53 protein-coding genes, 2 tRNA genes and 1 pseudogene (2 of these 56 cut by a window edge) are annotated in these 54,873 nt (G+C 63.0%); 34 read left to right on the plus strand and 22 right to left on the minus strand.

The features are described from left to right. The 3 genes in view from NKH89_RS00785 to NKH89_RS00795 are tightly spaced (at most 36 nt apart) and all read right to left on the minus strand, a layout consistent with a single transcriptional unit that may run on beyond the window. Nucleotides 1-392: the 5' portion of an energy transducer TonB family protein gene (locus tag NKH89_RS00785; protein ID WP_352908314.1), read on the minus strand. Its footprint begins 898 nt before the window's first position; only the first 392 of its 1,290 coding nucleotides appear in the window; the start codon lies at nucleotides 390-392; its stop codon lies off the left edge, out of view. Nucleotides 393-428: 36 nt separating this feature from the next. Continuing rightward, the gene (locus tag NKH89_RS00790) at nucleotides 429-842 is read right to left on the minus strand and encodes a hypothetical protein (RefSeq protein WP_352495977.1); all 414 of its coding nucleotides are present in this window, start codon (nucleotides 840-842) and stop codon (nucleotides 429-431) included. A gap of 2 nt (nucleotides 843-844) precedes the next feature. After that, a complete protein-coding gene (locus tag NKH89_RS00795) occupies nucleotides 845-3,058 on the minus strand; it encodes a TonB-dependent hemoglobin/transferrin/lactoferrin family receptor (RefSeq protein ID WP_502896859.1) in 2,214 nt (737 codons plus the stop codon). Nucleotides 3,059-3,259: 201 nt separating this feature from the next. Here NKH89_RS00795 and hemP point away from each other — a divergent pair, with 201 nt between their 5' ends. The 5 genes from hemP to NKH89_RS00820 are packed head-to-tail and all read left to right on the plus strand — an operon-like array spanning nucleotide 3,260 to nucleotide 7,358. Further along, nucleotides 3,260-3,466, plus strand: coding sequence for a hemin uptake protein HemP (gene hemP, locus NKH89_RS00800; protein WP_023720005.1), 207 nt, complete (start codon nucleotides 3,260-3,262; stop codon nucleotides 3,464-3,466). Between the two features lie 9 nt (nucleotides 3,467-3,475). Next, entirely contained in the window at nucleotides 3,476-4,537 is a 1,062-nt protein-coding gene (locus NKH89_RS00805) for a hemin-degrading factor (protein ID WP_352844303.1), read from the plus strand. A 10-nt stretch (nucleotides 4,538-4,547) separates the two neighbouring features. After that, nucleotides 4,548-5,450, plus strand: a complete 903-nt coding sequence (locus NKH89_RS00810; RefSeq protein ID WP_352590216.1) for a heme/hemin ABC transporter substrate-binding protein — start codon at nucleotides 4,548-4,550, stop codon at nucleotides 5,448-5,450. Nucleotides 5,451-5,455: 5 nt separating this feature from the next. Beyond that, entirely contained in the window at nucleotides 5,456-6,559 is a 1,104-nt protein-coding gene (locus tag NKH89_RS00815) for a FecCD family ABC transporter permease (protein WP_352484214.1), read from the plus strand. 10 nt (nucleotides 6,560-6,569) lie between these two features. Continuing rightward, on the plus strand, nucleotides 6,570-7,358 hold the full coding sequence (locus NKH89_RS00820) for a heme ABC transporter ATP-binding protein (protein WP_023720009.1): 789 nt from the start codon (nucleotides 6,570-6,572) through the stop codon (nucleotides 7,356-7,358). Nucleotides 7,359-7,371: 13 nt separating this feature from the next. Here NKH89_RS00820 and rirA read toward each other — a convergent pair whose 3' ends face one another. Next, complete coding sequence (gene rirA / locus NKH89_RS00825) at nucleotides 7,372-7,833, minus strand: iron-responsive transcriptional regulator RirA (protein WP_023720010.1); 462 nt, start codon at nucleotides 7,831-7,833, stop codon at nucleotides 7,372-7,374. A 191-nt stretch (nucleotides 7,834-8,024) separates the two neighbouring features. On the opposite strand from rirA, the gene NKH89_RS00830 reads away from it, so the two are divergent. The 3 genes from NKH89_RS00830 to NKH89_RS00840 all read left to right on the plus strand — a co-directional run bounded on the left by NKH89_RS00830 (nucleotide 8,025) and on the right by NKH89_RS00840 (nucleotide 10,478). Then, entirely contained in the window at nucleotides 8,025-9,329 is a 1,305-nt protein-coding gene (locus tag NKH89_RS00830; protein ID WP_023720011.1) for a DUF445 domain-containing protein, read from the plus strand. Nucleotides 9,330-9,413: 84 nt separating this feature from the next. Further along, the gene (locus NKH89_RS00835; protein ID WP_023720012.1) at nucleotides 9,414-9,842 is read left to right on the plus strand and encodes a phasin family protein; all 429 of its coding nucleotides are present in this window, start codon (nucleotides 9,414-9,416) and stop codon (nucleotides 9,840-9,842) included. A gap of 138 nt (nucleotides 9,843-9,980) precedes the next feature. After that, complete coding sequence (locus tag NKH89_RS00840; protein ID WP_023720013.1) at nucleotides 9,981-10,478, plus strand: MaoC family dehydratase; 498 nt, start codon at nucleotides 9,981-9,983, stop codon at nucleotides 10,476-10,478. A 245-nt stretch (nucleotides 10,479-10,723) separates the two neighbouring features. On the opposite strand, the gene NKH89_RS00845 is transcribed toward NKH89_RS00840, so the two are convergent. After that, entirely contained in the window at nucleotides 10,724-12,127 is a 1,404-nt protein-coding gene (locus tag NKH89_RS00845; protein ID WP_352908316.1) for an aminotransferase-like domain-containing protein, read from the minus strand. Nucleotides 12,128-12,231: 104 nt separating this feature from the next. Between NKH89_RS00845 and NKH89_RS00850 the strand changes: the two genes are divergently transcribed. Together NKH89_RS00850 and NKH89_RS00855 are read left to right on the plus strand one after the other, a co-directional pair. Beyond that, a complete protein-coding gene (locus NKH89_RS00850; RefSeq protein ID WP_352484217.1) occupies nucleotides 12,232-13,140 on the plus strand; it encodes a DMT family transporter in 909 nt (302 codons plus the stop codon). 181 nt (nucleotides 13,141-13,321) lie between these two features. Continuing rightward, complete coding sequence (locus NKH89_RS00855; RefSeq protein ID WP_023720016.1) at nucleotides 13,322-14,179, plus strand: alpha/beta fold hydrolase; 858 nt, start codon at nucleotides 13,322-13,324, stop codon at nucleotides 14,177-14,179. Here the strand turns inward: NKH89_RS00855 and NKH89_RS00860 are convergent. Further along, the gene (locus tag NKH89_RS00860; RefSeq protein WP_352908411.1) at nucleotides 14,148-15,563 is read right to left on the minus strand and encodes an MFS transporter; all 1,416 of its coding nucleotides are present in this window, start codon (nucleotides 15,561-15,563) and stop codon (nucleotides 14,148-14,150) included. The two genes, NKH89_RS00855 and NKH89_RS00860, sit on opposite strands and share 32 nt — an antisense overlap. 193 nt (nucleotides 15,564-15,756) lie before the next feature. Here NKH89_RS00860 and NKH89_RS00865 point away from each other — a divergent pair, with 193 nt between their 5' ends. Further along, a complete protein-coding gene (locus NKH89_RS00865) occupies nucleotides 15,757-16,650 on the plus strand; it encodes a LysR family transcriptional regulator (RefSeq protein WP_352495984.1) in 894 nt (297 codons plus the stop codon). A 20-nt stretch (nucleotides 16,651-16,670) separates the two neighbouring features. On the opposite strand, the gene NKH89_RS00870 is transcribed toward NKH89_RS00865, so the two are convergent. The 4 genes from NKH89_RS00870 to NKH89_RS00885 form a co-directional block, all read right to left on the minus strand. Beyond that, complete coding sequence (locus NKH89_RS00870; RefSeq protein WP_023720018.1) at nucleotides 16,671-17,711, minus strand: zinc-dependent alcohol dehydrogenase family protein; 1,041 nt, start codon at nucleotides 17,709-17,711, stop codon at nucleotides 16,671-16,673. A 34-nt stretch (nucleotides 17,712-17,745) separates the two neighbouring features. Next, entirely contained in the window at nucleotides 17,746-18,396 is a 651-nt protein-coding gene (gene maiA / locus NKH89_RS00875; protein ID WP_352908317.1) for a maleylacetoacetate isomerase, read from the minus strand. A gap of 4 nt (nucleotides 18,397-18,400) precedes the next feature. Further along, a complete protein-coding gene (locus NKH89_RS00880; protein ID WP_352495986.1) occupies nucleotides 18,401-19,111 on the minus strand; it encodes a fumarylacetoacetate hydrolase family protein in 711 nt (236 codons plus the stop codon). A 193-nt stretch (nucleotides 19,112-19,304) separates the two neighbouring features. Further along, complete coding sequence (locus tag NKH89_RS00885) at nucleotides 19,305-20,291, minus strand: methyltransferase (RefSeq protein WP_352484221.1); 987 nt, start codon at nucleotides 20,289-20,291, stop codon at nucleotides 19,305-19,307. A gap of 479 nt (nucleotides 20,292-20,770) precedes the next feature. Between NKH89_RS00885 and NKH89_RS00895 the strand changes: the two genes are divergently transcribed. Further along, entirely contained in the window at nucleotides 20,771-21,793 is a 1,023-nt protein-coding gene (locus tag NKH89_RS00895) for an acyltransferase family protein (protein WP_023720021.1), read from the plus strand. Nucleotides 21,794-21,810: 17 nt separating this feature from the next. On the opposite strand, the gene NKH89_RS00900 is transcribed toward NKH89_RS00895, so the two are convergent. Next, a complete protein-coding gene (locus tag NKH89_RS00900) occupies nucleotides 21,811-22,308 on the minus strand; it encodes a GNAT family N-acetyltransferase (RefSeq protein ID WP_023720022.1) in 498 nt (165 codons plus the stop codon). A 23-nt stretch (nucleotides 22,309-22,331) separates the two neighbouring features. Further along, a complete protein-coding gene (locus NKH89_RS00905; protein WP_352908318.1) occupies nucleotides 22,332-23,096 on the minus strand; it encodes a copper homeostasis protein CutC in 765 nt (254 codons plus the stop codon). A gap of 226 nt (nucleotides 23,097-23,322) precedes the next feature. On the opposite strand from NKH89_RS00905, the gene NKH89_RS00910 reads away from it, so the two are divergent. Next, complete coding sequence (locus NKH89_RS00910) at nucleotides 23,323-23,766, plus strand: SRPBCC family protein (RefSeq protein ID WP_023720024.1); 444 nt, start codon at nucleotides 23,323-23,325, stop codon at nucleotides 23,764-23,766. A 119-nt stretch (nucleotides 23,767-23,885) separates the two neighbouring features. Next, nucleotides 23,886-24,335 (plus strand): carboxymuconolactone decarboxylase family protein, encoded by a 450-nt coding sequence (locus NKH89_RS00915; protein ID WP_352908319.1) that lies wholly within the window; start codon nucleotides 23,886-23,888, stop codon nucleotides 24,333-24,335. 33 nt (nucleotides 24,336-24,368) lie between these two features. Here NKH89_RS00915 and NKH89_RS00920 read toward each other — a convergent pair whose 3' ends face one another. Beyond that, the gene (locus NKH89_RS00920) at nucleotides 24,369-25,277 is read right to left on the minus strand and encodes a LysR family transcriptional regulator (RefSeq protein ID WP_352908320.1); all 909 of its coding nucleotides are present in this window, start codon (nucleotides 25,275-25,277) and stop codon (nucleotides 24,369-24,371) included. Nucleotides 25,278-25,404: 127 nt separating this feature from the next. Here NKH89_RS00920 and NKH89_RS00925 point away from each other — a divergent pair, with 127 nt between their 5' ends. The 4 genes from NKH89_RS00925 to NKH89_RS00940 all read left to right on the plus strand — a co-directional run bounded on the left by NKH89_RS00925 (nucleotide 25,405) and on the right by NKH89_RS00940 (nucleotide 28,078). Then, nucleotides 25,405-25,908: a nuclear transport factor 2 family protein gene (locus NKH89_RS00925; RefSeq protein WP_352908321.1), complete on the plus strand. Its 504-nt coding sequence runs from the start codon at nucleotides 25,405-25,407 to the stop codon at nucleotides 25,906-25,908. A 59-nt stretch (nucleotides 25,909-25,967) separates the two neighbouring features. Next, nucleotides 25,968-26,951 (plus strand): alpha/beta hydrolase, encoded by a 984-nt coding sequence (locus tag NKH89_RS00930; protein ID WP_352908322.1) that lies wholly within the window; start codon nucleotides 25,968-25,970, stop codon nucleotides 26,949-26,951. Continuing rightward, entirely contained in the window at nucleotides 26,948-27,502 is a 555-nt protein-coding gene (locus NKH89_RS00935; protein ID WP_352857574.1) for a nuclear transport factor 2 family protein, read from the plus strand. Before NKH89_RS00930 ends, NKH89_RS00935 begins: the two co-directional genes overlap by 4 nt. 129 nt (nucleotides 27,503-27,631) lie before the next feature. Continuing rightward, on the plus strand, nucleotides 27,632-28,078 hold the full coding sequence (locus NKH89_RS00940; RefSeq protein ID WP_352857572.1) for a nuclear transport factor 2 family protein: 447 nt from the start codon (nucleotides 27,632-27,634) through the stop codon (nucleotides 28,076-28,078). 55 nt (nucleotides 28,079-28,133) lie between these two features. Here NKH89_RS00940 and NKH89_RS00945 read toward each other — a convergent pair whose 3' ends face one another. Both NKH89_RS00945 and NKH89_RS00950 read right to left on the minus strand, forming a co-directional pair. Further along, a complete protein-coding gene (locus NKH89_RS00945; RefSeq protein WP_352844268.1) occupies nucleotides 28,134-28,565 on the minus strand; it encodes a cupin domain-containing protein in 432 nt (143 codons plus the stop codon). A 70-nt stretch (nucleotides 28,566-28,635) separates the two neighbouring features. Further along, complete coding sequence (locus NKH89_RS00950; protein ID WP_352857570.1) at nucleotides 28,636-29,466, minus strand: AraC family transcriptional regulator; 831 nt, start codon at nucleotides 29,464-29,466, stop codon at nucleotides 28,636-28,638. Between the two features lie 90 nt (nucleotides 29,467-29,556). Between NKH89_RS00950 and NKH89_RS00955 the strand changes: the two genes are divergently transcribed. Beyond that, the gene (locus NKH89_RS00955) at nucleotides 29,557-30,744 is read left to right on the plus strand and encodes an amidohydrolase (protein WP_352495402.1); all 1,188 of its coding nucleotides are present in this window, start codon (nucleotides 29,557-29,559) and stop codon (nucleotides 30,742-30,744) included. Nucleotides 30,745-30,857: 113 nt separating this feature from the next. On the opposite strand, the gene NKH89_RS00960 is transcribed toward NKH89_RS00955, so the two are convergent. The 4 genes from NKH89_RS00960 to NKH89_RS00975 form a co-directional block, all read right to left on the minus strand. Further along, entirely contained in the window at nucleotides 30,858-33,080 is a 2,223-nt protein-coding gene (locus NKH89_RS00960; protein WP_352495401.1) for a xanthine dehydrogenase family protein molybdopterin-binding subunit, read from the minus strand. Next, nucleotides 33,077-34,066 (minus strand): FAD binding domain-containing protein, encoded by a 990-nt coding sequence (locus NKH89_RS00965; RefSeq protein WP_352908323.1) that lies wholly within the window; start codon nucleotides 34,064-34,066, stop codon nucleotides 33,077-33,079. The genes NKH89_RS00960 and NKH89_RS00965 overlap by 4 nt, the downstream gene beginning before the upstream one ends. Continuing rightward, nucleotides 34,063-34,548: a (2Fe-2S)-binding protein gene (locus NKH89_RS00970; protein WP_031194306.1), complete on the minus strand. Its 486-nt coding sequence runs from the start codon at nucleotides 34,546-34,548 to the stop codon at nucleotides 34,063-34,065. The genes NKH89_RS00965 and NKH89_RS00970 overlap by 4 nt, the downstream gene beginning before the upstream one ends. A 266-nt stretch (nucleotides 34,549-34,814) precedes the next feature. After that, the gene (locus NKH89_RS00975) at nucleotides 34,815-35,069 is read right to left on the minus strand and encodes a hypothetical protein (protein ID WP_352791768.1); all 255 of its coding nucleotides are present in this window, start codon (nucleotides 35,067-35,069) and stop codon (nucleotides 34,815-34,817) included. A gap of 360 nt (nucleotides 35,070-35,429) precedes the next feature. On the opposite strand from NKH89_RS00975, the gene NKH89_RS00980 reads away from it, so the two are divergent. After that, a complete protein-coding gene (locus NKH89_RS00980) occupies nucleotides 35,430-35,855 on the plus strand; it encodes a hypothetical protein (protein ID WP_023720037.1) in 426 nt (141 codons plus the stop codon). A gap of 598 nt (nucleotides 35,856-36,453) precedes the next feature. On the opposite strand, the gene NKH89_RS00985 is transcribed toward NKH89_RS00980, so the two are convergent. Then, the gene (locus NKH89_RS00985; protein WP_352643186.1) at nucleotides 36,454-37,344 is read right to left on the minus strand and encodes a LysR family transcriptional regulator; all 891 of its coding nucleotides are present in this window, start codon (nucleotides 37,342-37,344) and stop codon (nucleotides 36,454-36,456) included. Nucleotides 37,345-37,447: 103 nt separating this feature from the next. Between NKH89_RS00985 and NKH89_RS00990 the strand changes: the two genes are divergently transcribed. From NKH89_RS00990 to NKH89_RS01010, 5 genes and pseudogenes are all read left to right on the plus strand, one after another. Next, complete coding sequence (locus NKH89_RS00990) at nucleotides 37,448-38,311, plus strand: SDR family oxidoreductase (RefSeq protein WP_352643184.1); 864 nt, start codon at nucleotides 37,448-37,450, stop codon at nucleotides 38,309-38,311. A 35-nt stretch (nucleotides 38,312-38,346) separates the two neighbouring features. Then, nucleotides 38,347-38,621: pseudogene (locus tag NKH89_RS00995) on the plus strand (AtaL-like protein); the annotation flags it as partial. A gap of 927 nt (nucleotides 38,622-39,548) precedes the next feature. Beyond that, nucleotides 39,549-39,680 (plus strand): hypothetical protein, encoded by a 132-nt coding sequence (locus tag NKH89_RS01000; RefSeq protein WP_280940424.1) that lies wholly within the window; start codon nucleotides 39,549-39,551, stop codon nucleotides 39,678-39,680. Between the two features lie 49 nt (nucleotides 39,681-39,729). After that, complete coding sequence (locus NKH89_RS01005; protein WP_023720040.1) at nucleotides 39,730-39,984, plus strand: DUF982 domain-containing protein; 255 nt, start codon at nucleotides 39,730-39,732, stop codon at nucleotides 39,982-39,984. Between the two features lie 209 nt (nucleotides 39,985-40,193). After that, on the plus strand, nucleotides 40,194-40,484 hold the full coding sequence (locus NKH89_RS01010; protein WP_023720041.1) for a DUF982 domain-containing protein: 291 nt from the start codon (nucleotides 40,194-40,196) through the stop codon (nucleotides 40,482-40,484). A 1,651-nt stretch (nucleotides 40,485-42,135) separates the two neighbouring features. Here the strand turns inward: NKH89_RS01010 and NKH89_RS01015 are convergent. Together NKH89_RS01015 and NKH89_RS01020 are read right to left on the minus strand one after the other, a co-directional pair. Further along, nucleotides 42,136-42,777: a peroxiredoxin-like family protein gene (locus tag NKH89_RS01015; RefSeq protein ID WP_023720043.1), complete on the minus strand. Its 642-nt coding sequence runs from the start codon at nucleotides 42,775-42,777 to the stop codon at nucleotides 42,136-42,138. A gap of 334 nt (nucleotides 42,778-43,111) precedes the next feature. Further along, nucleotides 43,112-43,186, minus strand: a tRNA-Asn gene (locus NKH89_RS01020). A 220-nt stretch (nucleotides 43,187-43,406) separates the two neighbouring features. On the opposite strand from NKH89_RS01020, the gene NKH89_RS01025 reads away from it, so the two are divergent. The 9 genes from NKH89_RS01025 to NKH89_RS01065 form a co-directional block, all read left to right on the plus strand. After that, nucleotides 43,407-43,667 (plus strand): hypothetical protein, encoded by a 261-nt coding sequence (locus NKH89_RS01025; protein WP_023720044.1) that lies wholly within the window; start codon nucleotides 43,407-43,409, stop codon nucleotides 43,665-43,667. A gap of 491 nt (nucleotides 43,668-44,158) precedes the next feature. Beyond that, a tRNA-Cys gene (locus NKH89_RS01030) sits at nucleotides 44,159-44,232 on the plus strand. An 89-nt stretch (nucleotides 44,233-44,321) separates the two neighbouring features. Further along, nucleotides 44,322-44,990 carry a protein-L-isoaspartate O-methyltransferase family protein gene (locus tag NKH89_RS01035; RefSeq protein ID WP_352908324.1) on the plus strand — a complete coding sequence of 223 codons (669 nt, stop codon included), beginning with the start codon at nucleotides 44,322-44,324 and terminating at the stop codon, nucleotides 44,988-44,990. A gap of 186 nt (nucleotides 44,991-45,176) precedes the next feature. Continuing rightward, complete coding sequence (locus NKH89_RS01040) at nucleotides 45,177-46,568, plus strand: TolC family outer membrane protein (protein WP_352814594.1); 1,392 nt, start codon at nucleotides 45,177-45,179, stop codon at nucleotides 46,566-46,568. A gap of 198 nt (nucleotides 46,569-46,766) precedes the next feature. Further along, a complete protein-coding gene (locus tag NKH89_RS01045; protein WP_352908325.1) occupies nucleotides 46,767-47,630 on the plus strand; it encodes a DUF2497 domain-containing protein in 864 nt (287 codons plus the stop codon). 536 nt (nucleotides 47,631-48,166) lie between these two features. Continuing rightward, the gene (locus NKH89_RS01050; protein WP_352857558.1) at nucleotides 48,167-50,950 is read left to right on the plus strand and encodes a valine--tRNA ligase; all 2,784 of its coding nucleotides are present in this window, start codon (nucleotides 48,167-48,169) and stop codon (nucleotides 50,948-50,950) included. 402 nt (nucleotides 50,951-51,352) lie between these two features. Further along, nucleotides 51,353-52,573 (plus strand): OmpP1/FadL family transporter, encoded by a 1,221-nt coding sequence (locus NKH89_RS01055; RefSeq protein WP_352482115.1) that lies wholly within the window; start codon nucleotides 51,353-51,355, stop codon nucleotides 52,571-52,573. 278 nt (nucleotides 52,574-52,851) lie between these two features. Next, nucleotides 52,852-54,576, plus strand: a complete 1,725-nt coding sequence (gene ilvD, locus NKH89_RS01060; protein ID WP_352495392.1) for a dihydroxy-acid dehydratase — start codon at nucleotides 52,852-52,854, stop codon at nucleotides 54,574-54,576. Further along, nucleotides 54,563-54,873, plus strand: the beginning of a protein-coding gene (locus NKH89_RS01065) for a tetratricopeptide repeat protein (protein ID WP_023678939.1). The gene runs 526 nt beyond the window's last position; the window shows 311 of its 837 coding nt (coding positions 1-311); it begins with the start codon at nucleotides 54,563-54,565; its stop codon lies beyond the right edge, outside the window. Before ilvD ends, NKH89_RS01065 begins: the two co-directional genes overlap by 14 nt.

Genomic DNA, 54,873 nt, shown 5'->3' on the forward strand with positions numbered 1-54,873 from the left:
TCCAGCATGGTCACCATCGTCACGTTGGCCACTTCCGGATCGTCTCCGACATCGCCGGCCGCCTGCTGCGGGTCGGCGCCGAGCAGCATTTCGCCTTGCTGGTCGGCACCTTCGATGCTTGGCCGATCGTCCGGCAGCGTGAGAAAGGCCAGCGCCACGGCTACGTGGAATGCGCAAGAGCAGGCGATCGCCACCGTCCAGTTGCGGCGCCGCCGCGTCTGTCGTGCCTGCCGCAATGGCTCCGCAGGCACCGTCGGCAAGTCGCCGTCGGCATCGGCGATGTAACTGTCTTCCGGCCTGTCGCGCAGCGAAACACGCAGCGCCTCGCGCGGGATGGCGAAGTCCGGATCGTCCGGCTCCGGCGGCAGGAAACCGGCTAGTGGCCACGCCACGGCGTTTCGCGCGAATGCGGGTTCCGGTCCCAAAATTCAGACCCCGAAGGCGATGCCGGTCCTGGTCTGCGTCTTCAGCCCGCGCATGCAGGCATTCGGCTCGGCGCCGGCGCATTCCGTGGCGCTGTTGATCAACACGCGGCTGACCTTGCCGCAATCGGTGCCGGCAAGGTCGAAACGCGTCACCTTGGTCTTGCCTGCAGGCAGCAGCCGGTCGACGACGCCGGCCTCGTTGAACAACGCGATCTCGAACGCCGCCTTGGAAAGACCGGCGCCGAGATTGTTGGTGACCACGAAGGTTAGGCGGCAGCCCTTGTCGGATGGCTGCGCGCCGTTCAGCTCGAGGATCAGCGCCGGCGCTTGCTGCTGTGTCCATGCCGGAGCCGCCGCAAGCGACATAGCCACCGCCGCGGCCAACAGACGAAGGGATGCTGTCACGCCTTGCCTCATCGTCAGCCTCCAAACCGCATGGTCGCCGCCAGCTTCAGGGTGACGCCGGGCTCGTAGACGATACTCGTGGTCGACGCGTTCAGTGGGTTGGCGTATTTGACGTCGAACAGATTGTCGGCGCGGAAATCGACCTTGAAATTGTCGGTCGCCTGGTAGCTGGCGAAGGCATTGACCAGCGTATAGTCCTTGGCCACCGCGTTGCCCTGCGGCTTGCCGTTGTATTGCACCTCGCCGCCGACAGTCAGCCTGTCCTCGAGGAAGCGAAAGCCGAGTTGCCCGGTGACCTGGGAGGAGGGGACGGTGACAAGGTCCGCCCGCTCGCCTTCATAGGAAATCGTGTGGCCATCGGTGAACGACGCCGAAAGCCCGGCAAAGCCCCAGGCTGCGTCATAGACGCCCTCCATCTCGAAGCCGTGGATCTTGGCCTTGGCGAAATTCTGATACTGGAAGCAGATCGGGATGCCCGGACCGAACTGGCAGCCGCTGGTCGGGTCGAACGCCGATAGCGTCACGCCGTCGATGTAATCGTCGACATTGTTGTTGAAATAGGCCGCCTTCAGCCGCAGCGCGTCGTCGGCCTCGATGACGCCGTTGGTGCTGTAGTTGACGCCAAACTCCACGGTCTTGCCGGTTTCGGGCTTGAGATTGGGATTGGGGAGGAACGGGAAGCTGACGCCTGCCGGATGATTGCCGCTGATCAGGGTCTCCGATAGCGAAGGGGAACGGTAGCCTTCTGCGTAAGTGCCGTAGAATTGCAGGCCGGAAAGGCTGGCGCTTGCGAAGGGCGAAATGCCCACTGTGATGCGTGGCGACAGCCGGTCGCCAGAGGTTTCGCCGACATCGCTGTCTAGCTTGTAGCTGTCGTAACGCAGCCCGGCGATGACCTCGAGCCAGTCCCAGGTGAGCTTGTCCTGGACGTATGCGCCGGAGACGTTTCTATCGCCCGAGGGCGTGTAGAAACTGTCGCCGCCCGCCGTGCCGCCTGTCTCGACATCGTCGCCAACCCAGTCGCCGCCATAGGTCAGCTCATGCGCGATCCCAACGGTCTCGAATCTCGACGTGTTCCAGATGTCGATGCCGGAGGTGCCGATGTCGAACATCGATTTCGAACCCGCCGGCAAAACCACGGGCAGACCGGTGACCGGATCAAACCGGTTTTGCGCCACAAGGGTCGTCAGATCGAGCTTGGTCTTGTTGTAAGAGGCGTTGATGTGGAGATCGAGCCAGCTCTTGTCTTCGTCGGTGATGTTGTAGCGGGCCGTGAAGGTATTCGCCTTCAGGTCGGCGTCGTTCACCGGCGCGCTGCCGCTGGTCTCGGTCCATCCGTCGTTCGAGCCGATCCAACCGAGCTTCAGCTCGCTGTTTTCGCTGGGGCGGATGGTCGTCTTGAGGAGGCCGCTCAAGACGTCGAAGCCAGTGCCCGCTACAGTGTCGCCGCCGCCATGCTTGTAGTCGTCATAGTCGCGGTAGACGATGTTGCCGAGCACGTCCCAGTTCTCGTTTATCCGGTAGGCGCCGGTGGCGCTGGTGGTCCAGCCTTCACCGTTGGTTTCGTAACGCCCGGTCGCGGATGCCGCCCAGGTCTCGTCGGGCTTGAGGAAATCCTGAGCATCCTTGGTATCGAAAAAGACGACGCCGCCGATCGCCCCGGAGCCGTAGGTATTGGCGACCGGACCGCGGATCACGTCGACGGATTTGATCAATTCGGGATCGATGTAGAAGGTCGATTGCGTGCCGTGATCCGAGCGCTGGAAATTCTGGCGGGCACCGTCGACGATGACGGAGACGCGGCCGAAGTCCTGCAGGCCGCGGATGTTGATGCTGGAGCTGACACGCCTTGCGTCGGCCTGGACGGCGACACCCGGCACACCGAACAGCATGTCGTTGGGCGTCGTCGCCATGCGGCGCTCTAGCTGCTCCTCGTCGACATGGCTGGCTGAAGCAAGCGACTCGATCGCCGTCTCGCCGGTGCGGCTGAGGATCAGGATCTTGTCGAGCAGCGTGGCACCCGCCGGGGCGGGCTTTGCCTGTTCTGGCGGTTGAGACGGGTCAGTCTGCTGCTGGTCGGCTGCCGGTTGGGCAGCCGGCTGGGCGCCGGCCGGTGCGGCGAGCAGCGGGATCGCCGCCGCGCCGGCCAGCAACGCGGCCATTTTGCTTGTCATAGAACAGTGTGCCAGGCCGCTGCCCACCGGCCGTCCCCAATTCGCCAACCCCATGCTGCAACTCCAAGAATCCATGTTCGATGCTGGCTGGCTTGGGGCTCGCTGGCATTTTTCATCGCGTCCGGCGTCTTAAATGTTGACTCATTTACTCCGGTATTGCACTGCTAGATAACATGACGATTCGAGTCAAGAATTGAATCGGCATTTCACGCCGGCGCCGAGCCAGATGCCCGGCACAGAACAGGGAGCGAACCCATGAACACGCACAATCCCAGCGACTTTCGCTATCGCGTCCGCCGTTCCGACGAAAATTCCGTCCGTTTCGAACGGGTCCAATCGGCCGTGAGAACGCTGTCCAGCAACACGCTGTTCCAGGGCGAGCACGAGATCGGCATCGAACATCACGGTGCGCTGTATCGGCTGAAGATCACCCGGCAGGGCAAGCTCATCCTCAACAAGTAGGTGGTGGAAATGGACCAGCGCGTAAAACCCGCCCCGCACGAGATCCGACGGGCACGGGTAGACAATCCGAAGATGCGCGAGCGCGACCTCGCCGCCCAACTCGGTATTTCGGAGGCCGAACTGGTCGCCGCGCATTGCGGCGACGGGGTCGTGCGGGTCGAGCCGCGTGTCAACGACGTTTTGACTGGTCTCGAAGCTGTCGGTGAGGTGATGGCGCTGACCCGCAACGAAAGCGCGGTGCACGAGAAGATCGGCGTCTACGACAAGGTCGTCACCGGCAATCACAATGCCATGGTGCTCGGCGAAGACATCGACCTGCGCATCTTCCCGAAAGTCTGGGCGCACGGCTTTGCGGTGGAAAAGCGCGACGGCGCCGACATCCGACGCAGCCTGCAGTTCTTCGACGCCGCAGGCGAGGCGATGCACAAGGTGCATCTCAGGCCCGCATCCAACCTCTACGCCTATCAGAAGCTGGTGGCCGGGCTGGAATCTCCGAACCAGGAACCGACGGTGGCGATTTCAGCGGGCGCGGCTGACGACGAGATCGAGACTGCGGACAATTCGGCCAGCGTCGAGGATCTGCGCGACCGCTGGAGCCAACTAACCGACGTGCATCAGTTCTTCGGCATGCTGAAGACACTGAAGCTCAGCCGCCGGCAGGCGGTGCGCTTGGTCGGCCAGGATTATGCCTGGCTGGTCGATAACGATGCGGTGAGCGCCATGTTCAACCACGCCGCCGCTGGCGCCATGCCGATCATGTGCTTTGTCGGCAATCGCGGCTGCATCCAGATCCATTCCGGCCCCGTCGCCTCGATCAAGCCGATGGGACCATGGCTCAATGTGCTCGACGAGACCTTCCATCTGCACCTGCGGACCGACCACATCGATGAGGTCTGGGCCGTGCGTAAGCCGACCAAGGACGGCCATGTCACGTCGCTCGAAGTCTATGGCACCGACGGCAAGATGATCATCCAGTTCTTCGGTAAGCGGCATGAGGGCGAAAGCGAGCGCGAAGACTGGCGCTTTCTGGCCGAAAACCTGCCGCGTATCCCAAGCCCGACCGCAGCCTGAGGAAACGATGATGGCTCTTTTCTCCAGGCTGGTCTCCAGGTCGGCGCTTGGTCCTGCGGCCGCTGTTTTCCTGGCGTTCGCCGTGCTGATGCCGGCTCAGGCCGCCGAAGGCATCGCGACTTTTGCCGACCGCTCGAGGATCGTGGCCATCGGCGGCTCGATCACCGAGATCGTCTACGCGCTCGGCGAACAGGATCGCCTTGTCGCGCGCGATTCGACCAGCCGCTATCCGCAAGCGGCGGCGGAACTGCCGGATGTCGGCTACATGCGCCAGCTGTCGCCGGAGGGTGTGCTGTCGGTCAATCCGTCGGGTATATTGGCCCTGCACGGAAGCGGACCGAAGGAAGCCGTCGACGTGCTGAAGAAATCGAGCATCCCGTTCATCGAGGTGCCCGAGCGCTATGATAATCAAGGCATTCTGGAAAAGATCCACATCGTCGGCAAGGCGCTCGGCGTCGAGGCCAAGGCCGATGCCCTGGCAGCCCAGATCGACGCCAAGCTGAAGGCAGCCGAAAAGCAGACCGCCTCGATCAAGGAGCGCAAGCGCATCCTGTTCGTGCTGTCGATGCAGGGCGGCAAGCTGCTTGCCGCCGGCAGCGACACCGCAGCCGACGGCATCATCAAGCTTGCGGGCGGCATCAACGCCATCGACGGCTTTGCCGGCTACAAGCAATTGTCGGACGAGGCAGTCATCACCGCTAGGCCGGACGTGATCCTGATGATGAACAATGCCGGACCGGCCACCGCGGATGACGAATTGTTTTCGAACCCTGTCGTGGCTTCGACGCCGGCGGGTGCCGCCCGCAAGCTGATCCGCATGGACGGCGGCTATCTGCTCGGCTTCGGCCCGCGCACGGCCGACGCTATCCACGATCTCGCCGTCTCGCTCTATGGCGGCCAGGTCACGGATTGAGCGCGATGGCCGATCATTCGATCGCTGATGCGGCGGGCATCATGGCGACGGCAGCCGAGGGTGACCGTTCGCGGCGCGCCCGCCTCGTCATCGTGCTGCTCTGCGTCGGGCTGGCTATCGCCGTGCTGTTGTCACTGACCTCCGGCGCATCCGATGCCTCGGCCATCGGCGTCATGCACGACTGGCTGTTCGGCGCGTTGCCCGGCGACGCGGCATTGAGCGCCCGCGACCATGTGATCATCCATGACATCCGTCTGCCGCGCGTCATTCTGGGCGTACTGGTCGGCGCATCGCTTGCCGTCTCCGGTGCCGTCATGCAGGGTTTGTTCCGCAATCCGCTGGCCGACCCCGGCCTGATCGGCGTTTCGGCCGGATCGAGCCTCGGTGCGGTCGCCGTCATCGTGCTTGGCTCGACCATGCTGGCGCCGCTGACCTCGGCGCTCGGCACGCTGGCTCTGCCGCTGGCTGCGTTCTGCGGCGGGCTGGCGACGACATTGCTGCTCTATCAGGTCGCGACACGGCAAGGCCGGACCTCGGTCGCCACCATGCTGCTCGCCGGCATCGCGCTGGCGGCGCTTGCCATGGCGCTGACCGGCATCCTGATCTTCATGGCCGACGACCGGCAATTGCGCGACCTGACCTTTTGGCAGCTCGGCTCGCTGGGCGGCGCAACCTGGCAAAAAATCGGCTCCGTCGGGCCGATCATCGTGCTGGCGCTGGCGGCAATGCCGTTCCTGGCGCGCGGCCTCAACGCGCTGGCGCTTGGCGAGGCGACGGCCGGCCATCTCGGCATTCCGGTGCAGCGGCTGAAATACACCGCGATCGTCGGCGTCTCGGCAGCGGTCGGCGCGTCGGTCGCCGTCAGCGGCGGCATCGGTTTTGTCGGCATCGTCGTGCCGCATTTGCTGCGCCTGCTGATCGGCCCCGACAACCGTTACCTGCTGCCGGCATCGGCGCTGCTCGGCGCCGCGCTGCTGCTGTTGGCTGACGCCGTTGCCCGCACCATCGTTGCCCCGGCCGAATTGCCGATTGGGATCGTCACCGCGGTCGCCGGTGCCCCGTTCTTCCTGTGGATACTGCTGCGCAAGCGCGGCGTCATCGACCTGTGAAAGTTTGCCTATGATCGAAGCGCGCGATGTCTCGGTGGCGATCGGCGGCAAGCGCATTGTCGCCAATGTCGATTTCGAGGCGCGGCCGGGCGAAATCGCGGCCATTGTCGGCCCCAACGGTTCGGGCAAGACGACCTTCCTCAGAGCACTGTCCGGCGATCTTGGCTATTCGGGAGAGGTCACCATCAACGGCCGCAATCTATCGGCGATGAAGCCGGTCGAGGCGGCGACGGTGCGCGCGGTGCTGCCGCAGGCGACGACGCTGTCCTTCCCGTTCACTGTGCGTGAGATCGTCAGGCTGGGCCTGGTCGGCGGGCGCTCCGGCGCGCTGCCCGGCGAGGACCAGCGCCTGCCCGAACGCGCGCTGGCGCGCGTCGACCTCGACGGTTTTGCCGGCCGCTTCTACCAGGAATTGTCCGGCGGCGAGCAGCAGCGCGTGCAGCTTGCCCGCGTACTCTGCCAGGTCTGGGCGCCGGTGCTCGACGGCAAGCCGCGCTATTTGTTCCTCGATGAGCCGGTGTCCAGCCTCGACATCAAACACCAGCTGATCATCATGGACATCGCGCGTGATTTCGCCAGACGGGGCGGCGGCGTGGTCGCCATCCTGCACGACCTCAATTTGACGGCGATGTATGCCGACCGGATTTTCGTCATGCATCGCGGCAGGCTCGCCGCTACAGGTTCGCCGCAACAGGTACTCAGCGACGAGCTGATCGAAAAGGTCTTCGATTGCCGGCTGAAGGTCGGCGTGTTGCCGGCAGGAAACATGCCGTTCGTTTTGCCGCAATCGGCAGCTTAGGCAATCAGAAAAATCAGGCGGCCGGCGCCCGTTGCACCAGCATGTCGATGCCGAGCAGGTGTCGCACATTCGGGCGCGCCGCCACCAGATCGGCGATCGTGTAGCGCGACAGCACGGCGAAGAAGGCGTTGAGCGCTTCGCGCAATGCCGAATTCAAGGCGCAGCTGTCGACCAGCGGGCATTCGGCGGCGTCGTTCTCGAAGCACTCGGCCATGGCAAAGCTTTCCTCCGTCACCCGCACGACATCGAACAGGCTGATCGTTTCGGCCGCGCGACCGAGCCTGACGCCGCCATTCCTGCCGCGCACCGTTTCGATCAAGCCGTTTTCGACCAGTGGCTGCAGGATCTTGAACAGGAAAAGTTCCGATACCGAATAGGCGGCGGCGATCTCGGGGATGCGGCTCAGCCGTTCGGTATTGGCGGCGCAATACATCAGAATGCGCATGGCGTAGTTGGTCTGACGGGTAAGCCGCATTGTGTCCTCACATAGCAGTGGTTGGGGTCAATATGGCCTATAGTTTGGAACAATTCCAGACTGGCGCTGCATAATAGATGAATTCAGGCGTCAAGTTTGCATGCGCGATTGCGCGCACCGGGATCAGCGGCGCGCTTTCTGTGGGAAGCGACATTAGATAAGTTCGCATGATCGATCAGGAGCGGCCCACCATGTCACGACCAGCCCCGGTTCTTGCATCCGTCGCGTTCGCCCGGTTCGACACCGACGCCGATGCCAAGCTTTCGGCGCTCAGGCGCACCAAGTTCGCTGCCACCGCAGCACTTGCGTTTTGCGTGCTGATCTTTGCGGCGGCGAAATCGTTCGAGAGCCGGCATGCGTGGTTGGGCTTTGTTGCCGCTTTCGCCGAGGCGGCGACGATCGGCGGGCTGGCCGACTGGTATGCGGTGGTAGCGCTGTTTCGGCGGCCACTCGGCCTGCCGATCCCGCATACGGCTATCATCCCGGAGAACCAGAACCGAATCGCCGACAATCTCGGCCGCTTCATCGAGGTCAATTTCCTGGCGCCGGAGCCGGTGCGCGAAAAGCTCGCCGAAGTCGATTTTTCCGCGCTGGTCGCGGACTGGCTGGCCGACCCGAACCGCGCCGCCGACCTGTCGCGTTTTGTCGGCCGGCTGGTGCCGCAGACGCTGGCGGCGGTCGAGCAATCCGGACTGCGCGGCTTCGTCACCAGCCGTATGCTGGAGCAGATCGAAAAGGTGCCGCTGGCGCCGCTCGCCGCCGAGTTGCTGTCGGCGCTGACTGACGATCGCCGCCACCAGAAACTATTCGACGAGTTCACCAAGGTGGTCGGCCGCTTCTTGAGCGACGAGCAGGCGCTGGCGACGATGCGCGAGAAGATCCGCGAGGAACTGCCGTCGCTGTTCAACCTGTTTCGCGCCGACGCCTATCTGTTGAAGAAGATCGTTGCGTCGGCCGGCTCGCTGCTCGATGAAGTGCGCGCCGATCCGCACCATCCAATGCGCGCCGAATTCGACCTTTTCGTCGCGACTTTCGTCGAGCGGCTGAGGACATCCAAACAATATGCCAGGCGCGCCGAAAAGCTGAAGCGAGATTTCCTCGCCCGGCCGGAACTCAGCGCTCTGGCCGGCGACATGTGGGAGAGCCTGCGGCTGTTCATCGAGCAGGACGCCAAGGCGCCGAATTCGATGATCCGCGACCATCTCGCCACCATGTTCGTCGAGGTCGGCCGCCATCTTGCCGACGACGCGCAGATCAGGGCCGACATGAACCAGGGGTTCATCGTGGCGCTGGCATCCTTCGTCGAAAGCCAGAAGAGCGGCGTGTCCAAATTCATCGCCGACCAGGTCAAGCGCTGGGACCTCGCGCAACTGACAAGGCTGATCGAGATGAACATCGGCAAGGACCTGCAATATATCCGCTTCAACGGCATGATCATCGGTGGCCTTGCCGGGCTCGTGCTCTACACCGCCGAACGGCTGTTTCTCGTCGGCTGACCTCGTCCGAATGGACCGCTGAGCTTCGCTGCACTATCTTCCGTGCAGTGGCGGCGTTCACGGCAACAGGGGGAGAGTACCAGCATGGCAAAACGACCGGATTCCGAGTCCTTTATCGACATGTTCGGCAAGTTCGGCCGCGACCTGAAGCTGCCGAATGTCGATGTCGAGGCGATCCTCGCCCACCACGCCAAGAACCTGGAAGCGCTGGAGAAGTCGGCCAGGGCGAGTGCCGCCGGAGCGTCGGCGCTGTTGTCCAGGCAACGCGAGATGCTACAGGACACGCTGCGCGAAATCACCGACATGGCACAAAACTACAGGGCGCCCGGCAATCCCCAGGAAATGATGCAGAAGCAGGCGGCGTTCGCCAGGAGATCCTTCGAGACCGCGCTGAAGAATGCCGGCGAGATGGCCGAACTGGCGAGGGCGTCCGGCACCGAATCCATCGAAATCCTGCGCAGCCGCATCAAGGAGGCGATGGAGGAGATCCGCGCCGGCCACGACAAGAAATAAGCTGTTCCCCAGCAGCACGCTTGCCGGCGGCGAAGACTGGCGGTTCGCGGCCGAAGATTATGGGCTGGAATCGCACTGGCGAATTGACAGGGGCGGCCCGTCGTGGTCCGGAACAGGCAAGCGATCGGGAAAGCAGGAATGACGCAGATACGGCCCACGACGCCGCCGACCTTCGAGCAACTCAGGGCGATGGCCGGGCAGGAATTAGGCGTCTCGGACTGGACGCTGGTCGATCAGCACCGCATCGACCAGTTTGCCGAATGCACGGGCGATCATCAATGGATCCATGTCGATCCCGAGCGGGCGAAGCGGCAAAGCCCGTTTCGCACCACGATCGCGCATGGCTATCTGACCCTGTCGATCATCGGCGCGCTGGCGCTTGAGATGGGCATCGTACCCGAAAACACGCAGGCCGCTTTCAACTACGGTTTCGACAAAGTGCGTTTCGTGGCGCCAGTCAGGGTCGGCTCGCGAATCAGGCTGCGCACCACGCTGTTGTCGATGGAAGACAAAGGCCCGGGGCAATATCTGATGAAGGCTTCCAATACGGTCGAGATCGAAGGCGAGCAGAGGCCGGCGCTGACCGCCGAGACGCTCGTCATGCTTTACGCACGCCGCAAGCGGGCCGGCACCTGAGAGACCGTTTGGAAACTCTACTCTGGCGGCCATCTGATCGCGTTTTCTGCGCTTCCGGCCTTCGCCGGCCGAAGCACCGATCAGCGGTCGTGGCAGTTAAGGCTACGGCCGGCGTAGGCCGGTGCTCACGGACCTAAATGTCCGCTGCGCTCCGGTTCTCGAAACCACCACCATATGACTCGCCAGAGCGAATTTCGAAACAGTCTCCGAGGACACGGGCTCAGACAGGCGTGCGGCGGTGCAAATCAGCGCGACATCGCCTGTTCAAGCGCCCTGAAAATCCGGTCGTCTCCGGACTGGGCGACGTTGAAGCGCATGAAACGGCTGGCCGACCGAGACAGGCTGAACGCATTGCCGGGCGCAAGCACGACGTTGGCCGACAAAGCGTGACGGGCGACATCCGCGGCATCTATCCCCTCCGGCAGCCTGCACCACAAAAACATGCCGGCCGGCTGATCTATCCATGGCACGATGCCGATGGCCTTCAGGCGGGCGCTGGTTTCTTCCACGGCGCGCGAGAGCCGCGCGCGCAGCAGATCGACGTGCTTGCGATAGAGGCCGTCCTTCAGCAGCGTCAGCACCAGTTCGGATGCAAGCCGCCCGCTGCCAAAGGACGTGGCGATCTTGAGATCGGTCAAACCTTCCATCCAGTCGCGAGGAGCGGCGATGAAGCCGCAGCGCACCGATGCCGAAAGCGTCTTGGAGAAGCTTCCGATATGGATGACCCGGCTGAGGCCGTCGAAGGCCGCCAGCCGGGGCGCGGGCGTATGTTCAAAATCGGCGAAGATATCGTCCTCGATGATGGTCAGCCCCGACTGATCGGCGAGCTTCAGCAGCCGATGGGCAACGACGGGCGACAATATCGCGCCGGTCGGATTGTGGAGCGCGGAATTGGTGATGTAGAGGCGCGGCCGGTGCTCGTTCAGCGCTTGCGCGAACAGCTCGATGTCCGGCCCCGAGCGTGTGTAGGGAACGCTGATCACCTTGGCCCGATGGGCGCGCAACAGGGCATGGAAGTTGAAATAGCAGGGATCGTCGACCAACACGGTGTCACCCGGTTCGAGCAGAAACCTACACAGCAGGTCGATCGCCTGGGTGCCCGATTCCGTCAGCATGATCTGGTCCGGGGAGGCTTCGATACCGTGCTCGGCCATGCGCCGCGCCAGCAGATGGCGCAGCGCCGGCAAGCCGAGCGGCGTGCCGTAATCGGTCAGCGCGGCATCGTCGGCGCGGGCCATGGTCCGCAGTGCGCGGCGCAATCCGGCCTCGGGCATCCATGCGGCCGGCAACCAGCCGCAACCGGGTTTGAGCACATTGTCGCCAGCTTCCAGCGATTGGCGCGAGACCCACAGCGGGTCGACAGCACGGTCAAGCCTGGGGCCGATCTCGGCCAGTGACAGCGGAGCCAGCGATCCGGCGGCATAGAAACCCGAGCCCGGCCGCGAGCGGATCATGCCTTCCGCCGCAAGACGCTCATAGGCTTCGACCACGGTGGATTTGGAAACCTGCATGGCCTTGGCGAAAGCCCGGATCGAAGGCAGCCGCATTCCCGGTGTCAGGCTGCGCGCGGCGATCCTGTGCCTGATCGTCGCCATGACGGTTTCGACAAGCGTCCGGCTGCCCTCATCTGTTGTCGTCTGCTCGTCCATCCGTACTGCTCAGCCTACCATGACGGTTTTGTCGAACTGTACCTCATTGTCTCTGGCGGAGCCATACGCCCGGCCCGATAGAGGGCGAAACGAGCGGGGCATCGATGGACAAGGTGGCAAGTGGCTGGGCGGCGAGTGGTTGGGCGGCGAGTAGCTGGGCGGCGAGCGGCTGGGTCAACGGGTTCATAGGCGTGCTGATCTTCAGCGGTTCGCTTCCGGCGACGCGCGTGGCGGTGATGGATTTCGATCCGGTGTTCGTGACGGTCGCCCGTGCGGCTTCGGCGGGCATTCTCGGCCTCGCGCTGCTGCTCGTTTTTCGCCAGAAGCGACCGGAGCGGCAAGATCTGTTCTCGCTGGCGATCGTCGCGCTTGGCGTCGTGGTCGGCTTTCCCCTGCTGACAGCGCTGGCGCTCAAGCACATCAATTCGGCTCACTCGATCATTTTCGTCGGCCTGTTGCCGTTGGCGACCGCGATCTTCGGCGTGGTTCGAGGCGGTGATCGCCCGAAACCGGCGTTCTGGCTGTTCTCGTGTCTCGGCAGCGCCCTTGTTGCCGGTTTTGCAGTGACGCATGGCCTCTCGGTCTCGCCGCTCGGCGACATCTTGATGCTGGCCGCCATCATCGTGTGCGGATTGGGCTATGCCGAAGGAGCGGCGCTGTCGCGCAAGCTCGGCGGCTGGCAGGTGATCTCGTGGGCGCTGGTGCTGTCGCTGCCGGTCATGCTGGCGCTGACGTTCATCACCATGCCGCCGTCGCTCGAAAGTGCCGGCAGGGGCGCGTGGATAGGTTTGGCGTATGTGTCGCTGTTCAGCATGCTGATCGGTTTCGTGTTCTGGTATCGCGGCCTGGCGCAAGGCGGCATCGCCGCGGTCGGGCAGCTGCAACTGCTGCAGCCTTTCTTCGGCCTTGGGCTGGCGGCAGCGCTGCTGCATGAGCAGGTCAGTCCCGCCATGATCGCCGTCACCGCCGCCGTCGTGCTTTGCGTCGTCGGCGCCAAGAGATATGCGAGATAGGTGCGCCGGCGCAGTCTTGAACTCGATACAATCGCGTCCAGTTGATACCAAGAGCTGCCGAACTGGCGGAACGGCGTCTCCGAGGCGCCGAATCGGCCAGCGTGGCGCAAGGCGCGAAGTGGGCCTTGCGCGGCGTGGAGAAAAAGGGGCAATTTTGGTGCCTGGGATCCAGAAGATACGCTTGTCCTCGGGTGGCGAGGTGGCCGTCCGGACGGCTGGTGATGCTTCCGAACCCGCGCTCGTGCTGCTGCACGGCTTTCCTAGCTCGTCGCGGACGTTTCGCGACGTGATCGCGCCGCTCTCCGGCAGCGTCTATGTCGTGGCGCCGGACCTGCCGGGCTTCGGCGCATCCGATCTGCCGCCCGAGCCGTCGTTCGACATGCTGGCCAGCGCGATTGAAGAGCTGCTCTCGCGTCTCAACGTTGGCCGCAGGTTTCTCTATTTGCATGATTTCGGAGCCCCGGTAGCGCTTCATCTCGCCATGCGCGCCCCGGAACTCGTCGAAGGCCTTGTCGTCCAGAATGCCAATGCCCACCGCTCCGGCTTTGGTTCGCAATGGGCAGACACATTGGACTTCTGGGCTGAGCCGAATGCGGCGAATGAGCAGGCCGCCACCGCCCATCTCACCCTCGAGGGAACCCGCGACCAGTACGTCGCCGGCCTGCCAGCCGAGATCGCGGCGCAGATCGATCCAGGTGGTTGGATTGAAGACTGGCGGGTCATGTGCCTGCCGGGACGACTTGATCTGCAGAAGGCGCTCATTGCCGACTACGGCCGATATGTCGACCGGTTCGCGGCGGTGGCTGATTATCTGGCGAAGCGTCAACCCCGAGCGATGCTTCTTTGGGGTCGCCACGATGCCTTCTTCGACATTGCAGAGGTTCAATCGTGGCTTATGGATCTTCCCCGGATGGAGGCCCACGTCTTCGACGCAGGCCATTTCCTTCTGGAGACGCATGCGCTCAGGGCTGCTGAACTGATGCTGGAGTTCGTCGCTGGCGGCTCAGCTAAGCGCGCTGGCCGCGGCGACCAGAAATAATCGCAATGATCAAAGCCGCCACCACCAGGGCCGTCGCGACCTGGAAAGTGACCTGCATGCCGCGTGCGGCTGCCGCAGATGCCAATACCTGCCGACCGGTGCCTTCGCCTCCGCCAGCCGATGCGAAGGCAAACACCGCGCCCATCACCGACGCACCGGTGATCAGGCCGAGATTGCGCGACAGATTGAGCAGGCCGGAGACGACGCCGCGCTGGTCGGACGCGACGCCGGTCATCACGGCTGAATTGTTGGCGGTCTGAAACAGGCTGTAGCCGGTGCAGACGATGATGATTGGCACGACATAGCCGGCAATACCGAATTCCGCCTGCGACAGAATGAAGATACCAATGGCGAGATCGAGCAGGCCGACGATCATCATCCGGTGCGCCCCGAAACGATCGACCAGGCGTCCGGCCGGCAGCGCCGCCAAGGCCGTAACCAGAGGGCCGGCCGACAGAACCAGCCCGACCATGGCTGCGTCCAGCCCAAGCGCGCGCGACAGATAGAATGGCGCGACCACCAGCGTCGCCATCATCACGGTGGCGACGACCAGGCTCATGGCGAGGCTTGCGTTCAACGCCTGGTCGCGGAACCTGGCAGGCTGGATCAAAGGGTTCTCGACCCTTGTCTGCGCAATGACGAACAGCAGGCCACCCACGGCGGCGGCAACCAGCAAGCCGACATTGAGAGAACCAAAACTGCCGCGCCCAAGGGTCATGGCGAGCGCATAGGCGGCTAGCGTCAGCGCGAGCAAGGCCGTGCCGATGCCGTCGAAATCGCGCCGATCTCGTTCCGCTGACTTTTTTCCAGCCGGCAGGACGCGATAGGCGAGCGCGAAGGCCAGCGCCCCCAACGGCAGATTGATGAGGAAGATCGCTCGCCAGCCGAGGCCGGCGATCAGCAGTCCGCCAAGCGAGGGGCCAAGCGTGGTGCCGATCGCGGACATGGCGCCGAGCAGGCCCATGGCGCTGCCGGTTTTTTCCCGGGGGACCGTGTCGGCGATCAAGGCCAGCGTCAGAGCCATCATGACGGCCGCGCCGAGCCCCTGTGCCGCCCTTGCGGCAATCAGCAACCAGAGCGTCGGCGCGAGCCCGCAAAGCACCGATGCGAAGGTGAACAGGCCAATGCCGCCGAGCAATAGCGGGCGGCGGCCGAATATATCGGCGAGTCGCCCGGCGCTGACGATCAAGGTGGTGATGGCGAGCAGATAGGCAAGAACGACCCATTGCACGAGCTGGAACGATGCGCCGAATGCCTGCATCAGCGATGGCAGCCCGACGCTGGCGATGCTGGTGGCGAGCGACGACAGCAGCGTTGAAAGCGACAGGCTGGCCAACGCCCATCGGGCCGAGCGGACGCTCACCGGGGCCGTTTCATTCCCGATCTTTTCAGCCCCGGCCTTTTCAGACCAAGTCTTTTCAGCGGTCGATGCCACGGTGAACTCCTCTGCCGGCAAGCCCCCAAAATCGGAGCTGTCGGAAGCTATTCCTCTGCTTGATGTGGCGGAAGGCGCAGTATTTGCATCTTATTCGTGCATGAAACGCCACGTCACCGCTGAGCTGTGTTATGGTCCTTCCATGTCGTCACCCGATCTCAATCTGCTTGTCGCTCTCGATGTGCTGCTGAGCGAGGGCAGCGTCGCCCGTGCTGCCGCGCGGCTGCACCTCAGTCCGTCGGCGATGAGCCGGACGCTGGCGCGGCTGCGCCAAGCGACAGGCGATCCATTGCTGGTCCGGGCCGGCCGTGGCCTGGTTGCGACACCGCGCGCGCAGGAATTGCAGCAGCAGGCAGGCCGCGTCGTGCAGGAAGCTGAAGCGCTCCTGCGCCCGGCCACCTTGCTCGACCTCTCATGCCTCGACAGCGTTTTTACGCTGCGCGCCAATGAAAGCTTCGTCGAGGAGTTCGCGCCGCGTCTCGTCGCCCGTATCGAAGCGGATGCGTCTGGCGTGCAGCTGCGTTTTGCGCCGAAATCCGACAAGAACGACATGTCGCTGCGCGACGCAGGGATTGATCTCGAAATCGGGGTTGCCGGTGAAACGAGCCCTGAAATGCGTATTCAGGCGCTGTTTCGCGACCGCTTCATCGGTGCGGTGCGAATGGGCCATGAGCTGAGCGAGGGTCCGGTGACGCCGGCCCGCTATGCGGCCGGCCGCCACATCAGCGTTTCGCGGCGTGGTCGCGAAAAAGGCCCGATCGACGAGGCCTTGAAACTGCTGGGTCTCCAGCGGACGATTGTGTGCATGGTTTCCAGCTTCTCGGCCACGCTCGCCATGGCGCGCGCCTCCGATTTGATCGCCAGCGTCCCCGAGCGGCACACGCTAGGCGCGCGCACGGGCATGTTCAGCTTTCCGTTGCCGGTCGACGTTGCCGAGGTCACGATCTCGATGCTCTGGCATCCGCGGCTCGACGCCGATCCGGCGCAACGCTGGTTACGCGCCTGCGTGCGGGAAGTCTGCGCCTTTCTCCGCTAATCCAGAGTCGGGTCGCTGATCTAGAATCGGGTCACCACGCCGATGCCGATGCCTTCGAAGCCGCCCATAGCCATCAATGCGGCCGGCGCTTCCTCGAGGCTGATCTTCTTGCCGACCAGCAGTTCGGGCTTAAGCTTGCCGGTGCGGATCATCTCCATCATCGCCTGATAGCGGAAAGCCTGCATGCCGTGGCTGCCGCGGATCTCGAGCTCGAAGGCGATCACCTTGTCCATCGGTATCTGCGGCCTGGCATGCTCGCCGAGCATCAGGCCGACCTGCACATGGCGGCCGCGCCGGCGCAGGTTCGCGATCGAGTTGAACGACGTCGTCGGATGGCCGAGCGCGTCCATCGACATATGCGCGCCGCCATTGGTGATCTGCTTGACTGCCTTGACCACGTTCGGCGTCTTTGCCGCGTTGATCGTCGCCACCGCGCCGATCGTTTTGGCGAAGTCCAGCTTCTCGTCGGTCAGGTCGATGGCAACGACATTGGCGCCCATGGCGCTGGCGATCATGATCGCCGACAGGCCGACGCCGCCGCAGCCATGCACGGCCACCCATTCGCCGGGCGTCACCCGGCCCTGGTCGACGATGGCGCGGAACGAGGTGACGAAGCGGCAGCCGAGGCTGGCGGCGGTGGCGAATTCCATCTCGTCGGGCAAGCGCACGAGATTGGTGTCGGCGTGGTCGATGGCGACATATTCGGCGAACGAGCCCCAAGCGGTGAAGCCGGGCTGGAACTGGTGCTCGCAGACCTGGTGGTTGCCCGAGGTGCATTCGGAGCAGCGGCCGCAGCCGACGGCGAACGGCACGGTGACGCGCTCGCCGGTCTTCCAGCGGGTCACCTGGCTGCCTGTGGAGACCACGACGCCTGCCAGCTCGTGGCCCGGCACATGCGGCAGGCGGATGCCGTCGTCGTGGCCCATCCAGCCATGCCAATCGCTGCGGCAAAGGCCAGTCGCCTCGACCTTGATGACGACGCCTTCCGGCGAAGGCGTCGGATCCGGCACGGTCTGGATCGTCGGCGCCTCGCCGAATTTTTCGAAGACGACGGCTTTCATCGGCAGTTCCTCATCACTTCATGCAATTTGCGGTCTACTCGGCATCGATCTGGTTCTCCGGCGCCGCCTTCTGGAACGCCGGCAGCGCCATGCAGGCGGCGTTGATGCGCGCGATCGTCGGGTAGGGCGTCATATCGACGCCGAAACGGGCATTGCTGGTGACCTGTGCGACCAGGTAGATATCGGCTAGCCCCGGCGTGTCGCCATGGCAAAAGGTCTTTGTCTCGGGCGAGGAAGCCAGAATCTTTTCAAGCGGCTGGAAACCTTCGTTCACCCAATGCCGGAACCAGTTGGCGACGTCCTGGTCGCCGGCGCCGAACAGCGTGCGCAACGAGGTCAGCACGCGCAGATTGTTCACCGGATGGATGTCGCAGGCGATCATCTGCGCCAGCATCCTGACGCGGGCGCGGCCAGGCGCATCCTTGGGCAGCAATGGCGGCTCGGGCGTGGTCTCGTCGAGATATTCGATGATCGCCAGTGATTGCGTCAGCAGCGTGCCGTCGCCCAGGATCAGAGCCGGCACCAGACCTTGCGGATTGACCGCGAGATAGGCGGGTTCGAGATGCTCGCCGTGGCGCAGATGATGCGGCACGTATTCGTAGGCGAGGCCCTTCATCTCCAGCGCGATCCGCACCCGGTAAGACGTCGAGGAGCGGTAGTAATTGTGAAGGACGATGTCGCTCATCGGATCACGGGCCCGGTTGGCCGATGGTCAGCTCGATTTCGCCGATGCCGTCGACGCCGCCGGTGATCTTTTCGCCCGGCCCGACCGCGCCGACGCCGGCCGGCGTGCCGGTGAAGATCAGGTCGCCGGGCTTAAGTTCTACCGCCTCGCTGCAAATCGAGACGATGTCGGGAACCGGCCAGATCAGTTCGGCGAGGTCGCCGTCCTGCCTGATCTTGCCGTTGACGGCGAGCCAGATACGGCCCTTTTCGGGATGGCCGGATGTTTGTGCCGGAACCAGCGGGCCGCAGGGCGCCGAACGGTCGAAGGCTTTCGACCAGTCCCACGGTCGTGCCGCCTTCTTCGCCTCGTCCTGAAGGTCGCGGCGGGTCAGGTCGACACCGACGCCGTAGCCCCAGACATGGTTCAGCGCCCGCTCGCGCCGGATGCGGAAGCCGGCTCCGCCGATCGCGACGACTAGCTCGATTTCGTGATGCAGGTTTTGGGTCAGCGGCGGGTAGGGGATGATCGTGCCCGAACCGACCGCCGCATCGACCACTGCGTCGCCTGGCTTGGTGAAGAAGAAGGGCGGGTCGCGCTCATCATTGCCGAGCTCGCGGGCATGGGCGGCGTAGTTGCGGCCGACGCAGAAGATGCGACGCACCGCAAAACGCCGCGGCGAGCCGGCGACGGCCACCGACGGGGTTGCGGGCAGGGGGAGGGCGAAGTCTGTCATGCACTGTCTCTGCTTCAGTGAATCTGTCGCCGGCACATTCGGCCGATTTGGATCACCGGGCAAGGCATTGCATTTCAGAAGAGCTACGCCCCGCCGCGCGGCGCGGCCTGAATTTAGTCGCTCGTGTCCTCGTCCGTGCCCTGGCGGGCGGGCTCGGAGAGCCTTGCGTCCGAAACCAACCACTCAGCCACGATCAGCCCGTGAGGCGCGCACGAAACAACGTGGAGCCGTCCGTCAGGCGCGACCTGGAGATATCCCGGAATCCAGCCTCGGTCATCCATGCGCGATACTGACCTTCAGTGTACGATTCGCCGTGGCGATAGAGGTTCAAGAAGGTGAGATTCAGAAAGACACCCTCAGGCGGGCCGAGGCGGTCGTCATCGACGACACCCCACCCCGCAATTGCGATCTCGCCTCCGGGTGTGAGGCAACGCGCCGCGTTCAGGATCGAACTGCGCGCCTGGTCCGGCGGAAGGACCTGGACGACGGCCTTCAGGATCGCCAGGTCGTGCCGACCGATCGATGGTGCGACAGTTATGTCCCCCTCTTCGACAACCACGTCGTCGGCACCGTATTCTGACAGGATATCTGGCGCGACCGCTGCCACCGTTGGGAGTTCCATCAGCGTCGCCGCAATCTGCGGCCGCCGCTCGCGAAGTCCGACGAGAATGGTCCCGGAGCCCCCGCCGATGTCGATCACCGAACCGATCGCAGAGAGGTCCATCTCCCGGGCCAGATGTCGGCCGAAAATCACCCCGCCCGGTGCGAGCAGGCGGCTGAAGGCCGCCGCGGCCTCGGGCCCCGCTTCGGAAAAGTCGTGCAGCGCAGCCGGCCGGTTCTGTCGCAGCGACTCTGCGGTCAGCAGGTCGGCTCCCCAGAGCTCGCGCAGGAGCGCATGATCGCCGCCGCGGTAGGTCGGTTTGGACGCGTCGAGGAAGGCCGACGCTTCGGCTCCATTGCGAAATTGACCATCCTTGACTTCGAGGAGACCGATGCTGGCGAGCGCGTAGAGGAGCCGCGACAGACGATCGGGCTCGACTTTGAGCGCGGCCCCAAGGCTGTCGGCAGTCACCGCGCTGCCGCCGAGCCGGGTGAAGATGCCGAGGTCCAGCCCGGCGCGAAGCGCCAAGGCGGGGGGCACCGCTGCGATCAGGTTGTCGATCCGATCAGAATCCACCATGCCACATTCCCTTCCGCGATCCAGAACCGACTTTGAGCTCAACTTGCTGGTTACACCGCATATGTGACACTTCCGTTCGGCATGTCCGTCCACCAGTTTGGTGACAGACCCTCTCTTTATCGAAGGAGAAACACAAGGCCTTCCACCGGCGCCGGCGACAATGGCCTCTTCCGTTCGAAGGAGATCGAGGCGGCGCTCGCCGGAAGCTTCGTGGCCTCGGCACTGGCCGGCGTTAAAGTCGCGGCGGATAATTTGATGAGCGACATGAATGGTCGGCCGACTACCGCGCCAGTCTCGTGGCTGCCGCCAACGCCTGAGACCACCGACCTTCGGTTTTGGGAACGGGGCCTTAACGGCCCTTTTCTGTCCGTCCCGTACTTCGGGCGTGTCGTTATCTCGCACTTGCACAAAGTTCTGGTGCGCTGCAATATAGCTGGAGGAATGCGGCCTCCAGCCCGCCTTTCGCAGAAGGGACCGGCATGACGGACATCTCCGCGGCGCGTCTTGTCGTGTCCAGGCCTGTCGCCGATAGCTCGGCAAGAACCAGGCTTGCCTATCTCGACGGCTGGCGTGGCCTGTCGATCGCGCTGGTGCTGATCGGCCATTTCTTCCCCGTTCCCGGCATCAATCTCGGCGTCCTGGGCGTCGAATTCTTCTTCGTGCTCAGCGGCCGGCTGATGGCCGAGATCCTGTTCGTCGAACACTATCCGCTGAAGAAATTCTTCAAGCGCCGGTTCTCCCGCATCTACCCGGCACTGATGGTTTTCGTCGTCGCCGCGGTGGTTGCCTTGTCCGGCACATTCATCGCCTTCAAGTGGAAGGCGGCGCTGACGGCGCTGACGTTCACTTACAACTACGCCGGAATTCTCGTCACCCGCGCCGGCGCGCTCGACCATATCTGGTCGCTCTGCGTCGAAGAGCACGCCTATGTCATCCTGGCGCTGATCGGCGTCGTCGTCTCGGGGCAGTCCCGGGTCATCGTGCTGCTCGGCGCATTGTCGGTGCTGGCCATGGCAAACGGCGCCATCTCCTACTGGGTGCTCGGAATAGGCTACGAGTCCACCTATTGGCGCACCGACGTGCACATCGCCTCGATCCTGCTGTCAGCGGTGATATGCCTGCTCAAGGCCGACGACAGGCTGCCGGCGCTGCTCAAGGGCCCACATGTCGCCCTGGCGGCCGCTGTCGTGGCGGTTCTAGTGTTCATGGCTGCCGTGCCAACCCCGATCCACTATCTGGTCGCGGTGCCGCTGTTGGCCCTCGCCGTCAACTCGCTCGACTTCAGCAGTTGGTACCTGACCGGGTTTCTATCCTCCCGGCCGATGACGATGCTGGGGCTGTGGTCGTATTCGCTCTATCTTTGGCAGCAGCCCTTTTATCAATTCGTCGACATACAAGGCAGTTCGCCGTGGCTGATGTTGGCGGCGGCGTTCGCTTGCGCTCTGTGCAGCTACTACATCGTCGAAAAGCCGACCCGCTCCTGGCTGAACCGCAATTGGTAGGGCGAGGCGGCTGCCGTTCAGCCGGCGATCCGTCTTAGATAATACCGCACGGCTTTCTTGCCGCCGTGGATTACCGCGTCGCCCACTTCCATGAAGCCGAGTGCCGCGTGGAAGGCGTCCGAAGCCGGATTGGGTGGCTCGGCATTGACCTCGCAAGTGACGATCGCCTGGCCGGCGCGTGACGCCTGCTCGAACAGATCCTCGTACAGCCGGCGGGCATGACCCCGGCCGCGCGCATTGGCGCCGACCACGACGCGATCGACATAGACGAAGCGCGGATAGCGCTCGCGAAACCACAGGAAATTCGGGCTGTCGTAGCTTGCGTCCTGGTCGAAGGTCATGATGAAGGCTTCGAGTGCACCGATACGGCGCGCGTAAAACGCTTCGCCAAGCAGGAAGGAAAGGCGCTCAGGTTCGAGCCATGATAATTCCGCAGCGTGCTCGTTGTTGAGCGCGAGGATTGCGGGCTCATCCCGCGGCAAAACCAGCTCGATCGGCAATCGCGTTTCAATCATTTTCTTTCTTCTGTCTTCCAGGATCATGCCCGGGCAGCGGCGATGGTCGCCGCCACCAGTACCTCGTCGGTCACGGTGTTGCGGTATTCGCGGTCGAGGTCGGTGCCGCCCATACCGACTTTCGGGTTGCGATAGCGCATGGCGCTCGGCACGTCCCTGAGCGCGGCGAAGTGCATTTCGCTCACCCCGGTTTTCCTCCGCACCTCGGCAATGTTCTGCGGGTCAAGCCCGCCGCAGCCGAGGATGATGATGCGGTCGCCAGCCTGCCTGACCAGATCGGCGAGCAGGTCCGCGCCCTCCAGCGCCGTGTCGCGCTGGCCGCTGGTCAGCACACGGCCGACCTTGCAGCGGATCAGCGATTCCAGTGCCTCGGTCGGGTCGCGGGTCATGTCGAAGGCGCGGTGGCAGGTGACGTTCAAGCTCCCCGCTGCCTGCGCCAGTTCGCTCATGCGCTGCTCATCGATCGTGCCGTCGGCAGCGAGGCAGCCGATAACGACACCGGCGACGCCAAGCTCGGCAAGCGCTCGGACATCGGCGAGCATCGAACGATATTCGGCCTCGCTATAGAGAAAATCGCCGCCACGCGGCCGCACGATGACGTGGAACGGGATCGTCGCTAATTCAAGCGCCGTGCGCACGGTGCCGAAGCTCGGCGTGATGCCGCCCTCGACCAGGCTGGCACAGAGCTCGACACGGTCGGCACCGGCGGCTTGCGCGGCCAGCAGGCCGTCTATGCCTTCGACGCAGATCTCGATCAGCGGCAGGCGAGGGCGTTCGGTCTCGGTCATGGGCGATCCGTTGATGATTTCAGCTGGCCAGCGGTAGCATCGGGCACGGTGCCTTGAAAGCCGGAAGTGTGGGCTCAATGTGCTTGCGGGCGCGCCTGCCATTCCGCCGCTTGACACATTCATAACTTAAGCGTTATACGTAACTCATAGCTGATGGGTTATTGGTTCTCATGGAGAGCGCGTTGTTGAATAGCCCAGCCAAACCGCAAACAACGGGTCCCAAGTCATGACTGAAGCAACCACAATCGAAACCAAATCCATTGTCGTCGAGCGTCTGATCCCGCATGCGGCTGAAAAGATATGGCGCGCACTGACCGTGCCGCATCTGGTTGCCGAATGGCTGATGGAGAACGACTTTGCGCCTGAGCAAGGCCATCGCTTTACCTTTCGCGCGACGCCGGTGCCTGGCTGGTCCGGCGTGACGAACTGCGAGGTGCTGAAGATCGAGCCGCCACGCCTGCTCGCCTACAGCTGGGGCGACGGCACCGAATCCGACAGCGGTCTGAAGACCGTGGTGACATGGTCGTTGACGCCCGAAGGTAAAGCGACGCGGGTGCGCATGGAGCATTCCGGGTTCCGGTCCGAGGACGAGCGCGGCTACATCGGCATGGGAAGCGGTTGGCCGCGCATTCTCGAGCGGCTTGAGCGGGTGACTGCCTGGCAAAGCTGAATATCCCGGCGCTCGCCTTGCCGCAACGCGGCGGCCGGCGAACTGACAGAACCAAGAAATATCGAGACCCCGGATGTTCGTCGTCCGGGCTTGAGAAAACACGCCCGAAGGAGACCACTATGCAAGCACGATTGAAAAACCCGGTGATGCTCATTCCTGGCGCTCTGCAGGCGCTGCTCGCGCTGGACAAGTCGACGGAAACGGCCGATCTGTCCTATGTGACGCGCAAGCTCGTCCATTTGCGCGCCAGCCAGATCAACGGATGCAGTGTCTGTATCGATATGCATGCACGCGAATTGAAGAAGGCCGGTGAAAAGGATGAGCGCGTCTTCACCGTGTCGGCCTGGCGGGAAACACCTTACTTCACCGACGCCGAGCGCGCCGCGCTGGCGCTGACCGAGGCGGCGACCCGGTTAGCCGACCGGCCAGACCCGGTGCCGGATGCGGTCTGGGATGAAGCCGCCCGGCACTATGACGAAAAGGCGCTTGCCGCACTGGTCGTCCAGATTGCCCTGATCAATGCGTTCAACCGTCTCAACGCAACCACCAGACAGATGGTCGGCGCCTAGGGCTGAACGGGGCCGGGTTCTCGCAAAGCCACATCAGATCCGCAGCTTGTGAGAATTCGCGCGCACGAAGTCGATGAAGGCCCGCAGCTTCGGCGGTACCAGGCGGCGGCTGGGATAATAGAGGTGGAGCGGCTCGTAAGCGGGACAGAAAGGCTCCAGCACCTTGACCAGCGCGCCTGAGGCAAGAAGCGGCGCGGCGAGCCCCTCGACCGCGAAGGCGAGGCCAAGCCCTTGCGCGGCAGCAGTAATGCACAGCGGAAGCGTGTTCACGACCAGACATGCGTCCGGTGTGAAAGCGACTTCGCGTTCATCCACGGTGAACTCCCAGGGCGAGATCGCGCGGGTGCGGGTGAGGGCGAATGCGATGCAGCGATGGGCGGCGAGGTCGGCCGGCCGCTTCGGCGTGCCGTTGCGCGCCAGATAGTCCGGGCTGCCCACCACGACCATCTGCAGGGGCCCGCCCAGGCGCGCGCCGATCATATCTTTCTCGAGAAGCTCGCCGATGCGCAGGCCGGCATCGAACCCCTCGGCGGCGATGTCGACGAAGCTGTCGTCGAAGATCAGATTGAGCCGCACTTCTGGATAAGCATCCATGAACGGCCGCATCAATGGTTCGATCAGCAGCGGGGCGGCGATCCAGGGCAGGCTGAGGCGCAGCGTCCCGGCAGGACGATCGCGGGTCTCGCGCAGCGCCGCACCAGCCGCCCAGATGTCTTCGGCTGCCGGGCGCACATGGTCGAGGTACTGGGCGCCTGCCTCGGTCAAGCCGACGCTGCGGGTCGTGCGGTTGAGCAGCCGCACCCCCAGGCGCTCCTCGAGCCCCTTGACGGCCTCGCTCAACGAGGCCGGAGCGACGCCGAGCTCGGCGGCGGCGTGGGTGAAGCTTTTGGCCTCCGCAACTTTTACGAAGGCGACGATGCCGCTGAATTGGTCGAGACGCATTGTAAGGATTTTCCAAATAGCCCTGTCGAACTCTACTGGTTTTTCCGGCGAACAAAAGGCGTCATGTTGGGTCCGAAGAACGGACCTCGCTGTTGCGATGGCCCGAACGGGCAAGGAGACAGGACCGATGACCAGGCTCGCTTTACTCGCCGCCGGCGCTCTGCTGGCGGTGTCTGCCGCCCCGGCGAATGCCGGGCCGCTGGAGGACAGCAACATCCAGCTCATCAAGGACTACTACGCAGCTTACGCGACCGGCAATCCTGAGGCCGTGCGGCCCTTCCTCGCGCCCGACATCGTGTGGCGCATTCCCGGTCATCATCCGCTCGCCGGCGACAAGCGCGGGCCGGACGAGGTGGTCGCCTTTTTCCGCGGCCTGGCCGATGGCAAGTTCAAGGCCGAGCCGATCTTCTTCCAGGCGCAGGGCGACCTCGTCGTCGATGTCCATCGCGGCTGGTCGAATGTCGGCTCAGGTCCCGAGATCGACCAGCTCTATGCGCTGATGTTCCGCATCAAGGGCGGCAAGATCGCCGAGGCACAGAATTTTTTGACCGACATGTATCAGTCGGACGCCTTTTACTGGGCGCATTACCCGCTGAAGCCATTGCCCGGCCGACTGGCTGGCGAGCGCTGAGACGGCGGTCTTTCTTGCAACGCGCCGCGCTTCTCACTCCAAGCCAAAGGAGACTTGCGATGCTTAAAACCCTGACACTTGCTGCAGCAACCGCCGTGGCGCTCGCCGCCTCCAATGCCTTCGCCGCACCGCGCATCGAGCGCGTCGCTTTCGCCTCGAACGGTGAGCAGATCGTCGGCGAGCTCTATCTGCCGGAGGATCTGGACGCGGCGAAACTTCGGCCCGCGCTGGTCGTGACCGGCGCCTGGATGACGGTAAAGGAACAGATGCCGGCCCGCTATGCCCGCGAGATGGCCGACCGCGGTTTCATCGCCTTGACCTTCGATTTTCGCGGCTGGGGCGAAAGCGGCGGCGTGCGCCGCCAGTACGAGGATCCTAACGCCAAGATCGCCGACATCGAAGCGGCGGTCGCCTATCTCGCGACCCGGCCCGAGACCGATCAGGACCGCATCGGCGGGCTCGGCATTTGCGCCAGCTCCGGCTACATGGTCACCGCTGCGGCCGAAAACGCCGCGATCAAGTCGGTCGCCCTCGTTGCGCCCTGGTTGCAGGATGCCGAAGTGGTCGAGCAGACCTATGGCGGCGGGGACGGTGTCGCCAGGCTCGAGGCCGCGAGCGATGCGGCCGAGGCGGAATATCGCCGCACCGGCAAACAGGCATTCCTGCCCGCTGCTAGCTTGACCGACGAGCGCGCGGTCATGTTCAAGGTGCCCTACTACACCGAACCCGATCGCGGCATGCTCCCGGCCTGGCGCAACGAGGCCGATCCCGCCTTCTGGCGCGGCTGGTTGAGGTTCGATGCAATCCAGGCTGCTCCGCGCCTGCACCAGCCTTTTCTGATGGTGCATAGCGAGGCGGCTGCCATTCCGCAGGGCGCGCACAAGTTCTACACGCGGCTGACCAGTTCCAGGCAGGAGCTGTGGCTAGACAATGTCACCCAGTTCGATTTCTACGATCGTGCCGCGCCGGTGAAGGCGGCGAGTGATGCCGTCGCCGCGCACTTCCGCGCGACGCTGGGCGGTGCAGGGGAGGCGGGACAATGAGCCTCGTCACTCGCCGGCATGTCCTGGCCTCGGCGGTTTCCGTTGCGATGATTTCCGCCGTCTCGGCGCCCGCCTCGAGCGCATCGGGAGATACGCTGACGGTCGAAGACAAGATCGCAATCGCCGAGGCAGTTGCCGGGATCGGCCTCTATGCCGATCTGCGTGAGTGGAACCGGGTCAGATCCTATCTCGCGGCCCGTGTCACGACCGACTATACCAGCCTCTTCGGCGGCGAGGTCACGACCAGCGGCCGCGACTCCCTGATCGCCCAATGGCAAGCGCTGCTGCCGGGCTTCGACGCCACCCAGCACCTCATCACCAACGTCATTGTCGAAGGCGCGGATAAGCATGCGGTTGCACGCAGCCATGTCCGCGCGACCCACTGGATCGGTTCCCGGTTCTGGACGGTCGGCGGCAGCTATCTACATCGGCTGGTGCGGACGTCGGAAGGTTGGCGCGTCAAGGCAATCTCCATCCGCCGCTTGTACGAAGAGGGAGATCGCGCCGTGCTGGCCGCCGCTGCCGACCGGGTGAAGGCGGAGGCCAAATGAGTGTTCGGATTTGCGCATGCCCGGTCGCGCGGCGAGGTTGCTCGGAGCAACGGCAACGTGAATATTGATCGAATGTCGGGGCGGGCTTGGCGCATGCGGCATTAGTGCCGCCAACCGCGGAGACAGGACATGACCCTTTCACTGCAGGAGGTTTCGGATCGCCTTGAGATCGAACAGCTGCTTGCCCGCTATTGCTACGCGGTGGACGATCGCGACTGGGAAGCCTATCGGAAAATATTCACGCCCGACGCCGCGCTTGACGACACTGTAACAGGTGGAATCAGGAGCGGTGTGGGTGAGCATGTTGCTTATATGAAAGGCGCCCTATCGAAGATATTGATCTCGCAGCACGCCATTTCGACAATCCTTCTTGATCTCCGAGGGGATGAGGCCAGCGCGCGCGTGCATTGTTCATGCCCGATGGTGGTCGACCTCGGCGAAGGCAAAAGGCAGGTCTTCTTCCAAGGGCTCTGGTATCGCGACCGCGTCGTACGCACGTCCGAGGGCTGGCGCATAAGTGAACTTGTCGAGGAGGGCTATTGGAATCACAATTTGCCGGAGGGGTTCACGTTCTGACGTCTGTTACGCGCTGTGCTGGATTCGCCACGGACGCTGTTTTCAGACGTGGCAGCTACTGGCGCAACACCGTGTTCTTGGTGCCTTCTTCGACCTGGTCGATAACCAGCAGCTTGACCGGTTCGGCGCCGACATTGGTCGCCTGATGCCATTGCCCGATCATCTCGATGATGAAATCACCTGTTTGATAGGTGTTGCTCTTGCCGGTCTCGACATTGGTGACCTGAAGCGTGCCGGCCTCGACATAGGCGTAACGCGGAAATGGATGCTTGTGGACCGGCAAGGTGGCGCCCGGCGCGATCTGATAGGCCGAGACCAGGACCTGCACGTTCTTCTGCGGCAGCGTGATCGGCTGGCCGGACGCAGTCTCGGTGCGAGAGGCAAGCGGGGTCACGACAACCGGCGTCCCGCTGGCGTCCAGCGCCTGGGCGTTGTTTGCAAACAGTGCAGCCGCGAGCAGCAGCGTCGGCGCCAAGATTATTCGCATGATTCCCCCCGAGCTGCGTCAGCATTGCGCAGCACGCATTGGCGCGCAAGCTTGTCTGTTGAGGAGCGCCTTATCCAGCTCTTCTAAACATGCCCGGCGTCATGCCATGCATGGCCCGGAACGTACGGGAGAGATGGCTCTGGTCGGCGAAACCTGCCGCGATAGCGGCGTCGGCGAGGCCAAATCCCTGTTCGATCAGCGCGCTCGCCCGGCGCAATCGCCGGTCGCGGATATAGGCCACCGGCGTCAGGCCGATCGCCTTGTTGAAGTCGCGGATGACCTGGAACCGGGTCACGCCACCCGCACCGGCAAGCCGCTTGAGGTCGAGCTGCGAGCCGAGCTCGCTTTCGACAAGGTCGCGATAGAGCGAAAACCTCCGCTGCGATCCGGAGCTTTCGACCTCCTCGGCCTGTCCGCTCGAGTCGCCATGCCGAACGATCAGCCGTCGCAGCGCCACGAGCAGGGACGTCTCGGCCGTCATTGTGTCTGGGGATGTCGAGCCCTGGTGTGCTGCCGTCAACGCTGCGGCGAGATTGTTGTCTTCGATAGTCGCGCGCGAAAACACCGGAGCGCCGTGCCAGCCGAGTTCGCGGGCAAGTGCGGTCATCAGCGGCACCGAGGGATAAAACGTCCGGTAGGCCCAGCCTTCGTCCGCCCCGCGTTCGCCGTCATGCCACTCCTCTGGATTGACGACGGCAATGGCGCCTGCCGGAGCAAGAACGCTTTGACGGCCGATGCGAATACGCTCGCAGCCGGAGGTAATCAGGGCGATCACATAGGTCGGGTGCGTGTGCAGGTCATAACGGTGCTGGGTGAAGCGCGCCTCGAACAGGCCAAGGTCGGGGAAGCACGGATGGCGCCAGTATTTCCCGGTCTCTGCCGCTTGGTTTGTCTTTGCCATGGTCAATCCGGTTCAAGACGCTTTTCGTCGGGCCTTCTATGGCTGGCAGGACCAAACCGCGCCGCCTTTGCCGGCGTGAAAGGAGGCATCATGTTGCACAATGACCCCATCGCCGCGCTGACACCAGAGGTCATAGGCTGGCGGCACCATATCCATGCCAATCCGGAGCTCGGATTCAATGAATACGAAACGGCGCGTTTCGTTGCAGAGAAACTGCGCTCCTTCGGCCTCGACGAGGTGCATGAAGGGATCGGCGGCACCGGGGTCGTCGGTGTCCTGCGCAGCGGTGGCGGCACACGCGCCATCGGCCTTCGCGCCGAGCTCGACGCGCTTCCGGTGCTGGAGAAAACCGGCTTGCTCTATGCTTCGAGGAGAGAGGGCGTGATGCATGCCTGCGGCCATGACGGCCACACCGCCATGCTGCTCGGCGCTGCCAAATTGCTCAGCGAGTCGCGCACCTTCGACGGCACCGTCACTTTCATCTTCCAGCCGGCCGAGGAAAACGAAGGCGGCAGCATGCGCATGATCGAGGACGGCCTGTTCAGGCGCTTTCCGGTCGAGGCGGTCTATGCGGTCCACAACTGGCCGGGCGTCAGGCTGGGGACGATCGCGGCCCGTGCTGGTGCGCAGATGGCGGCCGTCGACAATTTCGAGCTGACTTTCGAGGGTCTTGGCGCGCATGCCGCGATGCCGCAGCTCGGCGATGACCCGATCCTGGCAGCGGGCGCCTTCGTGCAAGCCGTCCAGCGCATCGTCAGCCGCACGGTCGACCCGCAGAGCGCGCTTGTCGTCAGCATCACGCAGATCCATGGCGGCAATGTCGGCAACATCGTGCCGGGCAAGGTCTGGCTGCAAGGCACCTGCCGCTTCTTCGAGCCCGGCCTTTCCAACCACTGCGAGACGCTGATTGGCGAGATCGCACAAGGCATCGCCGCCGCGCATTCGCTCAAGGCAAGGTTCGACTACCGGAAGGGCTATCCGCCACTGATCAACACCGCGGACGCGACGGCCCGCGCCGTCGAGGCGGCGGCATCCGTCGTCGGCCGGGAGAATGTCATGACCGAGTTCAGTCTCAGTCTCGGCTGCGAGGATTTCGCTTTCATGATCCGTGAGGCGAGCGGCTGCTATGCGTGGATCGGTGCCGGCGAGGTCGGCCCGGGCGAAGGCCTGCACGGCGACCGCTACGTCTTCAACGACGAGATCGTGCCGACGGTGATGCGCTACTACGTCAACCTCGTCGAGCAGACGCTTGCCGGCAAAGTATCTGAGCTGAAATGAAGACGTCGGTCTGGGGGCCGCAGGTATTTCCCAAGTCTCGGCAAGCTTTGCAGAGGAGATAATCGACTACGTCAGAGACCCGCTATCGCAGGGCAATAGCGGGCCTAGTCCTTCTACAGCAGTTTTTCCGGCGTGATCGGCAGCTCCCGGATCCGCTTGCCTGTAGCGTCGAAGACGGCATTGGCAACCGCTGCGGCAACGCCGGTGGCGCCGAGCTCGCCGATGCCCTTGCCGCCAATCGGGCTGGCATGCTCGTCCACCTCGTCGACGAAGTGGATAATGATGTCGCCGGGAATGTCGGCGTTGACCGGAATGGCAACCCCTGAAAGGTTCTTCGACAGGAACCGCCCGAGCACCGGTTCGTGCCTGCTCTGCTCCATCGCCGCCATGCCCCAGCCCCAGATGATGCCGCCCGTCATCTGGCTGCGTGCGGTGCGGGGATTGACGATGCGGCCGGCGCTGTAGCTGCCGACGGCGCGACGAAGCCTGAGCAGGCCGAGCCCCGGATCGACGCCGACCTCCATGAAAATCGCGCCGAAAGTGCGCATGGCGAGGCCTTTGCCATGCTGCGCCGGATCGAACGAGCCGGAGCCGATGATCTCGCCGATGTCGGTATGACTCATCACGTCGGCGATCGTCTGACCGCCGGCAGCGCCTTTGCGGCGAATATGGCCGTCTTGCATCTCGACCTCGTCGGGCGGCAGATTGGCAAGACGGGCAAGCTGCGAACGTGCATCTTCGGCGGCTGCAAGCACCGCCGCGCCCACCCCCATGGTCGACGATGAGCCATAGGTCGGACCCGCCTCCGGCAGCTGTGTATCGCCCATTTCCAACTCGATCCTCTCCATCGGCAGGCCCAGGACATCGGCTGCGATCTGCGGAAAGATGGTGAGTGTTCCGGTCCCTATATCCTGGGTGCCGGTGCGGATGAGCACCGTGCCGTCCCTGTGCAACCTGACCTCGGCTGCAGGCGTCGGGTTGCGGAAACAGCCCATGCTGCAGGTCGCCATGCCGTAGCCGATCAGCCAATCGCCATCGCGTTGCGGCTTGCGCGGGCGCTCGCGCCAGCCGAACAGGCGGGCGCCTTCCTCATAGGCCTCGCGCAGCTTCTTCGACGACCAGGGCTGGCCGGTGGCCGGATCCGTGTCCGCATGGTTGATCAGACGCAGGTCGAGCGGATCGATGCCGAGGCGGTGGGCGAGCTCGTCCATCGCGCTTTCGAGGGCCCAGGTGCCGGGACCCTCGACCGGCGCGCGCAGCGCCGTCGGCATGGCGACGTTCGCGCGCTCGACGCGCTGGCTGAGACGCATGGCCGGCGTGGCGTAGAGACCCTTCGAGGCTTCGGTGGCGAACTCGACGAAATCGTCGGTGACGGTGGTCAGGTTGACCACGTCCTGTTGCACGGCGGTCAGCTTGCCCGACTTGTCCGCCGCCAGCACGATCTTCTGTGCCATGCGCGGCTGATAGCCGAGACAGGAATAGGCATTGGCGCGGCTGAGCGCCAGCCTGACCGGGCGCTGCATGATGCGCGCCGCGGCGGCGGCCAGCACCTGATGCGGCCAGATCCAGCCCTTGCCGCCGAAGCCGCCGCCGGTATGGCGGGAAATCACGCGGACCTTCTCGGCCGGGACATTCATGCGGGCCGCAACCACCTGGCGGACACCGTAGACGTGCTGCGTGGCGTCGTGCAGCGTCAGCTCTCCGTCGTTCCACTCGGCGAGCGTCGCCGAGGGCTCCATGGCGTTGTGATGGCGCGACGGCTGCAGGTAGACGGCTTCGACCATGGCGGCTGCGTTGCTAAGCCCGCGGTCGACCTCGCCCTTCGTAAACGTCGGCTCCAGGAACAGAAAGCCGCTCTCCCTCGGCACGACCGCAGCCTTGTCGATTGCGGTCCATTCGGGTGGTGCCGGCAATTCCGGCTCGGCGAACTCGTAGCGCAACGAGACGCGGCGGGCGCCGGCTTCCGCCGCCTCCAGTGTCTCGCCCAGCACAATTGCAAGCGGCTGGCCCTCGTGACGTATCTCGTCGTTCTGCATGGGCATGAAGCTCTGCGCCGCCGGCGGACCTTCGGCGTGCTGCGTCTGCGTATCCGGCTCGGCCCTTGGCGATGCGAACCGGCCGAATTTGGGCATGTCCTCATGCGTGAGCACGCGCACGACGCCTTCCTCGGCGAGCGCGTCGTCGACCATGATCGACGTCACGCGGCCGGCGGGAACGGGCGCGGTCACCAGCACTGCATAGAGCAGGTCGGGGGCAAAATAGTCGGCCGCATAGCGGGCGCGGCCGGTAACCTTGACGCCGCCGTCAGGGCGGGCAACAGGCTGGCTGATCATCATGACGGCACCCTCGCTGCTCTTTCGATCGCCCGCAAAGCGGCGGTCTTGGCCAGTTCGATCTTGTAGGCGTTCTGCGACAAGGGACGCGCTTCGGCGAAGGATTGCTCGATAGCGGTGCTCAACGCCTCGCGATCGCCGACATCGGCACCGGCGAGCCGCTCCTCGGCGGCGCTCAGCCGCCACGGCCGCAGCGCGACGGACCCCAGCGCCAGGCCAGCCCGACGAATGGTCCGGCCGTCCATCTCCAGCACCGCGGCGGCGGAGACGATGGCATATTCGTAGGATTCGCGCTCGCGCACCTTGAGGTAAGCCGATCGCGGCGCCGGTGCCGGCAGCTCGATTGCCGTGATCAGTTCGCCTTGCTGCAACACATTGTCTGCCTCGGGCCGCGTGTCGGGAAGCAGGTGGAATTCGGCTGCCGGAATGCGCCGGCCGCCGCTGCGGTGCGCGGTGACGATGACTGCATCAAGTGCTGCCAGTGCCACCGCCGGGTCGGATGGCTGGGTGGCGATGCAATCCTCGGTCCAGCCGAATATCGCGTGATTGTCGTTGATGCCATGCAATGCCGAGCAACCGGAGCCGAGCCGACGTTTGTTGCACGGCAACTGCTCTTCGGCACGGAAATAGGCACAGCGCGTCTTCTGCAGCAGATTGCCGCCTATCGTTGCGAGGTTTCTCAGTTGCGGCGACGCCGCGTTGAGGATCGCCTGGCTCAACACCGGATAGTCGCGCATGACCAACTCGTGCTGCGCGACGTCGTTGAGATGCGTCAGCGCGCCGATCCTCAAGCCGCCGCCGGGCAGTGCCTCGATCTGATCCAGCCCGTCGAGGCGGGAGATATCGATGATCCGCGCCGGCCCGGCAATGCCAAGGCGCAGCCAGTTGAGCAATTCGGTGCCGCCGGCGAGAAAAGCGCTGTCCGGCGCCGCTCCGGCCGCGATCGTTTCGCCCAGGCTATCGGCGCGCGCATAGACGAATGGGGTCATTGGCTCGCCCTCCCAGCCGCTGCGCGCACCGCCTCGACGATTTGCGGATAGGCCGAGCAGCGGCACAGATTGCCGCTCATCCATTCGCGGATCTCGGCGTCGGAGCCGGTATGTCCCTCCTCGATCAGCGCCGCCGCCGACATCACCTGTCCGGGCGTGCAGAATCCGCACTGGAAACCATCATGATCGATGAACGCCTGCTGCACGGGATGAAGCGCATCGCCGTCCGCCAGGCCCTCGATCGTCGTGACCTCGCGTCCCTCGGCGGACACGGCCAGTATCATGCAGGCATTCACACGCCGTCCGTCGAGATGCACGGTGCAGGCGCCGCACTCGCCGAAATTGCATCCCTTTTTCGTTCCGGTCAGATGAAGCCGCTCGCGCAACAGGTCGAGCAGCGTGACGCGGGGATCGAGATCGGAAAGGCTGTGGTCCTCGCCGTTCACCCGCAACCGCAGTAGGTGCCGATCGTGGAAGTCCATTGGGGGTACCTCGAAGCACATGCCGTCCTAGTCGCAGGGACTCGTCCAGCAATCAGCCGCCCACCTGTCGAGGCGAAATAGGGCGGTCGATTTCGGGGGAAAGGCACTGCCGGTCACGGAAGGCGAAAAACGTTTGGGACCCCGCACGGGATGCGCTGAGAATGCCACGCCGCAAAAAGTGCACCGTCACCGTAATTCGTGGCCGCCTGTGTATCCTGCTGGCCACCTGTGCTGCATTCAAGTTAGTGAAACACGCAATCAACGAGCTAAAAGATAGATATGATGCCAGGGTTAACCGTTTCGTAGCCTAGGCGCGGCTCAAACTTGTCTTTGGGGATTGCGCCGGAGACAGTTCCGGTTGAACGGTAATCCACCTCTGTCTTCTTCTTTTTCTTGATCGTGCCTGACAAATCGGCACAGAGTTGCGCTGTCCCTTTTCTGGCTACCACCTTTTTCTCGTGCGCAACGGCGGCGGTGGATCCGGCAATCACAATTGCCGCGCACACGATGGCCAATCTCATCGAATTTCCTCCCCCAAGCGCCGGCCTAAGCCGCGGTCGATCTACCGACGCTGGGGCCGAAGCTCAGGTCGGCATCTTGGCCGAAGCGCATTATCACTGAGCCGATTGGCTCTGGCGCGTTATCAGCCTCTTTCAGGTAAAGCGTCTTCCTTCATTTGAGTGAAATCGAGCGATGGTTTCCCTTCGAACGCAGAATTACGGTGACAGTGCGCTTTCGCTACATTGGCCCGCTGCGGGCCTCAGCTGGGTTAACCAGCTTCCTGGGCGGAGCATGGGCCTGCTCAATTGTGTTTTGACTATTTGGCTGCACGGGCGCGTAAAATATCCGGTTCGCCCAGTTGTGGGCGGGAGGATAATGTTATGAAGATGAATCGACGTAATGCTCTCGCCCTTGGTGCCACCTCGTTGTCGACCCCGCTATTGGTTGCATTGCCGACTCCGGCAGCGGCCAAGACCTACGGTCCGACTGATGGCAAAGAGATTTTTCCCGGCGTTCGGCTCGTCGAACTGGGAACACGAGACTCCCATATCAAGGGGTACAAGAAAATCGCGATGGAAGACGTCGTGTATCAGCCAAAGGGATCTAGCCCGCTGGGGGATGTCATGGCCGACGACATGGTCTGCACGGTCACTGAAGGCGAGCTGCAGGTCACGGCCGGGGATATGCAGTTCACAGCCAAGGAAGGCGATGTATGGAGCTGCGGCAAGGGTAGCACGAAGGAGGCTGCTACGAACAACGGGACAGTGGTCGCCGTGATGCGGGTGATTAACCTCAAGGCTGAATAAAGCCAAGTTGGCGATCGTGGGCGCAATCCGCGCCCGGGTGGAATCTTGCGGGTTAGCGATCTAACCGGCCAGCGCCATTCCAGTGCCAACGCCGATGGCAGAGGCCCATTAGAAGCTTCCCGGCCAGATCGATGGCCAAGACGCGGATGGCTCCCCAAACGTCTGCACGGGGGGCCTTATCGCGCTGGCAAGATCGTCAAACGTCGTTTCCATTCCTGGAGTCTAGATCAACACCGGGAATCTCTGAATTCCCCTGTTTGTTGTCCGCTAATTCAGCATGTCAACGCAGCGGCTTCTTGCGCTTCGGCGGCCTGTACTTCTCGACCAGCCTGACCTTATCAATATCGCAAGCATCATTCGAACGAACACTTTTCGTCCACGAGGAGGGAAGGGAATGCGGTCGGTGGCGCTCTCAATACCTACACATAGCCGGCCGTCAGCAGTGGTGACGATGGCACAGTTCGCGGAGCCGGTTGCCGTTAAAAAATGTCGCGTTCGCGGAAGATATTTCGGATAACGCACCCACCTAGAAAGTACGGCAACTGCTTTCCTTGTGCCTCGCATAAGGCCTCAGCTGGGTTAACCAGCTCCCTGCGCGTCATTTGCCGATATAGGCGGCCAGCTCGTCAGGCGTCCCCATGGGAAAGGCCTGTTTCAGATGGTCGAGGAATGCGGAGACGCGGGCGCTCAGCAGCCGCCGAGAGGGATAGAGCGTCCACAGGGCGATGTCGGGTCGATCGAGATCCCCCCAATGTACCAGTGTTCCGTCCGCCAGATCATGGCTCACCAGCGACACAGGTAGGCGCGCCGCGCCGACGCCCGCTCGTACCGCATCCCGGACCATGATGAGTGACGACAGCGCAAGGACCGGCTCGATCGCGATTGTTGACCGGCCAGTGGGCGTCTTCACGTCCCAAGCCCCTCGATCGGCTGTCGAACGCATGACGGCCGGGGTCGCCAGACCGTCCGCCGGCCGGGCGAGGTGAGGACTTGCCACGACCACCAGTCGATCACGCAGAAAGGCTCGCCCAACGAGGCTCTCATCCGGATCCGGATTGACCCGGATCACCAGGTCAAATCCCTCTTCGATCATGTCGACGGCGCGGTCTTCGGTCGTGACCTCGAGCCTTACCTCCGGGTATTTCAGGGCGAAGCCGGCAGCGATCTTCCCCATCGCGGTCTGTGAGAACAGCACTGGGGCGCTGATCCGCAACCTGCCTCGCGGCCTTTCGCCGCCTGAGGCGATCGCGGCCGCTGTCTCTTCGAGCTCGGAAAGCAACCGGCCCGCGCGCTCGAAAAGCGCACGTCCTTCTTCCGTCAGCTTCAACGCGCGGGCGCCACGCTCGAACAGCCGTAGATCCAGACTGGCCTCCAACTCCGCCACGCGTCGGGACAAGGTTGCCTTCGGGCGCCCGGCAGCGCGGGCGGCCTTACCGAAGCCCCCGTGGCGGGCGACCAGATTGAAATCGGCAAGGGCAAGTAGATCCATATGTTCCACCAATGAGACGGCGTGTCCAAATATAACGCCTACCGACACAAATGTGGATCACTAATTTCTGAGCAGCCATCCGGCTCAACTCAGGAGTAACCCCATGACCATTCTCGTTACCGGCGCGACCGGCAATGTCGGCCGCAACGTAGTCGAACAGCTCGTGAAGCGTGGCGCCCATGTGCGCGCTTTGGTTCGCGATCCCTCCAAGGCCAATTTCCCCACTGGCGTAGATGTCGTGCAGGGCGACCTGCTCGATGTCGATTCCCTGCGCAAGGCGTTCTCCGGCGTCTCCACCCTTTTCCTGCTGAACGCGGTGGTGGCCGACGAATACACCCAGGCGCTGGTAGCGCTGGCCGTTGCCCGTGAGGCCGGCATCGAGCGGATCGTCTACCTGTCGGTGATCCACAGCGACATCTACGTCAATGTGCCGCATTTCGCGGGCAAGTTCGGCGTCGAGCGGATGATCGAACAGATGGAGCTCAACGCCACCATCCTGCGGCCCGCCTACTTCATGGACAACGACATCACGATCAAGGACGTGGTGATCGGCTACGGCATCTATCCGATGCCGATCGGAGCCAAGGGCATCGCCATGATCGACGCGCGGGACCTGGGCGAGATCGCCGCGATCGAACTCCTCCGCCGTGAGCAGGCCGCCGCGCCGCTCCCGCTCAATCGCATCAACCTGGTCGGCCCCGACACGCTGACTGGCACGGACGTCGCAGCGATCTGGACGGACGTCCTCGGTCGACATATCGCGTATCCCGGCGACGACACCGCCGGCTTCGAGCAGAACCTGCGGCAGTTCATGCCGAGCTGGATGGCCCTCGACATGCGCCTGATGGCGGAGCGCTTCCTCACGGACGGCATGGTCCCCGATGCCGGCGATGTCGATCGGCTGACCGCGCTGCTGGGCCGGCCGTTGCGCTCCTATCGCGACTATGCGGCCGCAATTGCCGTCTGAGCCCCATCACCGACGTTCTGTCCAGGAGACATATCATGATTTACTCGACCGCTACCGTTCCGGTGAATCCCCGAGGCGAGACCAAGCTGACCCGTGCGCAGATATGGCAGGGCCTGGAACTCAAGGCGCGCGACGCCCGCCTGTTCCTGCCCGCAGGCCTCTGCACCCGTTGCGACGTGGAGGAGAGCGCGACCCACTTCGTGCGCGAAGCTATGATCGCCGGTACTGATCTGCGCGAGATCGTGACGCTTGAGCAGGAAGCAAGGTCACCTTCTTCCAGGCGACCGGTCCGCGCGAAGGCGCGGAAATCGCCTTCATAGCTAGTGGTCGGGTCATTCACATCAGTTGCGCCAACGGCAATTGCAACCAGCTGGTGAGCGAGCTGCTTTATAAGCACGGACGAAACGCAAAGCCAGTCCGTCAAAACGCGGGTGTAGATGACGTACTGCTTCACGGCTTTGTCCAGTTCAAGCGTTGTGCCTGACAAAGTGGTGGCCGAAGCATTGTCTAACGTCAACGTTCGTTGTGCTTGACAAGAACCGCAAGATTGAATGGAGGGGCACTGTTTGGTCTGACGGCGAGCCGAGTAGCGACGAGCCTCGCATGGGCCTGGTCCATCCCGCCAAAGTCGAAAGTAGGGTGTTCGTTGCGGGAACGGAAGGTCGACGCTGCGGAAGGGGGCATGGGGTCTTCGCGCGAGCGGGTTATCCGATCCCCCGCTCAGAAATTTCTACCAAACATTCCTGACGGTTACGGCCCGAGCATTGTACGGTTCTTACATCCTGTTGATGTCGGTCAGGGAGAGAGTACTGTCGTCTCTTCGGCGTGCCCCTCGGGGATGGTCGGATGAGTGTCGTTCAAAGTGTCAGTCCAATTCTACATCAGGCTATTGCTGCACTCCTGAACGGGGCGGCTCGCGGAGACATTGTCTCGATCAAGGCTGCAATAGAACGAGTCCGCGTGACTGCGCCTAATCTGCGGGCATCTGACGAAGAGCTAACTGAGGCTATCCTTGAGGTAGCTTCCGCCACTGGCCTGTTCGTGTGTTTCGACGGCCGGGAGTAGCTCTCAGCCACGCGCCTCACTAATCCGCCTAACGTTCCCCCCCAGCATTCCAGGAATTTTGCTCATTGTGGCCCCGCGAGAGGGGGCGCGCGGTCCTGCTTGATCTTCGTAATTAGCAGGAACAAATCCGCTCGCGGTGCAGTTCGGTCCTTTTAAGCATGCAGGCCCGAACATGGCTGAAATCGATAAAGCCAAACAGAAGGTTATTGCCGAAGTTGTGCGGCGGTGGATCACTTCAGAGGTAATCCGCAATTACCTTCGCAACCTGCTAAATCTGCCTGTAGAAAGGGGAACTGCCGGCTGAGCAAAGGTATTTGCTGGAGGAACTTGATAGGGCCGACAAAGAGTGACGTATGGCCCCCCACTGGTTCAACCCTCCGGTCCCCGTCAAGACACAGCGTACCGGGATCATTCGCAACGTCAACAACGCCGAGACAGCCGGCGAGGAGCTGATGAAGTGGACCAAGCGTGGCCCTTGCTGGGACCTCGCGGTGCGCGTTTGCATGGCCGTGATATTCGACGAGATGGAACCCGAGGAGGCCCGCAAAGCATTCCTGGCTGCCGCGATGGAGGAGGGGACGTTAATTCCCCCAACGACAAATAGCTAAATTGTTTTGCGGTATAAGGTTCTATGTGTCTCTGACCAACACCGCCTTCCAGAAAGGAGCCCGCCGCCGGTGAGGGACAGGCGACGGACCCCCCTCAGCGGCTGCATCCACGAAGACTCGACCGCTGCAAGTTCTAACCCCGCGAGGGCCTACATCGTTCCCTACAACCTGGGTTGGTCGGCAGGCTTGTGCCGCTCTAAGTTCCCCTTATGGCAACCCATTGGTTCTCCCCTCCGGTTCCTGTGACGACTGACCGTGCCGGTATGACCCGGAACGTGAACAACGTCGAGGCAGCCGGACAGGAGCTGATGAAGTGGACCAAGCGTGGCCCCAAATGGAACCAAGCGGTGCGCGTCTGCATCGCCTGCATTTCCGACGAGATGGAACCTGAGGAGGCACGAAAGGCATTCTTGGCTGCTGCCGAGGAGGAGGGGTGCTGCGCTCGTCTGATTAGGGCCGAATGTGCCAGTTACCCGAGCCCAGTACCCAAACATTCCTGATCCCTAATGCAACCATTCCCTGATCTCCGAGTTGCGCGACAGGCGGGGAAGCTCGGTCGACATGACAAAGCGCGACAAAGCTGGGCATAAGTCCCTTGCAGACGCCGTTCGGGAGTTGATCGGAACCGAAGACAATCGTCGTCATGTACACAAGCTGTTTGGGCCAGTCGAAACAGAGCTGACCCCAACCCTAGCTTCATTACTTGAGGCGATTGGTAAGGCCAGAGACGACGAAACTCCCTAGCCGCTCTAAGTTCAGCCTCATGGCAACCCTCGGCATTGGCGCCGACTTGCTGGAGCTTTTCATGAAGGCCCGCGATGCAGGCTGAGCCGGACGAGGAAGATCAGCGCCCTGACCTACCGTTCCAGGGCGGGCCTCGGGTAAGGCATTTCAAATTTAAAAGGAACGTCGGTTAATACCCCTCGGCGTCAGGCTTGACAGCGGTCCCATGTCGATTGTGAGTGCCGCCTTCCTCCTCTATGCGTGTGATCTCGCTGGCAAGCTCGATCTGCTGACCTCTCTTGATCTTGGACGTGCTGTCCACGATGGAATGCGGGAAGCCGTAGCTCGGAATCGAGACGCTTGCCCGGTCCTCAGTGACCCGCCTACGTATCGTGGCCGTGATCGCAACCAGTGCCCCGCGCCAGACGCTTGAGCCTGGAGCGGACGGCGCCTAGTCAAGATGTTGCTAATATACATCGGCCTGCAAGCTTCGCCGTTGGCGAGGCGGCCCAGCGGCTTGGTTGCGGGGGGGACGGCAGCTAGAGGCCGCTGGGCCTTGACGACCAGCGAGCTTAAGAGGAGGCCCTGTGCTGGCTGGTCAAAACCTTGCGCTTAGGGCAACGGAAAAGCATCATTCGAACGAACACTTTTCGTCAACGAGGAGGGAAGGGAATGCAGTCGGCGGCGCTTACCCATTACATAGCCGGCCCTCAGCAGTGGTGACGACTGACACAGTTCGTGGAGTGGCGAGCGGAATCGTCGCTCAGCAATCACATTCTTCCACGATAGGGAATCCCAGACGCAGTGACCATGGTCTTGGCGTTGTCAAAACCGTGGTGTCAGCCAAAACAATGAAAACGCCGGAGCCTTGAAAATACTGGCTCCCCGGGCCGGACGAAACCGCGAACTATGAGCTGCCGATTCCTCTCAAAACTGCGCCGCAGCCCGCCATCAAGACTCGCGAGCGTGACCGGGAGCGCGCCGAGCGCCTCCGATCAACCGGTGGGCCAAAACCATCTTTGAGGCAACGGGCAGTCGCACTCGCGAAGGAGGGCGTTGTGCGCACACACGATCTCACAGACATCGGCGTTCCCCCTGTTATCTAACCCGGATGTGCGAGGGAGGGGCCGCTAATCAAGGTTCGCTATGGAGTCTAGTGAGCAGCAGACGGGGAGGCGGCATAATTACCTTATGCGCGCCTGTCGGAACAACGTGATTGCGGCAAGGAGCGGACGTTGCCCCGCCTATGCGGCTTGCTCACTCTAGCGTCGGGGCGGTCCGCAGACCGTTGAATCGAAAAATCGCTACGAAGCCCACGGGCAGACCTTAGCCTCCGGCGCTGAGCATTTCGACGATTGTTAAATCCAAAGAATCACCACAGGACGGTGGCCGTCGAGCGAGTTTTTAGCAGCCCATTTCCGCAGCCTCTTAATGTGCAACTTGGGAAGCTGCCGACATCAATTCCTCGGGATTCGGCGCTCTGAAGGTGTTGAGCCCATCCTCCAGAACTTCAGTGAAGTTCCAGCGTACGATGCCCGCCCGGTCGATTAGGAACTGACCGACAAGCTGCGCCTGGCTGGAAGCCATCGCCTGCTGATCGACTTCCGTAATCTCATAACCTTCCTTCTTGTTAAGAAATTCATTCATTGCCATGACGTCCATAGGCTCGGGCAACTCGCCCGGAAGATGGAACGGTATCGCCATGACCGTGTCCATCCCGACCTCGCGCAAGCCGAAAGCACGGTGCGAGGCTCGCTCCGGGTCGGATGCGGCGAGAAGATCGGGTGCCGGGTGGTAACGGAAATAGAGCCGCGCCCGCTCGACCGGCGTATTGACCACAGCCAGGCATTCGACGCCTTTCTCCCGCAGGGCCGGCTTAAGTTGCGCCATCGCCGCGACATGGCGCCGGCAGAACGGACAGTGCAGGCCTCGGAACAAACCGATCAACAACGGGCTACGGCCTCGAAAATCATCGAGCGCGATCTTGCCTTCGCGTGAGATCGCATTGAGCACAACATTCGGTGCGCTGTCGCCCGGCTGCAGCGGGCGGTCAACACTACTCGTAGACATGGACAACCTCCTCGCCGCGATCAGTCAGGGAAAGCAGCACACCCAGCGGAGGCGATCAAGTGCTGGGGGCGAAAGCTTCCTGTGCCAAGGCAATAGCTTTCGACCTCTGCCATATTGCCGAGGTCGAGATTACGCGCGTTGCAAGCCCATCATAACACGAAAAAGCATCTGCGTCGCCAGTCCTGCGATCGGCTTGCGAAGAATAGGCGGGGGCGGGCCAGGCCGCTATTCTGCGCTTGATTTCATCTGTCCTCAATGCTCTGACACGAGATCGATGCGTAGGGAAAAATCGCACGCCGGCGTGCAAAATCGCGACTTGGCGTAGAAAAGGCGATGGCTCCCCGGGCCGGATTCGAACCAGCGACCAACCGGTTAACAGCCGGTTGCTCTACCACTGAGCTACCGGGGAACAGAGGCTCTCATGTGAGTGGGGCAGCCTATAGCAAACCCGTTTCGGCTTTGCAAAGAAGCATTTCGCATTTTTTCGGTGCTTTTTGGCGCAGGGCTTTCTGGCAATGGCCGGCGAGCACCCTCATATGAGCTGTCTCTCGCCTGTCGGGGAACGGAAAAGGCCGTTGCGGCTTTCTCCGGCTGATGGTGCTACTGATGCAAACGGATCGACATTTCACATGACGGCAATGAGCGACGAACAGCCACCGGCCCGGAAAATCTCGGTCTTCGGCCGCCAGTTCACCATGCCGCGCTCGCGCGGCCTCAGGATTGCGATCGGCGTCGTGCTGATCATCGGCGGCATTCTCGGCTTCCTGCCGATCCTTGGGTTCTGGATGGTGCCGATCGGATTGCTGGTGCTCTCCTACGAATTCGCATTGGTGCGCCGTCACCGGCGCCGTTTCGTCGTCTGGTGGGAGCGGTGGCGGCGGCCGGACTGAGATTGCCCTGCTGACGGGCCGCTAGCCGGAAAATGCCGGAGGACGGCGTGCTCCGCCTATGCATTAGCTTCTGCATTACCGAGGTTGGTCGAAGCAGCTTTCCAGGCGTTCGCAAAGCTCCTTGAGGACGGCGGTAGCCGATGCGAGCCGCGCAGGGTCGCGCGGCGGCAGGCTGTTTGCGCCTTCTATGCTGAGGCGGTCGATGGCATAGCGCACAAGCTCTGCAGACTGCGACAATCCGCGCGGAGTGCCATCTTCCGTAGCTGCTCGACGCATGGCGGACCCTCCTATCTGCCCAACGTGGCCGCCGGTATCGGGTTCCTCTCGCCGAGAATCGTGCTTAACGATAAGCTAATATGTTGTTGCTAGTATGGTATTGCGTTGATAAGCAGCGCCTCGATGTCGGAAGAACCGTTGGGAATGCATGGTGGCCGCTTGACGGCATTTTCGCCGCAACCTATTGGAGCCGGGTGGAACGCCGGGAGCAATGAGGCCTCGTGGCGGAGTGGTTACGCAGAGGACTGCAAATCCTTGCACCCCGGTTCGATTCCGGGCGAGGCCTCCAATGCCCGAGCCCCCGCGCGTCAGCGCCAGGGGGCTTCAGTTCCGGTCGAAACAGCCGCGGCCTTCGCGCGGCAAGCGGATGGTTGGAACATGAGCGCTGATTTTGCCGAACGCCGGGTGAAGATGGTCGACGGCCAGATCCGCACCACCGACGTGACCAGCGCGCCGTTGCTCGAGGCGATGCTTGTCGTGCCGCGCGAGGCCTTTGTCGGCGCCGGCCAGCGCGATCTCGCCTATATCGATGAGGACATCCGTATTGCCGATACGGCCGACGGCCCGCGCTATCTGATGGAACCGTCGCCATTGGCCAAGCTGATGCAACTGGCCGATATCGGCTCAAGCGCTTCGGCACTCGATGTCGGCTGCGGCACTGGCTATGCGGCGGCGATCCTGTCGCGGCTGGCAAGGTCCGTGGTTGCGCTGGAAAGCGATCCGGCGCTGGCCGAAACCGCCACTTCGACGCTTGCCGCGCTGGGTTGCGGCAATGTCACGGTGGTCCAGGGGCCGCTGCCGCAAGGCCATGCTGCCAAGGCGCCTTACGACGTGATCCTGTTCGGCGGCAGCGGCGGGGAGGTGCCGGCGGCGCTGTTCGACCAGCTTGCCGAAGGCGGCCGACTCGTCGCCGTGGAGGGGCAGGGCAATTCGGGCGTAGCCCGGCTTTTTTTTAAGACTGGAGGGGTTGTAACGGGAAGACGCGCATTTAATGCGGCAATTAAGCCACTACCTGGATTTGAACGCATTCCCGCCTTCGAATTCTGAGTGATTTTGCCTTGCAGCGAAGGCGTTGTCATGATCGCTTGCGTTTGAACAATCGTTGCTGATCTGCATAACCGGGTGTTTCTTGGGGGCTTTCAGCGGGGGAACGATAAAAAACGCGGCGCCGGCTGATCAGAGGAGAAGCCAGCGTGGCGCAGTTCCCGTGCAAAACGAATGAGGGAATATAACGTGCCGTCTGTACGCAAGTTGCTTTTTACCGCTGTCCTCGTTTCGGCGACCGCGCTTTCTCCAATGGTCGCCTCGGCCGAAACGATCATCGGGGCCCTTTCAAAGGCCTACCAAAACAATTCCTCGCTCAATTCGACACGCGCCGGCGTCCGCGTCACCGACGAGGGCGTTGCAATCGCCAAGTCCGGCTGGCGCCCGACCATCACCGGTTCCGCGGACATCGACTACACCAGCACCCACGTCAATGGTACCAGTCGAACCGCACGCATAACTACCGGCAACTTTGGCGTCCAGATCAATCAAACCCTGTTCGACGGCTTTCAGACCAGGAACAATGTCGCGGCCGCTGAAGCGCGGGTCAGCGCCTCGGTCGAGAGCCTGCGCAACACCGAAGAAAACACCCTGTTCAACGCGGCAAGTGCCTATATGGACGTCATCCGCGACCGCCAGATCGCGGTGCTGACCGAACAGAATCTGCAATTCCTGACCGAGCAGGCGCGTGCGGCGCGTTCGCGCTTCGAGGTCGGCGAAGGCACGCGCACCGACGTCGCGCAAGCCGATGCTTCGCGCGCCTCCGCGGTGGCGCAGTTGAGCGCCGCCCGCGCGACAGCGCTGGCAAGTGCTGCGACCTATCGCCAGATCGTCGGCGACGAGCCGGGCAGGCTCAGGCCGGCTTCGCCGCTGTCAAAGCTGTTGCCGTCGAGTCTCGATGCAGCGATTGCGATCGCATCGGCCGAACATCCGGCCATCCTCGCCACCGAGCATCTGGTCGACGCGGCGGCGTTTTCGGTTAAATCGGCCGAAGGCGCGCTGCTGCCGCAGCTTTCGGCTAGCGCCGGCGTTTCCGGCGACTATCGCAACACGGTTCCGGGCGTCCTTGGGGCATCGCAGGATGGTACAAGGACGTCGGCGAACATCGGCGCGACACTGACCGTGCCGATCTATTCCGGCGGACGGACCTCGGCGACCGTGCGCCAGAACAAGGAATCGCTCAGCCAGGCGCGGATCGAAGTCGACGTGAGTCGCGACCAGGTGCGCCAGGCCGTGACATCGGCATGGACGCAATATACCGCCGCGCAGCAAAGCGTCACGGCCAACCGGCAGGTGGTCGCCGCCGCGCAGCTTGCCTTGAACGGCGTCATCGAGGAGCGCAATGTCGGCCAGCGTACCACGCTCGACGTTCTCAATGCGCAGGCGACCGTCATCACTGCCAAGATCAATCTTGCCAGTGCCGAACGCGACGTGGTGGTGGCAAGCTATGCCATCCTCTCTGCGGTTGGCCATTTGTCGGCAGACCGCCTTGCGCTCAATGTGACGAAGTACAGGCCGGAAGAGCATTACAACGCCATCAAAGACAAGTGGATCGGCCTGCGCACGCCGGACGGCCGCTGATCGCCAGGCCGTGTTTTCAGCCCGCGCTCGAACGACGCGCGGGCTTCCACTCCCGACCCTAATCTGTTGAAATCCGAGATGTCGCCAGATTGGGGATTCTCGCAGGGCGTTCCGTCGGTTACGCTGTCGCCATGATTCGAATCCGGCATTGCCGGACAGGAAATCTGAGAACGAGTCACAAGGGCGGCGGATGTGACGATGGCGACGGCAAGCAGCGTACAGCGCGAACCTTCCATGGAAGAGATACTGGCTTCCATCAGAAGGATCATCGAGGACAGCGATACCGGCCGCAAGCAGCCGGGCGACGCGGACGAGCTGCGCCAGGATCTGCAACCGGCGCCGGCAGCCGGACGGGCAGCGGAGGGCGATGCGTTCCGTTCCGAACTGCGCGGCGGACTGGAGATCGCCAAGCCGGCCACGCGGGCCGAGGTGCAGCCATCATCCGCGCCCGTCAATGCGTATACGGAAGTGCGTCCCGGCCCGGCAAAAGCGCCGGTCACTCTGGCTGAGGTGAACACCGCTCCCGAACCGCCCGCAAAGCCGGATCGGCCTGCGACGGCCAAGGCTGCCGAGACGACGGACACCATCATTGCCGATTGGCGGCGCGAGATCGCAGCGGTCGGCGACGCGATGGCCAAGCCGGACCGGGCCGAGCCACCCCGGACGCCGGACGCCGGGCCAAAAGCCGAGGTTTTCGAAGACGAGGCGACTGCTGGACCTGCGCCGGAGCCTTCTGAAAATGGGCCGCAGTCTTCGGAAACCGGCCTGGAACCTTCGAAAATCGGCCCGGGACCTTCGAAAATGGGATTGGCGAGTTCGGCGGCCAGCGAGGCGCCGTACTCTCGGCCGGCGATCCTTTCGGAACATACGGGGCGGCAGGTTGCCGCCGCCTTCGGCGAGCTTTCAGACGCATTTGCCAGCCGCAGCAAGAAGACCTTCGACGAGATGGCCGAGGAGATGCTGCGGCCGATGCTGCAGGACTGGCTAGACAACAACCTGCCGACGCTGGTCGAGCGGCTGGTGCGCGAGGAAATCGAGCGCGTCGCGCGCGGCGCGCAGTAAGTTCAGAAACCAGGACCAAAGGCTGTCTCCAGGCGGCGTCTTTATTGAGTTTGGACGCCACCCCTCCGGTGTCGAAATCGCCGCTGCCCCTCATCCGCCCTGCCGACAGGCGCCATCGGCGAAGCATCCAATCTTCCCCGTTGCGGGGGAGATGCCCGGCAGGGCAGAGGGGGGTGCTGTCCCTCCGGCCTCTCAACGATCGCAGCTACGCCTGCAGGCAATTGAATTTCCGAGATTGGGGAAGACAGACGTCGAAGGTGGCGATCCTTCCCACCCCCCTCTGTCCTGCCGGACATCTCCCCCGCAAGAAGGGAGATCGGATGACGCTTTGGCTTTCGCCAACCACCAATGCTGCAAGGCAGGGCAATGAGGGGCAGTGCAACCTGAAGCGATTGCCTTGCAACGATCACTTCCGCGAGTTGCACCTAACCATCCCAGCGCTATCTATTTGGCCATGCCGCCCTTGCGGTTGACTTGGCAACAACCTTCCGATTTACACCGGACCACAAATTCCGGACAGCGCGGACCGTTTTCCCATGCTCGAAAAGACCTACGACGCCAAAGCCGTCGAGCCGAAGATTGCCAGGATATGGGAAGAGGCCGACGCGTTTCGGGCCGGTGCCGGCGCCGAGGAGGGGGCTGAAGCCTTCACCATCGTCATCCCGCCGCCGAACGTCACCGGCTCGCTGCATATGGGCCATGCGCTCAACAACACGCTGCAGGACATTCTGGTGCGCTTCGAGCGCATGCGCGGCAAGAACGTCTTGTGGCAGCCGGGCATGGATCATGCCGGCATCGCCACGCAGATGGTGGTCGAGCGCCAGCTGATGGAAAAGCAGATCCATCGCCGCGACCTGACGCGCGATGAGTTCATCGACAAGGTGTGGGAGTGGAAGGCCGAGTCCGGTGGCGCCATCCTCAACCAGCTGAAGCGGCTCGGGGCCTCGGCCGACTGGAGCCGCGAGCGCTTCACCATGGACGAGGGCCTGTCGAAGGCAGTGCTCGAAGTGTTCGTGACGCTCTACAAGGAAGGGCTGATCTACAAGGACAAGCGCCTTGTGAACTGGGACCCGAAGCTGTTGACCGCCATCTCGGATCTCGAGGTCGAGCAGCAGGAGGTCAACGGCAACCTCTGGCACTTCCGCTATCCGATCGAAGGCATGACCTTCGATCCGGAAAATCCGAAGACCTTCATCACCGTTGCGACGACCCGCCCCGAGACGATGCTGGGCGATACGGCTGTCGCAGTCCACCCCGACGACGAGCGTTTCCGGCATCTCGTCGGCAAGAACCTCATCCTGCCGATCGTCGGCCGCAAGATCCCGGTGGTGGCGGACGAGTATTCCGATCCCGAAAAAGGCAGCGGTGCGGTCAAGATCACACCGGCGCATGACTTCAACGATTTCGAGGTCGGCAAGCGCCACCGGCTGCCGGCGGTCAACATCCTCACCGTCAATGCGGCGGTGAGCCTCAAGGACAATGAGGACTTTCTGGCCGGACTGGAAGTGACGCCGGAGCGCCAGGCCGTCTGGGACGGCCTCGATGGCCTGGACCGTTTCGATGCGCGCAAGAAGATCGTCGAGCTGATGGAGGCGGGCGGCTTTCTCGAAAAGGTCGAGCCGCATCGCCATGCGGTGCCGCACGGCGACCGCGGCGGCGTGCCGATCGAGCCGTTTCTGACCGACCAGTGGTATGTCAATGCGGCGGAACTGGCCAAGCCGGCGATCGCCTCGGTGCGCGAGGGCCGCACCAATTTCGTGCCCAAAAACTGGGAAAAGACCTATTTCGACTGGATGGAGAACATCCAGCCCTGGTGCATTTCGCGCCAGCTCTGGTGGGGCCACCAGATCCCTGCCTGGTACGGGCCGGACGGGCATGTCTTTGTCGAAAAGACCGAGGAAGAAGCGCTCGGTGCCGCCGTCGAATATTATCTGGCGCTGGAAGGGCCGTGGAAGGCCTGGGTCGAGGACAAACTCGAGAATTTCCAGCCTGGCGAGATCCTGACCCGCGACGAGGACGTGCTCGACACATGGTTCTCGTCGGCGCTGTGGCCGTTCTCGACGCTCGGCTGGCCGGACCAGACGCCGGAGCTGGAGACCTATTACCCGACCGACGTGCTGGTCACCGGTTTCGACATCATCTTCTTCTGGGTCGCCCGCATGATGATGATGGGCCTGCATTTCATGGACCAGGAGCCGTTTCATACCGTTTATGTGCATGCGCTGGTTCGCGACAAGAATGGACAGAAGATGTCGAAGTCGAAAGGCAACGTCATCGATCCGCTCGACCTCATCGACGAATATGGCGCCGATGCGCTGCGCTTCACCTTGACGGTGATGGCAGCGCAAGGGCGCGACGTTAAGCTCGATCCGGCCCGCATTGCCGGCTATCGCAATTTCGGCACCAAGCTGTGGAACGCGACGCGCTTCGCCGAGATGAACGAAGTGGCGCGCGACGACGATTTCTGGCTGCAGGACGCCAAGCTGGCGGTCAACCGCTGGATCCTGACGGAGCTGACGCGAGCCGCGCGCGACATAACCGACGGCATCACCTCGTACCGCTTCAACGAGGCGGCGGGTGCTGCCTACCGGTTCGTCTGGAACCAGTTCTGCGACTGGTACCTGGAACTGCTGAAGCCGGTGTTCATGGGCACCGACGAGGCCGCCAAGGCCGAGAGCAGGGCATGCGTCGCCTTCGTGCTGGACGAGATCTACAAGCTGCTGCATCCGATGATGCCGTTCATGACCGAGGAACTGTGGGCCGAAACCGCCGGCGAAGGCAGGCAACGGCCGTCGCTGCTTTGTCATGCGGCTTGGCCGTCGCCCGACTTCGAGGACGAGGAGGCCGCCGCCGATATCAACTGGCTGGTCGATCTCGTCTCCGGCATCCGCTCGGTGCGTTCGGAAATGAACGTGCCGCCGGCAGCGATCGCGCCCCTGATGGTGATCGGTGCCAATGAAACGACCCACCAAAGGCTTGAGCGCCAGGCATCGGCCATCAAGCGGCTGGCGCGGGTCGGCGACATCTCGCTGGTCGATGCGGCGCCCAAGGGCTCCGCCCAGATCGTCGTCAACGAGGCGACCATCTGCCTGCCGCTCGGCAGCCTGATCGACGTTACAGCCGAGGCAGCGCGCCTGCAGAAGGAACTTGCCAAGGTGACCGAGGAAATTGCGCGGCTTTACAAGAAGCTGTCCAACGAGAAATTCGTCGCCAACGCACCGGACGAGGTGGTGGAGGCCGAGCGCGAAAAACTCGCCGAATATCGCGAGGCGCAAGAGAAGCTTTCGGTGGCATTGACGCGGGTGCGCGATGCCGGCTGATCGAACAAATTGGGCCGGCTGATAGAGCAAATTGGGCCGGCTGATCGAGCAGATTCGCCGGGTCACGAATCTGCTTTCCAGATGGGCTTCCTGCCACGAAAACAGGCATTCCGCGGCGTAAATCTTGAGGCAAACTGAATGTTTTTGCCCCATTGTTGCCATAATGTAACAATGGGTGGCTGCGCACGCGAAATGCCCAGTTTTGTCGTGATTTAGGCGATTTTCCCGATTTTTCTCATTGATTTGTACCGAGCCAGCCATTTTCCCGCCTTGTCGAGAAGGCCGACACCTTGTCGGAAATGCGTTCGGCCAGGGTGTACATGTACGCACGGCGAATTCGTTGTTGCGCCATTAACCTGAATTGGTTCTAGCTTGATGGAATGACATTCGGGGAGGAGATTCATGTGTTATTCGCGTCTGAAAGCGCTGCTGGGCGCAGCGGCCTTTTCGCTGGCTTTGGTCGGGACGGCGCACTCCGGAGGCTTTGACCGGGGCGGCGTCAACATCGACCAGCTGTTCGACGCGGCGCCATATTCGTTCGATGCAGGCGTCACCTATGTTTCGCCCCAACGCACGCTCAAAAATGTGCAGCGTCTGGACGGCTCGGGGCTGTCGACGTCGGCGGTGGATGTTGGTGGCGACTATGCGGTGCCGCATGTCGGCATCAAGGCCAACATCTTTGAGCCCGTAGACTGTCTTGCCACCTATACCAGACCGTATGGTGCGGACGCAAATTTCGGCATGAACAACGCCTATTCGCCGACAGCGGTCAAATACTCCGTCGACACAGACGATTTCGGTCTCACCTGCTCTTACAAGGTGAACGTCGGCAAGGGCGCCATACGATTCATTGGCGGTGTCTCCTACCAGCAGGTCGACGCGTTTCTGTCCCGCCAGACACTGCTCGCCTTCGGCAATACCGGCCTCGGCGTCTTCAAGCTGTCCGACGAGGCATGGGGTTGGCGTGCGGGCGCAGCCTATGAGATCCCCGAGATCGCTCTGCGCGCCAGCCTGATGTACTCTTCCAGCTATAAATATGACGGGCTGTCGGGAACGGTCGACACGACCGGCTTCAGGGGCGCCTTTCCAGCGGATCTGGTTCCTGGCTCTACCGGCGTGTACCCAGTCTCGGCGTCGGCCGAGATACCTCAGGCTCTGGAATTCAAGCTGCAGAGCGGTATAGCTCCTGGCTGGCTGGCCTTTGGTTCCATCCGCTGGCAGGAGTGGAGCAAGCTTGGCGTCATTGCCATCAATGGCGTGCGCAGTCCGGTAACCGGTGCTCCCTCGCCCGTTTCATTCGACCTGCTTTATCGCGACGGCTGGACGATCACGGGCGGTATCGGTCACAAGTTCACCGACCAATTGTCGGGCGTGGTTTCGCTGACCTGGGATCGCGGCACCTCGACGACCTCCGGCTATCAGTCGGATACCTGGGCCGTGGCCAGCGGCGTCTCCTATTCGCCGAACGACCAGGTCGAGGTCAGGCTCGGCGGCTCGATCGGTGTGCTGACGAGCGGGTCATCGACTTTCAGCGGTGTCGGCGACGTGGCAAATGCCGTCACCTATACCTACGGCAACGACCTGCTTCTCGCCGGTTCGGCTTCCGTCAAGATCAAGTTCTAACTACAAATTTTTAAACGACAAAACGGCCGGGCACTGCCCGGTCGTTTCGTTCGGTGCGTCATCCGTCATTCGGCCAGCGCAACAATTGCCCCCATGATGTTCGCTCCGATAATTGTGACGTTTCGGCAACAGTTTCTGAACAACCCTCGCGCCACCCGGCCGCCTGGGAACATTGCCCATTTCCCGCCATAAACCCGGCGCACCTCGAACTTGTCTCGGGACACGCGCCAAAAGGCTAGGCGAAGAGACAGGCCGCACCGCCCGCGGCAAGGACGAGTATGGACGCCAGAGCGATCTCCAAGGCCAAGCTGCCAAGCCGTCACGTGACCGTTGGTCCCGAGCGGGCGCCGCATCGCTCCTACCTCTATGCGATGGGGCTGTCGGCGGCCGAGATCGCGCAGCCGCTGGTTGGTGTCGCCAGCTGCTGGAACGAGGCCGCACCTTGCAACATCTCACTGATGCGCCAGGCGCAAGTGGTCAAGAAGGGCGTGGCGGCCGCCAAAGGCACGCCGCGCGAATTCTGCACCATCACCGTCACCGACGGCATCGCCATGGGCCACCAGGGCATGAAGTCGTCGCTGGTGTCACGCGAGGTCATCGCCGATTCAGTCGAGCTTACCATGCGCGGCCATTGCTACGATGCGCTGGTCGGCCTGGCCGGTTGCGACAAGTCGCTGCCCGGCATGATGATGGCTATGGTGCGCCTCAACGTGCCGTCGATCTTCATCTATGGCGGCTCGATCCTGCCCGGCAGCTACCGTGGCCGGCAGATCACCGTGCAGGACGTATTCGAGGCGGTCGGCCAGCATTCGGTCGGCACCATCGGCGACGCCGAACTGCTAGAAATCGAGCAAGCCGCGTGTCCGTCGGCCGGCTCCTGCGGCGCCCAGTTCACCGCCAACACCATGGCCACCGTCGCTGAGGCGATCGGCCTGGCGCTGCCCTATTCCTGCGGCGCGCCGGCACCCTACGAGATGCGCGACCGCTTCAATTTCGCTTCCGGCGAAAAGATCATGGAGTTGATCGCAAGGAACATCCGCCCTCGCGGCATCGTTACTATGAAAGCGTTGGAAAATGCCGCGACCGTGGTCTCGGCCACCGGCGGCTCGACCAACGCGGCGCTGCATCTGCCGGCGATCGCGCACGAAGCCGGGATAAAGTTCGACCTTTTCGACGTGGCCAGGATATTCGAAAAGACACCCTACATCGCCGACCTCAAGCCGGGCGGCAAATACGTCGCCAAGGACATGTTCGAGGCCGGCGGCATTCCGCTCTTGATGAAGACGCTGCTCGACCATGGCTATCTTCATGGCGATTGCCTGACGGTGACCGGCCGCACTTTGGCCGAAAATATGGAACATGTTTCCTGGAATGACAGCCAGGATGTGGTCCGTCCCGCCAACAAGCCGATTACCCAGACCGGCGGGGTCGTGGGCTTGAAGGGTAACCTTGCCCCCGAAGGCGCGATCGTGAAGGTCGCAGGCATGGCGGAACTCAAATTCTCGGGTCCGGCGCGCTGCTTCGATTCGGAAGAGGAATGTTTCGAGGCGGTTACGCGCCGTAACTATAGCGAAGGCGAGGTTCTCGTCATCCGTTACGAGGGTCCGCGCGGCGGCCCGGGCATGCGCGAAATGCTGTCGACGACGGCGGCTCTCTACGGCCAGGGCATGGGCGGCAAGGTGGCGCTCATCACCGACGGGCGTTTTTCTGGCGCGACGCGCGGTTTCTGCATCGGCCATGTCGGGCCGGAAGCGGCCGTCGGTGGCCCGATCGGGCTTCTGAAAGACGGCGACTTGATCTCGATCGATGCGGTGAACGGCACGATCGAGGTTGCATTGTCCAAAGCCGAACTGGCGGCGAGGGCAAAAGCATGGAAGGCGCGCACGACCGACTATCAGTCGGGCGCGATCTGGAAATACGCACAGACGGTCGGATCTGCCCGCGACGGCGCGGTCACCCATCCGGGCGGTGCCAAAGAAACACACTGCTATGCGGACATCTGAGTTGTTGAGGTCGTCTGTCCTTTCGGCACTGGTTGCGCTCGCCACGTTTGGCGCGACCTTAGGCGCCGTCGGCCAGGCCATGGCCTTCGACGACAAGGTGTTCGACGACAAGACCGGCGTGAAGCCGCAGTCGAGCCCGTGGGCGGTGTTCCAGTTCGGCTTTTCCGCTTACAAGAACGGCCATAAGGAGCAGGCCGCGGAAGCCTACAAATATGCCGCCGAGAACGGCCAGATCGGCGCCACCTGGAAGCTTGCGCGCATGTATGCCGAAGGCGATGGCGTGGCGCGAGACGACTA

This window comes from Mesorhizobium sp. M0923 (assembly GCF_040319365.1).
In the GTDB taxonomy this organism is placed as follows: domain Bacteria; phylum Pseudomonadota; class Alphaproteobacteria; order Rhizobiales; family Rhizobiaceae; genus Mesorhizobium.

What these genes read in the sequence shown, in the direction of transcription:
- NKH89_RS00790 (WP_352495977.1), bottom strand. Translation starts at nt 842, where the DNA reads ATGAGGCAAGGCGTGACAGCATCCCTTCGTCTGTTGGCCGCGGCGGTG.
- NKH89_RS00795 (WP_502896859.1), bottom strand. Translation starts at nt 3,058, where the DNA reads ATGGGGTTGGCGAATTGGGGACGGCCGGTGGGCAGCGGCCTGGCACAC.
- hemP (WP_023720005.1), top strand. Translation starts at nt 3,260, where the DNA reads ATGAACACGCACAATCCCAGCGACTTTCGCTATCGCGTCCGCCGTTCC.
- NKH89_RS00805 (WP_352844303.1), top strand. Translation starts at nt 3,476, where the DNA reads ATGGACCAGCGCGTAAAACCCGCCCCGCACGAGATCCGACGGGCACGG.
- NKH89_RS00810 (WP_352590216.1), top strand. Translation starts at nt 4,548, where the DNA reads ATGGCTCTTTTCTCCAGGCTGGTCTCCAGGTCGGCGCTTGGTCCTGCG.
- NKH89_RS00815 (WP_352484214.1), top strand. Translation starts at nt 5,456, where the DNA reads ATGGCCGATCATTCGATCGCTGATGCGGCGGGCATCATGGCGACGGCA.
- NKH89_RS00820 (WP_023720009.1), top strand. Translation starts at nt 6,570, where the DNA reads ATGATCGAAGCGCGCGATGTCTCGGTGGCGATCGGCGGCAAGCGCATT.
- rirA (WP_023720010.1), bottom strand. Translation starts at nt 7,833, where the DNA reads ATGCGGCTTACCCGTCAGACCAACTACGCCATGCGCATTCTGATGTAT.
- NKH89_RS00830 (WP_023720011.1), top strand. Translation starts at nt 8,025, where the DNA reads ATGTCACGACCAGCCCCGGTTCTTGCATCCGTCGCGTTCGCCCGGTTC.
- NKH89_RS00835 (WP_023720012.1), top strand. Translation starts at nt 9,414, where the DNA reads ATGGCAAAACGACCGGATTCCGAGTCCTTTATCGACATGTTCGGCAAG.
- NKH89_RS00840 (WP_023720013.1), top strand. Translation starts at nt 9,981, where the DNA reads ATGACGCAGATACGGCCCACGACGCCGCCGACCTTCGAGCAACTCAGG.
- NKH89_RS00845 (WP_352908316.1), bottom strand. Translation starts at nt 12,127, where the DNA reads ATGGACGAGCAGACGACAACAGATGAGGGCAGCCGGACGCTTGTCGAA.
- NKH89_RS00850 (WP_352484217.1), top strand. Translation starts at nt 12,232, where the DNA reads ATGGACAAGGTGGCAAGTGGCTGGGCGGCGAGTGGTTGGGCGGCGAGT.
- NKH89_RS00865 (WP_352495984.1), top strand. Translation starts at nt 15,757, where the DNA reads ATGTCGTCACCCGATCTCAATCTGCTTGTCGCTCTCGATGTGCTGCTG.
- NKH89_RS00870 (WP_023720018.1), bottom strand. Translation starts at nt 17,711, where the DNA reads ATGAAAGCCGTCGTCTTCGAAAAATTCGGCGAGGCGCCGACGATCCAG.
- maiA (WP_352908317.1), bottom strand. Translation starts at nt 18,396, where the DNA reads ATGAGCGACATCGTCCTTCACAATTACTACCGCTCCTCGACGTCTTAC.
- NKH89_RS00880 (WP_352495986.1), bottom strand. Translation starts at nt 19,111, where the DNA reads ATGACAGACTTCGCCCTCCCCCTGCCCGCAACCCCGTCGGTGGCCGTC.
- NKH89_RS00885 (WP_352484221.1), bottom strand. Translation starts at nt 20,291, where the DNA reads ATGGTGGATTCTGATCGGATCGACAACCTGATCGCAGCGGTGCCCCCC.
- NKH89_RS00895 (WP_023720021.1), top strand. Translation starts at nt 20,771, where the DNA reads ATGACGGACATCTCCGCGGCGCGTCTTGTCGTGTCCAGGCCTGTCGCC.
- NKH89_RS00900 (WP_023720022.1), bottom strand. Translation starts at nt 22,308, where the DNA reads ATGATTGAAACGCGATTGCCGATCGAGCTGGTTTTGCCGCGGGATGAG.
- NKH89_RS00905 (WP_352908318.1), bottom strand. Translation starts at nt 23,096, where the DNA reads ATGACCGAGACCGAACGCCCTCGCCTGCCGCTGATCGAGATCTGCGTC.
- NKH89_RS00910 (WP_023720024.1), top strand. Translation starts at nt 23,323, where the DNA reads ATGACTGAAGCAACCACAATCGAAACCAAATCCATTGTCGTCGAGCGT.
- NKH89_RS00915 (WP_352908319.1), top strand. Translation starts at nt 23,886, where the DNA reads ATGCAAGCACGATTGAAAAACCCGGTGATGCTCATTCCTGGCGCTCTG.
- NKH89_RS00920 (WP_352908320.1), bottom strand. Translation starts at nt 25,277, where the DNA reads ATGCGTCTCGACCAATTCAGCGGCATCGTCGCCTTCGTAAAAGTTGCG.
- NKH89_RS00925 (WP_352908321.1), top strand. Translation starts at nt 25,405, where the DNA reads ATGACCAGGCTCGCTTTACTCGCCGCCGGCGCTCTGCTGGCGGTGTCT.
- NKH89_RS00930 (WP_352908322.1), top strand. Translation starts at nt 25,968, where the DNA reads ATGCTTAAAACCCTGACACTTGCTGCAGCAACCGCCGTGGCGCTCGCC.
- NKH89_RS00935 (WP_352857574.1), top strand. Translation starts at nt 26,948, where the DNA reads ATGAGCCTCGTCACTCGCCGGCATGTCCTGGCCTCGGCGGTTTCCGTT.
- NKH89_RS00940 (WP_352857572.1), top strand. Translation starts at nt 27,632, where the DNA reads ATGACCCTTTCACTGCAGGAGGTTTCGGATCGCCTTGAGATCGAACAG.
- NKH89_RS00945 (WP_352844268.1), bottom strand. Translation starts at nt 28,565, where the DNA reads ATGCGAATAATCTTGGCGCCGACGCTGCTGCTCGCGGCTGCACTGTTT.
- NKH89_RS00950 (WP_352857570.1), bottom strand. Translation starts at nt 29,466, where the DNA reads ATGGCAAAGACAAACCAAGCGGCAGAGACCGGGAAATACTGGCGCCAT.
- NKH89_RS00955 (WP_352495402.1), top strand. Translation starts at nt 29,557, where the DNA reads ATGTTGCACAATGACCCCATCGCCGCGCTGACACCAGAGGTCATAGGC.
- NKH89_RS00960 (WP_352495401.1), bottom strand. Translation starts at nt 33,080, where the DNA reads ATGATGATCAGCCAGCCTGTTGCCCGCCCTGACGGCGGCGTCAAGGTT.
- NKH89_RS00965 (WP_352908323.1), bottom strand. Translation starts at nt 34,066, where the DNA reads ATGACCCCATTCGTCTATGCGCGCGCCGATAGCCTGGGCGAAACGATC.
- NKH89_RS00970 (WP_031194306.1), bottom strand. Translation starts at nt 34,548, where the DNA reads ATGGACTTCCACGATCGGCACCTACTGCGGTTGCGGGTGAACGGCGAG.
- NKH89_RS00975 (WP_352791768.1), bottom strand. Translation starts at nt 35,069, where the DNA reads ATGAGATTGGCCATCGTGTGCGCGGCAATTGTGATTGCCGGATCCACC.
- NKH89_RS00980 (WP_023720037.1), top strand. Translation starts at nt 35,430, where the DNA reads ATGAAGATGAATCGACGTAATGCTCTCGCCCTTGGTGCCACCTCGTTG.
- NKH89_RS00985 (WP_352643186.1), bottom strand. Translation starts at nt 37,344, where the DNA reads ATGGATCTACTTGCCCTTGCCGATTTCAATCTGGTCGCCCGCCACGGG.
- NKH89_RS00990 (WP_352643184.1), top strand. Translation starts at nt 37,448, where the DNA reads ATGACCATTCTCGTTACCGGCGCGACCGGCAATGTCGGCCGCAACGTA.
- NKH89_RS01000 (WP_280940424.1), top strand. Translation starts at nt 39,549, where the DNA reads ATGGCTGAAATCGATAAAGCCAAACAGAAGGTTATTGCCGAAGTTGTG.
- NKH89_RS01005 (WP_023720040.1), top strand. Translation starts at nt 39,730, where the DNA reads ATGGCCCCCCACTGGTTCAACCCTCCGGTCCCCGTCAAGACACAGCGT.
- NKH89_RS01010 (WP_023720041.1), top strand. Translation starts at nt 40,194, where the DNA reads ATGGCAACCCATTGGTTCTCCCCTCCGGTTCCTGTGACGACTGACCGT.
- NKH89_RS01015 (WP_023720043.1), bottom strand. Translation starts at nt 42,777, where the DNA reads ATGTCTACGAGTAGTGTTGACCGCCCGCTGCAGCCGGGCGACAGCGCA.
- NKH89_RS01025 (WP_023720044.1), top strand. Translation starts at nt 43,407, where the DNA reads ATGACGGCAATGAGCGACGAACAGCCACCGGCCCGGAAAATCTCGGTC.
- NKH89_RS01035 (WP_352908324.1), top strand. Translation starts at nt 44,322, where the DNA reads ATGAGCGCTGATTTTGCCGAACGCCGGGTGAAGATGGTCGACGGCCAG.
- NKH89_RS01045 (WP_352908325.1), top strand. Translation starts at nt 46,767, where the DNA reads ATGGCGACGGCAAGCAGCGTACAGCGCGAACCTTCCATGGAAGAGATA.
- NKH89_RS01050 (WP_352857558.1), top strand. Translation starts at nt 48,167, where the DNA reads ATGCTCGAAAAGACCTACGACGCCAAAGCCGTCGAGCCGAAGATTGCC.
- NKH89_RS01055 (WP_352482115.1), top strand. Translation starts at nt 51,353, where the DNA reads ATGTGTTATTCGCGTCTGAAAGCGCTGCTGGGCGCAGCGGCCTTTTCG.
- ilvD (WP_352495392.1), top strand. Translation starts at nt 52,852, where the DNA reads ATGGACGCCAGAGCGATCTCCAAGGCCAAGCTGCCAAGCCGTCACGTG.